This window comes from Propionivibrio sp. (assembly GCF_041441355.1).
Lineage (GTDB): Bacteria > Pseudomonadota > Gammaproteobacteria > Burkholderiales > Rhodocyclaceae > Propionivibrio.
This window is the reverse complement of the sequence record NZ_JASDTF010000028.1, coordinates 1-57,671: the sequence shown is the minus strand read 5'-3', so window position 1 is coordinate 57,671 and position 57,671 is coordinate 1. Positions and strand designations below refer to the sequence as shown.

The following is a 57,671-nucleotide window of genomic DNA, read 5'->3' as shown; positions in this document are numbered from 1 at the left end:
GCCGCCGGCTGCATGCTCGCCAACCTGCCGCTCTCGCCCCTCGTGGCCGAGGACGGCATGCTCAAGATCCTCTACAACATGGGCGTGGGCAACGAAATGTTCCCGCTGCTCATCTTCATCGGGATCGGCGCGCTCACCGACTTCGGCCCCTTGCTGGAGAATCCACGCCTCGTGCTGCTCGGCGCGGCCGGCCAATTCGGCATCTTCCTCACCCTGCTGCTGGCCCTGTTGCTCGGCTTCTCGCAACCGGAAGCGGCGTCCATCGGCATCATCGGCGCCATCGACGGCCCGACCTCGATCTACGTGAGCGGCATTCTCGCGCCGCACCTCGTCGGTCCGATCACCGTCGCGGCGTACAGCTACATGTCGCTGGTGCCGATCATCCTGCCGCCGGTCATCCGCCTGATGACCACCAAGGAAGAACGGATGATCCGCATGCCGTACAGCCAGCGTAAGATCAGCAAGCGCACGCGCATCCTCTTCCCGATCGTGGTCACGGTCATGGTCGGGACGCTGGTGCCGTTCGCCACGCCGCTGATCGGCATGCTGATGCTCGGCAACCTGATGAAGGAATCCGGCGCCGTCGAACGTCTGACCAAGGCCTCGTCGAACGAGATCGCCAACACCGTCACGCTGTTCCTCGGTCTGGCCATCGGCTCGACCATGGTCGGTACCGACTTCCTGCAACCGAGCACGCTGTTCATCCTCGTGCTTGGCCTGCTGGCATTCGCACTCGACGGTTGCGCCGGGGTCTTCTTCGCCAAGATCCTCAACTGGCTCTCTGGCGGCAAGATCAACCCGATCATCGGTGCGGCCGGCATCAGCGCCTTCCCGATGGCGGCCCGGGTGGCCCAACGCGTGGCGCAGGAAGAGGATTTCGAGAACTTCCTGCTCATGCACGCCATGGGCGCCAACGCAGCCGGTCAGGTGGCCAGCGTGGTCGCCGGCGGCGTGCTGCTGGCGCTGATGGGCGCTGGCGGTTAAGTTTCGCGGCCCACAAAAAAGCCCGCTTCGGCGGGCTTTTTTATTTTCGAGAACACGTCGCGGCGGACTATTCAAACTCGACGATCACCTGATCGACCGACAGGCTCTCCCCCGGCTGGGCGACAATTTTCTTTACCGTACAGTCCTTCTCGGCCTTGAGGATGTTTTCCATCTTCATCGCCTCGATCACCGCCAGTTTCTCGCCAGCCCGCACCGCCTGACCAGGCTGGACGGCCACCTCGCGCAGCAGGCCGGGCATCGGCGACAGCAGGTATTTCGACAGGTCGGGCGGCAGTTTGGCCGGCATCAGCGCCAGCAGGCGATCGGCCTTGGCGGTCATCACCACGGCCTTGACCCGCCGCCCGTAGTGCATGATCCGGTATTCGAGGCCAGCGCGTTCGATCTGCAGACAGATCGGCTCGCCGTTGCACGTGCCGCGGAAAATCACCTCGCGGAACTGCCAGTCCGAAACGAGCGCGTACCGCTGCCCCTTGCAACCGATGGCATAACCGCCGGGAATCGCATCGAGCGTCACCGGGAAATTCTCGCCTTCGATGAGCACGGCCCACTCACGCCCCACGCGCCGCGGCTGCCCATGCATCTGGTGGCTGATGCGAATCGCCCGGTCGATGTACCGGCGACGGGCGAACGCCGCCACCGCGGCCAGCAGGCCGGGATCGGGGTGCGGTACCTGCGCGGCATGAAAGCCCTGCGGATACTCCTCGGCGATGAACCCCGTGGTAAACACGCCCGAGACAAAGCGCGGATGCTGCATCAATGCCGCCTGGAAGGGGATGTTCGAACTCACGCCGGCGATGTGGAAAGCATTGAGTGCTTCGCGCATGCGTGCGATGGCTTCGTCGCGCGTCGCGCCGTGGCAGATCAGTTTGGCGATCATCGAGTCGTAATGCATCGAAATCTCGCCCCCTTCATAGACGCCGGTATCGACGCGCACCGCCCCCATCACTTCTGGCGGCGGCTGGAAGCGCACCAGGCGGCCGGTCGAGGGCAGGAAGCCGCGCAAAGGATCTTCGGCGTTGATCCGGCACTCGATCGCCCAGCCGTTGGGCTTGATGTCGCGCTGGGCAAACGGCAGCGTCTCGCCGGCCGCGACGCGAATCATCAGTTCGACGAGGTCAAGGCCGGTGATCATTTCGGTCACCGGATGTTCGACCTGCAGGCGGGTGTTCATTTCGAGGAAGTAGAAGCGTTTGTCAGCCCCAACGACGAACTCGACCGTTCCCGCGCTCTGGTAATTGACCGCGCGCGCCAGCGCCACGGCCTGTTCGCCCATGGCCTGCCGAATCTTGGCGTCGATGAAGGGCGAAGGCGCCTCCTCGATCACTTTCTGATGCCGGCGCTGGATCGAGCACTCGCGCTCGAGCAGATAGACCACGTTGCCGTGAGCATCGCCGATGACCTGGATCTCGATGTGGTGCGGCCCTTCGACGAATTTCTCGATGAACACCCGGTCGTCGCCGAAGCTGTTGCGCGCCTCGTTGCGACACGAGTCGAAACCTTCCGCGGCCTCGGCATCGTTGTAGGCCACGCGCAAGCCCTTGCCGCCGCCGCCGGCCGAGGCCTTGATCATCACTGGATAGCCGATGCCACGGGCGATTTCCACTGCCTGACGGGCCTCGGCGATCGGCTCGTTGTAGCCGGGAATCGTGCTGACGCCAGCCTGCATGGCCAGGCGCTTGGACTCGATCTTGTCGCCCATCGCCGCCACCGAGGCGTGCTTGGGGCCGATGAATGTGATGCCGTTTTCTTCCAGCCGGCGCGAAAACTCGGGATTCTCGGAGAGAAAACCGTAACCCGGATGGACCGCTTCGGCGCCGGTTTTCTGGCACGCGGCGATGATCCGGTCGATGACGAGATAGGATTCCTTCGACGCAGCCGGGCCGATGCAGACGGCCTCGTCGGCCAACTCGACGTGCAGCGCGTCGTTGTCGGCCTCGGAATAGACGGCCACCGTGGCAATGCCCATGCGGCGCGCGGTCTTGATGACCCGGCAGGCGATCTCGCCGCGGTTGGCAATCAGGATTTTCTTGAACATGGACGACCCTCTGAACGACGGCACCGCGTGCGCGCGATCGGTTCTCGCCCGACGCCGTGCCGACCGGTTTAGGCGTTAAAGGGGAATGTTCCCGTGCTTGCGCCACGGGTTCTCGAGCTGTTTGTCGCGCAACATCGCCAGACTGCGGCAGATTCGCTTGCGCGTCTCGTGCGGCATGATCACGTCGTCGATGAAGCCGCGCGCCCCGGCCACGAAGGGATTGGCGAACTTGGCCTTGTACTCGGCCTCGCGTTGCGCCAGCTTGGTCGGATCGCCCTTTTCCTCGCGGAAGATGATCTCGACCGCCCCCTTGGGCCCCATGACCGCAATCTCGGCCGACGGCCAGGCGAAGTTCACGTCGCCACGCAGGTGCTTGGACGCCATCACATCGTAAGCGCCGCCGTAGGCTTTGCGGGTGATCACCGTCACCTTGGGCACCGTGCATTCAGCATAGGCATAGAGTAGCTTGGCGCCGTGCTTGATGATGCCGCCGTACTCCTGTGCCGTGCCGGGCATGAAGCCGGGCACATCGACGAAGGTGACGACCGGAATATTGAAGGCGTCGCAGAAGCGAACGAAGCGTGCGGCCTTGGTCGCACTCTTGATGTCCAGGCAGCCGGCCATGACCAGCGGCTGATTGGCGACAAAGCCAACCGGCGATCCGTCCATGCGCCCGAAACCGACCACGATGTTGCGGGCGAAATCCGGCTGAAGCTCGAAGAAATCGCCGTCGTCGACCGTTTTGACGATCAATTCCTTGATGTCATACGGTTTGTTGGGGTTGTCCGGCACCAGCGTATCGAGCGAAGGGTCGATCCGGTCGGCCGGGTCCTGGGCCGGCAGCGTTGGCGGCTTTTCGCGGTTATTGGCCGGCAGGAAGCCGATGAAACGGCGCAGGATCATCAGCGCCTCAACGTCGTTTTCAAAAGCGAGGTCGGCCACGCCCGAAGTGCGCGTGTGGGTCAACGCGCCGCCCAACTCCTCCGACGTCACGTCCTCGTGCGTCACCGTCTTCACCACGTCCGGCCCGGTCACGAACATGTAGGACGAATCCTTGACCATGAAAATGAAGTCGGTCATCGCGGGGCTGTAAACGGCGCCCCCGGCGCACGGCCCCATGATCAGCGAGATCTGCGGCACCACGCCCGAAGCCAGCACGTTGCGCTGGAAGACTTCGGCGTAGCCACCGAGTGAGGCCACGCCTTCCTGAATGCGCGCGCCGCCCGAATCGTTGATGCCGATGATCGGTGCGCCGACCTTGATGGCGTGATCCATCAGCTTGCAGATTTTTTCCGCATGCGCTTCGGAGAGCGAGCCGCCGAACACGGTGAAATCCTGCGAGAAGACGAACATCAGGCGACCGTTGATGGTTCCGTAGCCGGTCACCACGCCGTCGCCAGGAACCGACTGCGCCTCCATCCCGAAATCGGTGCAGCGGTGCTCCTTGAACATGTCCCACTCCTCGAACGAGCCGGAATCGAGGAGCAGTTCGATGCGTTCGCGCGCGCTGAGCTTGCCCTTGGCATGTTGAGCGTCGATGCGTTTCTGGCCGCCGCCGAGGCAGGCCGCCTCGCGCTTTTCCGCCAGTTGCCGGACGATGTCGTGCATAAGGTCCCCCCCTGTTGACGAGGAAGCTATGACTGCCCGCGGATCGGGCAGTTCAACCTTGACTACACCTTCAGATAATTCAGCAGCGTGTGCGCCGCCGCGCCGGGCGTGGCACGCCCTTCCGCGACCGCACGGGTCAGCTCCGGCAAGGCCGCATGGACCTCCGGATGATGTTTGAAGAAGTGATGCAGGCCGGACTCGATCATGCTCCACATCCAGTCCAGCGCTTGCTTGCGGCGCTTGGCCTCGAGCTCGCCGCTCGCGCTCATGACCTGATGATGGCGTTCGATCTCGGCCCAGAATTCGGCCATGCCTTCTTTCTTCAGGGCACTCACGCCGATCACCGGCGGTCGCCAGTTGGGCGAAGTCGGGCGCAGCATGTGCAGCGCCTGTTTCCATTGCGAGCGCGCAACGGCCGCGGCGCGCGGATCGATGTCGCTCTTGTTAATTGCCACGAGGTCGGCGATCTCGACAATACCCTTCTTGATCGCCTGCAGATCGTCGCCGGCGTTCGGCAGCTGGATCAGGACGAACATGTCGACCATGCCAGCAACCGTCGTTTCGCTCTGCCCGACACCGACCGTCTCGACCAAAACAACGTCATAACCCGACGCTTCGCAGGCGAGCATTGCCTCGCGCGTCTTTTCGGCCACACCACCGAGTGAGCCGGCCGACGGGCTTGGCCGGATGAAGGCTTCCTCGCGCTGACAGAGCGACTCCATGCGCGTCTTGTCACCGAGGATGGAGCCGCCGGAAACCGACGACGAGGGGTCGACCGCCAGGACCGCCAGCTTGTGGCCCTGGTCGATCAGGTAATTGCCAAGCGCCTCGATGAAGGTCGATTTGCCGGCCCCGGGCACCCCGGAAATGCCCACCCGGATGGCCCGCCCGGTGTGCGGCAGCAGGGCCGCGAGCACCTGCTGGGCGCGCACCTGATGATCGGCGCGCGTCGACTCGATGAGGGTGATGGTTTTGGCGAGCGAACGCCGCTGGTGGGCGAGCACGCCGTCGACCAGTTGCTGGTCGGCGGCGGCAAGCAGCGCCGGAACGGCGTTCATCTCCATCCGCCCTGCCTCCTTAGGCCTGACGGACCTTGCGGATTTCCTCGAGCACCTTGCGCGCCGAATCCTCGATCCGTGTTCCCGGGCCGAAGACGGCCTTGGCACCGGCGGCGAACAAGGCTTCATAGTCTTGCGCCGGGATGACGCCGCCGGCAAAGACGATGATGTCTTCCGAACCCTGCGCCTTGAGCGCCTGGATCAGCTGCGGCACGAGCGTCTTGTGGCCGGCGGCGAGCGACGAGCAGCCGATGGCATGCACGTCGTTCTCGATGGCCTGGCGCGCGGCTTCTTCCGGTGTCTGGAAGAGCGGGCCGACGTCGATGTCGAAGCCGAGGTCGGCCATCGCCGTAGCGACGACCTTGGCGCCGCGGTCATGACCGTCCTGGCCGAGCTTGGCGATCATCACGCGCGGCCGACGACCTTCTTCCTCGGCAAACTTGGCCACGTCGGCCTTGATCGTTTCCCAGCTGTCGATGCCTTCCACGACCCCTCCATAAACGCCCGAAATGGTCTGGTTGTTGGCGCGGAAGCGGCCGAACACCGTCTCCAGCGCGTCCGAGACTTCGCCCACCGTGGCGCGCAGGCGCATGGCCTTGACCGTCAGGTCGAGCAGGTTGCCTTCCCCCGTCTCGGCGCACTTGGTCAGCGCGGCGAGCGCGGCTTGGACCGCGGCAGCATCGCGCGTGGCGCGGATCTTCTGGATGCGGGCGATCTGCGATTCGCGCACGGCATGGTTGTCGATGTCGAGAATCTCGATCGGGTCTTCCTTGGCCAGCTTGTACTTGTTGACGCCGACGATGACCTTCTTGCCCGAATCGATCTGCGCTTGCGTCTCAGCGGCGCAGGTCTCGACCTTCATCTTGGCCCAGCCCGACTCGACGGCCTTGACCATTCCGCCCATGGCCTCGATTTCCTCGATCAGGGCCCAGGCCTTGTCGGCCATGTCCTGGGTCAGCGCTTCCATCATGTACGAGCCGGCCCACGGGTCGACAACCTTACAGATCTGGCTTTCTTCCTGGATGATGATCTGCGTATTCCGCGCGATGCGGGCCGAGAATTCGGTCGGCAGGGCAATCGCTTCGTCGAGCGCGTTGGTGTGCAGCGACTGCGTGCCCCCGAACACGGCCGCCATCGCTTCCATCGTGGTGCGAATGACGTTGTTGTACGGATCCTGCTCGGTCAGCGACCAGCCCGAGGTCTGGCTGTGCGTGCGCAGCATCATCGACTTCGGCTTCTTGGCGCCGAAGCGAGTCATGATGCGGTGCCACAGGAGACGCGCGGCGCGCATCTTGGCGATCTCGAGGTAGAAGTTCATCCCCACCGCCCAGAAGAACGACAGGCGGCCGGCGAAGTCGTCGACGTCGAGGCCCGAAGCGATCCCGGTGCGCACGTATTCGGCACCGTCGGCCAGCGTAAAGGCCAGTTCGATCGCCTGGTTCGCACCGGCTTCCGAGATGTGGTAGCCGGAGATCGAGATCGAGTTGAACTTCGGCATGTGCTGCGCGGTGTACCCGAAGATGTCAGCGATGATCTTCATCGACGGCTTCGGCGGGTAGATGTAGGTGTTGCGGACCATGAACTCCTTGAGGATGTCGTTCTGGATGGTCCCGGACAGCAGATCCTGCGCCACGCCCTGCTCTTCCGCAGCGACGATGTAGCCGGCGAGCACCGGCAGCACGGCGCCGTTCATGGTCATCGACACCGAGACCTTATCGAGCGGGATGCCGTCAAAGAGGATCTTCATGTCCTCGACCGAGTCGATCGCCACGCCGGCCTTGCCGACGTCGCCGACAACGCGGGGATTGTCGGAGTCATAACCGCGGTGGGTGGCGAGGTCGAACGCCACCGACACGCCCTGACCGCCGGCGGCGAGCGCCTTGCGGTAGAAGGCGTTGGATTCTTCGGCGGTGGAGAAGCCGGCGTACTGGCGGATGGTCCACGGACGCACGGCGTACATGGTGGCTTGCGGGCCGCGGATGTAAGGCGGCAGGCCAGGCAGCGTATCGGTGTGCGGCAAACCGTTCACGTCCTGCTTGGTGTAGAGCGGTTTGACGACGATGCCTTCGGAGGTGATCCAGTTCAGGGCATCGACATTTCCTCCCGGGGCCGACTTGGATGCCGCTTTTTTCCAGTCGTCCAGATTGGAGGAATCGGGCAAAGCAGTGCTGTTCTCGTTGGACATGACAGACCTTTCGGTGGATAAGAATCTGATGGCCGGGGCCCCTGAAACCGGGGAGGAGAACACTGCACGTAAAAGCGCAATTCGGAGTGTGCGGACGTGTGCGCCGACCCGGCTCACGGAGCCGGCCAAGGCCGTTTCAGTGTACTTGAATTATGCCCCTGAAACAATCAGGGATTACCCGCGCGCCATGCCACAGGCCGCATGGAATGGCGCTTCCAGAGCAAGGCCTGGCGTGGTTTCTAGCCGAAGATGCTCCAAAGCATCTTGCCGGCAAGAAAAATCAGGACGCCGGAAAAAATGCGTTTTAACGTCGCAACAGGCAATCGATGCGCCAACCGGGCCCCGAGCGGCGCAGTCAGCATGCTGGCCGGAACCAGCAGAGCAAAGGCCGGCAGATAGACAAAGCCCAGGCTCCACTCAGGCAAGCCAGGATGCCCCCAGCCGTTGAAGACGTAACCGAGCGAACCGCCGACCGCGATCGGAAACCCCACCGCCGCCGAAGTGCCGATCGCCTGCTGCACGCGCACATTGCACCAGGTCAGAAAAGGCACGGTCAGCGAGCCGCCGCCGATCGCCACCAGGGCCGAAACAGCGCCGATGCCGACGCCCACCCCGGCCACCCCGAAGGCGCCGGGCAACTGTCGCGCCGCTTTCGGCTTCAGGTTGAGCGCCATCTGCACGGCGACGACGCAGACGAAGGCGGTAAAAAAAATGGCCAACGGTTTGGCCGGCACCTGAGCGGCGAACAGCGTGCCCACGCCGGTCCCGAGCAAAATGCCCGGCGTAATCTGCGCCACCACCGGCCACATCACCGCGCCGTGCCGGTGGTGTGCCCGCAGGCTGGCAAGCGAGGTGAAAAGAATCACCGCCATGCTCGTACCGAGGGCCATGTGCAAAATCTCGCCCACGGGAAAGCCCGCTTGTGCCGAGAACATCATCACCAGCATGGGAACCATCAGCAGCCCCCCGCCCACCCCGAGCAGACCGGCCAGCACGCCCGTGGCCAGTCCCAGAGCCAGATACAATACGACTGCCGTCACGAATCGCCTCCTTTGCCGCCATTGTACCTGCGATGCTGCCGGCTCCGGGGCGAAGAAACCGTCGCGCAGCGACGCCGTTTTACTGACACGCCCCCGATAAGCCTATAAAATTTCGAGTTTTAAAGCCCCTGAATTCAGAATTCAGAGGCCATCAACGTCGCCAGCCGCACCGCGCCTCTCGCTTCTTTCATTGCCCAACGGAGTCATGCACATGAGTTCTCAAGCTTCCCTGGCCAACGCCATCCGCGTTCTGGCCATCGACGCCATCCAGGCGGCCAACTCGGGCCACCCGGGGGCCCCGATGGGGATGGCCGAAATGGCCGTCGCCCTCTGGCAGCGCCACCTCAAGCACAACCCGGCCGACCCGCTGTGGGCCGACCGCGACCGTTTTGTGCTTTCCAACGGGCACGGCTCGATGCTGCTCTACGCGCTGCTCCACCTGACTGGCTACGACCTGCCGCTCGAAGAACTTAAGCGCTTCCGCCAACTGCACAGCAAGACCCCGGGCCACCCCGAATTCGGCCACACCGCCGGCGTCGAGACGACCACCGGCCCGCTCGGCCAGGGCATCACCAACGCCGTCGGCATGGCACTGGCCGAACAGCTTCTGGCCGCCGAATTCAACCGCGAAGGCTTCCCCATCGTCGACCACTACAGCTACGTCTTCCTCGGCGACGGCTGCATGATGGAAGGCATCTCGCACGAAGCCTGCTCGCTCGCCGGCACCTGGAAGCTCTCCAAGCTGATCGCTTTCTATGACGACAACGGCATTTCTATCGACGGCCACGTCGAAGGCTGGTTCTCTGACGACACGCCCAAGCGCTTCGAAGCCTACGGCTGGAACGTCATCCGCGCCGTCGACGGACACGACGTCGACGCCGTCGACGCCGCGATCCGCGCCGCCAAGGCACAGAATGACAAGCCGACGCTGATCTGCTGCAAGACCGTCATCGGCAAGGGCTCGCCGAACAAGGCCGGCACGCACGATGTGCACGGCGCGCCGCTCGGCAAGGACGAAGTCGCCGCCACGCGCGCCGCGCTGGGCATCACCAGCGGCCCGTTCGAAATCGCCGCCGACGTCTACGCCGGCTGGGACGCCCGCGCCAATGGCGCCGCGCGCCAGGCCGAATGGCAGAAGCTGTTCGACGCCTACCGCGCCGCTCACCCCGAGCTCGCCGCCGAATTCCTGCGTCGCATGGCCGGCGAAGCGCACCCCGAGTTCGCCGCCAAGGCCGACGCCGCGCTCGCCGAGATCCTCGCCAAAGGCGAAACGATCGCCACCCGCAAATCCTCGCAGAACGCTATTCAGGCCCTCGCCCCGGTGATGCCTGAATTCGTCGGCGGCTCGGCCGACCTCGCGCCGTCCAACCTGACCACCTGGAAGGGCTGCCGCAGCATCAGCCACGACGCCCCGCAGGCCGGCCGCAACTACATCCACTACGGCGTGCGTGAATTCGGCATGGCCGCGATCATGAACGGCCTGATCCTGCACGGCGGCTTCCGCCCCTTCGGCGGCACCTTCCTGATGTTCTCGGAATACGCCCGCAACGCCATCCGCATGGCCGCGCTGATGAAGATCAACCCGATCTACGTGTTCACGCACGACTCGGTCGGCGTGGGCGAAGACGGCCCGACGCACCAGCCGATCGAACAGACCGCCACCCTGCGCATGGTCCCCAACCTGGACGTGTGGCGCCCCTGCGACAGCGTCGAAGCCTTCGTCGCCTGGCGTACCGCCATCGAGCACAAGGCCACGCCGACCGCGCTGATCCTCACCCGCCAGAACCTGCCGCATCAAGCGCGCGACGCCGCACAAGTCGCCGCCATCGCCAAGGGCGGCTACGTGCTGAAGGACTGCGCCGGCACACCGCAGGCGGTGATCATCGCCACCGGCTCGGAAGTCGCCCTCGCCGTCGCCGCGCAGGCCAAGCTCGCAGAGCAAGGCGTCGCCGTGCGCGTCGTCTCGCTGCCGTCCTCCTTCGCCTTCGAGCAGCAGGACGCCGCCTACCGCGCCTCGGTGCTGCCGCGCGGCATTCCGCGCGTGGCCGTTGAAGCCGGCGTCACCGGCTACTGGCGCCAATACGTCGGCCTGGAAGGCGCGGTGGTCGGCATCGACCGCTTCGGCGAATGCGGCCCGGCCACGCAGGTCTTCGAGTACCTCGGCATCACCGCCGACAAGGTGGTCGCCGCGGTCAAGGACGTCATCGCCGGCTAAGCCCCACCCACGGCCGGACACCTCTCCGGCCGCAACACAACTCGACACAAGGCCCCCGGCGACGGGGGCCTTTGTCTTTTACACATTCGATTTCTTTTTCAACTTTTTCCGAAAGGACCCCATGAGCAAGAAAAAACTCGCCCTCGTCGGCTGCGGCTTCCTCGGCAACATCGTCGTCGACGCCTGGAACCAAGGCTTGCTGCCGGAGTACGAATTCTGCGCTGCCCTCGACCGCGACCCGCAAACCACGGCCGCGCTTGCCGCAAAAGCAAAGTGCCTGCCCTGCACCACGCTCGCCGAACTGCTCGCACAGACACCGGACTATGTCATCGAGGCCGCCTCGCCGCAGGTCGTGCGCGAGATCACCCTGCCCGCGCTTGAGGCCGGCGCCAACCTCGTCGTGCTCTCGATCGGCGCCTTCGCCGACACCGCATTTCTCGAACAGGCGAGCGCCACGGCGCGGCGCAACGAACGCCGCATCCACCTTGCCTCGGGCGCCATCGGTGGTTTCGACGTCCTGCGTACGACGGCGCTGATGAGCGCCATCGAAGCCAGCATCACCACGGAGAAAGGCCCGGCTTCGCTGCGCAACACCCCGGTGTTTGACGAGAACCTGATGCACGACACGAGCAAAACCGAAGTCTTTGCCGGCAGCGCCAAGGACGCCATCGCGCTGTTCCCGACCAAGGTCAATGTCGCCGTCGCCACGGCCCTGGCCACTGCCGGTGTTGAACAAACCCGGGTGAGCATCAACAGCGTTCCGGGCTTTGCGGGTGACGATCACCGCATCGAAGTGCGTGGCGAAGAGGTGCATGCCATCGTCGACATCTACTCGCGCACCAGCGCCATCGCCGGCTGGAGCATCGTCGCCCTGCTGCGCAACCTCGTCGCCCCGATCGTGTTCTGACGACAGCGTAACGACCACCTGCCCAGCAGCAGGTGGCGCGCTGAAGATCTGAAAACGAAAAAGGCCTGCGCATCGCACAGGCCTTTCTCTAATATTCGGTGGTAGGGCGTGTAGGGATCGAACCTACGACAAACGGATTAAGAGTCCGCTGCTCTACCAACTGAGCTAACGCCCCACGAAATTGTGGTCGGTAGTCTATCACACCGACCGGGTGTCCTGGTAGGTCGGGGGAGATTCGAACTCCCGACCAACGGATTAAAAGTCCGCTGCTCTACCGACTGAGCTACCGACCCAAAACAAGAGGGCCGGATTTTAAAGGGCGCAGAACAGTCTGTCAACACAGATACTCAATCTCGCGCTCTCTTCATCACAAGACACCGAACGGACAATGTCATTAAAATACAAATCACATTTAAAACCAGCGCTTACTCCTTGACTCAGCTTGATTTTTTCACTTATATTCCGCGCCATGATCAATGAACTCCAAGCGCTCGAGAACAAGGTTGCTCAGGTCGTCAGCCTGTGCCATTCGCTGCGCGCCGAAAACGACCGACTGAAAGTGGCGCTCGCCGAGTCGGAAAGCGACCGCCAGGACTATGCCGAGCGCATCGAGGCCGCGCGCCATCGCCTCGAGGAACTTGCCCGCCAGCTCCCCCAATCGCCCGACGGGGCCTGATCTAGCATGTCTTCGCCCAACTATCTCGACATTTCCCTGCTAGGCAAGGAATACCGCGTCGCCTGCCCGCCGGAAGAACACGACGCCCTGCTCACCGCCGTCGGCTACGTCGACGCCAAGATGCGCGACATTGCCGACCGAACCAAGAGCAGCATCCCTGAACGCATCGCCGTGATGGCGGCGCTCAACATCGCACACGAGTTGCTCAGCCGCGACAACGAGAGGCCCGAGCAACCGACCAGTGGGTCAGAAACAGCACTGGACATTGACGAGACCTTGCGTAGAATTTCAGACATGGAAGCGCAACTCGATACAGCTCTCGCCCCCGCGCAGAAACTGTACTAATTGCCGGCTTCCGCCGATGATCCCTGCGGTGTTCGTCAAGGCCTTAGATTCCTTGAACCAATGCAAATTGGCATCGGTCGCCTACCATCGACGCCGTTGTTGTGCCGGCCCCTCGTCGGGTTAGCCTGATACGGAAGGAAAGCGACCATTCTGGACCCCGGTTCAGGATGCCGGCCTAACGGCACTCGCGGGGTTCTTACTCGACGGCGCGGATTTTTCCGCGCCGTTTCCTTTTGGGCTCGCCCTCCGATTACGGAACTCCGGCGCGCTCCGCAGCACCAACGAAAGTCCATTCACGATGCCGACTTCGTTTTCATGCTGCCCTTCGACAACCGCCTGCTGCGCGAACTGCCCGGTGAAGCTTTCGCCCTGAACCAAGCCCGTGCCGTCCACGGGGCCTTGTGGTCGCCCGTCGCACCGACACCAGTCGCGGCTCCCCGGCTGCTCAGCCACTCGCCCGAGACGGCGCGGCTGTTGGGCCTTGAAGGCGATGAATGGCGCCAGGACTGGCTCGCCGCACTGGCCGGAAACGCCCTCCTGCCCGGCATGCAAACTTACGCCACCAACTACGGCGGCCACCAGTTCGGCAGCTGGGCCGGGCAACTGGGCGACGGCCGCGCGATTTTTCTCGGTGAAACGGTGAATGCGGCCGGGCAACGTTACGAAATCCAACTCAAGGGCGCTGGGGTTACGCCTTATTCCCGGCGCGGCGACGGCCGCGCTGTTCTTCGTTCTTCGCTGCGTGAATTTCTCTGCAGCGAGGCCATGCACCACCTCGGCATCCCGACCACGCGCGCACTGGCCTTGGTCGCCAGCGGCGAGACGGTGGTGCGCGACATGTTCTACGACGGCCATCCGCAGGCCGAACCGGGCGCCATCGTCTGCCGCGTCGCCCCGTCTTTCCTGCGCTTCGGGCACTTCGAGCTGCCGGCTGCGCGGGGCGACGACGCCTTGCTGCAAAGGCTGATCGACTTTGCCATCGCGCGCGACTTCCCGCATGTCGACGCCGCCCCCGAGGCCGCTGGCGACGAGCGCCTGCCGCACTGGTTCGCCGAGATCGCCCGGCGCACGGCCGAAATGGTCGTGCACTGGATGCGGGTCGGCTTTGTGCACGGGGTAATGAACACCGACAACATGTCGATCCTCGGCCTGAGCATTGATTACGGCCCTTACGGCTGGATCGAGGAATTCGACCCCGCCTGGACGCCCAACACCACCGACGCACAGGGACGCCGCTACTGCTTTGCCCGCCAGCCCGAGATCGCGCGCTGGAACCTCGAGCGTTTGGCCGATGCGTTGAGCCTGGTGGCACCGCAACCGGCCCGACTGCAGGATGGCCTCGACGCCTACGATGCAACGTACGCCACCGCATTCCGCCGCAGCTTTGCCGCCAAATTCGGATTCTCCGCCTGGCAGGAAGGTGACGAGACGCTGGTCGAGGACGCCTTCGCGCTACTCCAGCGCGGCGCCCTGGACATGAGCCTCTTCTTCCGGCAACTGGGCGAGCTCACTTCGGAAACAATATCGCACCAGACCGCGCACCAAACATTGGCCGAAGCCAGCTATCGCCCGGACGCCTGGCAGGCACAGACGGCAGCCTGGGACAACTGGCACCTGCGCTGGCACCAGCGCCTGCGCGCCGATGGTCGCCCGGACGCCTTGCGCCAGACGGCGATGCACGCCGTCAATCCGCGCTTTATCCCGCGCAACTACCTCGCCCAACAGGCGATCGACGCCGCCGAGGGCGGCGATCTCGCCCCACTCCACGACCTGCTCGACACCCTGCGCCGCCCCTACGACGAACAGCCGCAACGCGCCGCCCACGCTGCCAAGCGGCCCGACTGGGCCCGCCACAAGGCGGGCTGTTCGATGCTCTCGTGCAGCTCGTAGCCCCGGCAGGAGATGCGTAGAATAGGGGCATTCGCCCCACTCAGGAGACGCCATGCCCACCGCCCCCATCACCCCGGACCTGTGCGCCGAACTCAATGCCCTGTTGCGCTTCGATCCGGACGACGCCCAGCACGGGCTCAAGGTGCACACCACCGCCGCACCGGAACTGATCGCCGCCATGCGCCGCCTGCACGCGCGCGGCTTGATCGACCAGCCCGACGGTGGCTACCTGACGCCACTGGGCCGCGAAGCCGCGGCGCATGCGCGCGACCTGCTCGGCTTGCTGACCACCGGCGAGGCCGCCGCAGTCAGCGCTTGACGATGCGCCTCAGGGCTTGGGCGCTGCCGGGGCGCCCGACCCCATCATGCGGCGCAGATCGATCAAAGCCTTGGGGTTACCCGGATCGCCGACGAGCAGTGGACGCTCGACGAACTTCGGATTGACCAGGCTCTTGTCGGGCACGAAACCGTCGAAGCTCAAGCCGGCCAGATCGGCCCAGGTGTGGAGGAAGTGCGTGGTGCTGTAGGGCCGCTCAAGGTCGGCCGAAAAATCGCGCCGATCGCGCGCGCGCCAGGCCGGCGCCGTCCAGACCAAGAAGGGAATCGTGTACATCGGCGGCGTCGGCTTGCCTTCGTTGCGCCCAAGTACACTATGCCCCGGCGAGTCATAGACGTCCTCGCCATGGTCAGAAAAATAGACCAGGAAACCCGGTGCCTGCGTTGCGGAAAAGCGCTCGATCAGCGTCGAAACGACGTGGTCGTTGTAACGCACCGCATTGTCGTAGGTGTTGATTACCTCGGCCTGCGCGGCAGTCGCCCAATCCGGCAAGCCCTGGCGATCCTTGAACACCTCGTACTGCGGCGGATAGCGATACTCGTACTTCATGTGCGTACCGAGCAGATGCACCACGATGAACTTTCGCTCGGCTGGATCGGCCAACACCTTGGCGAACGGCTCGAAGACGTTCTCGTCGTACTCGCGCGAGTTCTGCGTCCGGGTATGGTTGAGGTAGAACTGCTCGTCCATCTGCTGCGAGAAGTTCGTCAGCATCGTGTTGCGCTTGGTCATCGTCTGCTGGTTGGTGATCCAGAAGGTCTTGTAACCCGCCTGTTTCATCAGATTCATCAGCGAGACCCGCTGGGTCAGCTGCTGATCTGGATTTTCCTGGTCGGCCAGGGTCAGCGCTTGTTGCAGCACCTCGATCGTATAGGGGCGCGGCGCCACAACCTGCTTGAAGACGGACAACTCCTGGCGCATCGCATCGAGCTTGGGCGTGGTTGACCGAGGATAGCCGTAAAGGCTCATGTGATCGCGGTTGGTCGACTCGCCGATCACCAACACCAGCGTCGCCGGCAAGCCGGCGTACGCGTCCTTGAGGTTGGGCAGCGGCGGCAGCTGCTTGTTCTCCTCGAGCAAGGCCTCCATGTTGGCCAGCTGGGTTCGGTACTGGGTGTAGCCAAACACCAGCTGCCAGGGGACCGCGGGCTCGAAACGCTTTTGCAGGATTTCCGACGCCTCTTCAGACGAAAAACGCCCCTGGCGCAACTGCTTGTACTGGGGATAAACAAAGAGGGCCGCAACGATCAGGAGCACCAGCGCCCAGGCCTGGCCACGCCCCGTCGCCAGCGGTCGAATCCGGCGCCAAAGCCACCAGGCCCCGACGCTGTAGATCAGGAAAGCAGGCACCATCCACCAGACGAAGTACTGGGCGAAATATTCTTCAGCCTCGGCCGGATTCGACTCGAAGAGGATGAAGATCACGCTCTGGGAAAACTCCTGCTGGTAGATGCAGAAATACCCGAGGCCGACCAGCGAGGTCGCCCACAACAGCACCCCGATCGCCGCGCTGAGCGCGCGCGCCCGGCGAGGAAAGATCAACAACGGGATGAGCCACAGCGCGCTGACGATGACGGCCTGACGCAGACCGTAGAAGATCGTCGCGTCGAACACCTGCAACAGCACGTGCAGAACGCCCGAAAAATAAAGGAAGAAAAGGTAGGCGCGGCCAAGCCCCGCCCAATCAAAACTGCCACCGGAAAAACGCTGCCCCACCGACGATCCCGCTCCCACCATATCCACCTCGTGCGTCAAACGGCCGATCCTCGCGGTTCAGCACCGATCCATGGTCAAGAAAAGCGGTCAGGGCGCAGCCAGCGCCAAGGTCCGCAGAAAGGCGTCGGCGCTCTGGAAGCCGACGACCCGCACATTGGGTACTTCGACCCCACGCGCATCGAAAAACACGATCCCTGGCGGACCGAACAGACCGAAACGGGCAAGCAAAGCCTTGTCGTCGTCGCTGTTGGCCGTCACGTCGACCTGCAGCAAGGTCCAGCCCGCCAGGCGCTGGCGCACCCGGTCATCGGCGAAGGTCGAACGCTCCATGTCCTTGCAGGCAACACACCAGTCGGCGTAGTAATCGACGAGCACCGGCCGCCCCGCGGCGCTGATCCGCGCCTCAAGCTCGGCCAGCGTGCGCACCCGCTCGAACGGCAGCTTGGGCGCAGCCTCCGTCGCCCGCAGGCCGGCCAGCGGACGCCAAGGATCGCTCGCCCCCGAAAAAGCACCGACCAACTGCACGCAACCCACCAGCAGCAGGACGACGGCCACGCCTTTGAGCACGCGCAGCCCCGCCGGTGCATGCACCGGCAACGGATCGATTGCGCGCAGCCAGATCGCCGTGACGATGCAGAGCACGGCCCAGCCGCCGAGGTAGAACGCCGGCGGCAACACCGGCGCGAGCAGCGACCAGGCGGTGGCCAGCAGGGCCACGCCGAAAGCTTTCTTGACCCCGTCCATCCAGGCCCCGGCCCGAGGCAAGAGCGCACCGGCCGAAGCCCCGACGGCCACCAGCGGAACGCCCATGCCCAGCGCCATGAAGAACAGGGCCACGCCCCCCAGGAGCGCATCCCCCGTCTGTCCGATGTAGAGCAACGCGCCGGCCAGCGGCGCCGCGACGCAGGGGCCGACGACCAGCGCCGAAACGGCGCCCATCGCCGCCACACCGGGCAGCGAACCGGCCCGAAAATGCCCGGCCTCCTCCGTCACCTGGCTTTGCCAGGCACTCGGCAGCTGCAGCTCATAGACCCCGAACATCGACAACGCCAGCGCCACGAAGAGGACAGCCATTCCGCCCAGCACCCAGGCGTTCTGCAGCGCCGCCGCAAGCAACGTCCCGGACAGCCCGGCGGCAACCCCGGCCGCAGCGTAAGCGACCGCCATGCCGAACACGTAGGCCAGCGAGAGCAAGAGGCCGCGGCGCGGTGTGACCTGCGTTCCGGCTCCGACGATGATGCCGGAAACGATGGGCAGCATCGGGAACACACAAGGGGTAAAGGCGAGCAGCAGGCCGAAGCCGAAGAAACTGACGACGACCAGCCAGGGCGCGGCTTCGCCCAGCCAGCGGCCAATGGTGCCGGATTCGTCGCCACCGAGGCCTGCCGAAGCCGTCACCGCACCGGCCGGCGGCAATTCGACCGGCAGGCTCTGGCGAAGCGGCGGGTAGCAGACGCCGGCCTCGGCACAGCCTTGGGACGTGATGTGCAGCGTAGCGGCAAGCGCCTCGCCGGGCGGACGCTCGACAGGCAAGGTCAGGCGCACCCGGTCGTAATAGACGTCGACCCGACCGAAGGTGGCATCCTCCACGGACTTGCCTTTGGGCAGCCGCGGCGCGCCCAGCGCGGCGCCTTCGGCGTCGAGCTGAAAGCGGAATTTGTCGCCGTAAAGGTAATAGCCGCGGGTGATCTCGAAGCGCACCTCCAACGTCCGTGCGTCGATCGCCCGCACCTGCGGCTTGAACGCCAGCTGCGGCGGCAAGGGCTGGAAAGCCGCCGCCGCCTGGCACCAGAAGATCAACACGAGCAACACGCGAAGCATCATGCCTTTGTCGCTCCCGCAGCACCGGGAGCGGGCGAAACCTGCGTTTCCGCTGCCACCCAGGCCAGGTAATCGGGCAAACCGCGGCTCACCGGCAAGGCCACGATTTCGGGCAATTCATACGGGTGCGCAGCGCGAATCGCCGCGGCCAGCCCGGCGTAAGCCACGTCGGTTGTCTTGCAGAGCAGCAGCGCCTCGTCGGCAGTCTCGACCACGCCTTGCCAGCGATAGATCGAGCGCGCGCCGGGAAGGACGGTCGCGCACGCCGCGTGACGCGCGTCCACGAGCGCTGTCCCCAGCGCTTCGGCCTGAGCCCGGTCGGGCAAGGTGGTCAGTACGAGCAGGATATCCATCGCCGTATTCTAGCGCGAGCGCGCAGCCTCCTGACGCACCGACCTTAAGCCCGGCTTCAGGCCGGCGTCAGTGACCAAACCTCGTGATCGTCGGCGCGCATCGCCTGTTCGCCCAGCGCGTAAGGCAAAGGGTCGCCCCCCAGGCCAAGCAGGGCCACGCTCGCCGCCCGCGGCACAAGACCGGTGGGCACGACAACCCACCTCGGCACCTGCCCCGACTCGGTGTCCAGCGCCAACGCCGGATGGCGCGAGGCCCGGCCGGTCTGACGGTCGCGGATGCCCAGCAACAAAGCCTCGGCCCGCCCGGAGAGCAAGGTCGCCTCGGCCCACAGGCTTCCGTCGGCGCGGGCGCAAAGGGCGCGCACCTGCATCAGGAACGGCGTCCCCCCCGTTTCGTTCTCGACCGACAACAGGGTCTGCAAGGACAGGCGACTGCCCCCCGCCGCCGCCGGACGCAGCACACGCACCGCTTCGCCGTGACGCGCCAACAGGCGCCAGCGCTCGCCGGGCTCTTCGCGCACGCTGTCCGCGGCTTCGGCATGCCCGAAAACGGCCATCCGCTCGTGCCGGACATGGCTGACAAACGAGGTGCTCGAAGCTTGCAGGTCGTCGAGCACGCCGCGCCCGCCAAGCCGACGAAAAACCGGTTCGATGCCGACCACCGCCGTAATCGGCACGCCATCCTTGCCGTCAGCGGAACACACCTCGATCGTTTGCTTCAAGCGCTGCATCAACAGCCCCAGCAACTCATCGCAAGCGCTCGCCGACAGGCCTTCGCCGAGCCGAAGACTGGCCGGGCTTGCGCCTTCGAGCAGCGCCTCGCGTCGCCGCTTGAGCTTGCGCAGGACGCAGTCGAGCTTGAGCCAGCGCAAGGCCTCGCCCGCCGCCCCGACGCCAGCGAAAGCCTGCTCGCCGCCCACATCGACGCACAACGCTCCGGGCTCCGGTTGATTCAACAATTCAGCCAACTCGCGCCAACGCGACAGCCAGCGCGCGGCCGCCACGTACTGGGCGCGCGTCAGGGCTGCCGGCCGCGCCAGCTCGAGCATCAGCAGCAGGACGTACTGTCCGCTCACGGTGGACTGGCCGTCCTCCTCGCCCAGGCGCTCTTCGACTTCACGCTGCTCGCCCTCGAGCATCCCCGCGCCATGCAGCGCGGTGTGCGCCAGGGCCCAGAACCCATCGTTCAGGGCATGCCGGGCAACGTCGCCGTGCCAGCGTTCGAAGCGCAGGCAGGCCAGCAACCGGTGCGCGGCACGGGCGCCGTGCGCGGTGAAGCCCTCTTCGCCGGCCAGGCTGGCGTAGAGGCAATGCAGGTAACCGAGGGCCAGGGCGCGCCAGACGCCGCGCACCATGGACAGGGTGGTTGCCGCCCCCGCAGGCAGAGGCAAAGGCTTGCCCTCGTAACGCGAACTGGCGACGGTGCTGGTGTCGTAGGCGGCGCGACGCAGCACCTCAAGGATCTTGTAGCGCTCGCGCGCCGGCAAGGCGTAGCGATTGAGCGCCGCCAGCGCACCATCGAGGGACTCGAGCATGGTGTCGACATTGGCGCGTGGAAGCCCGGCCAGCCACTGGGCCGCACCTTCGGCGTCGGAAAACGCGACGCGCGTATCGGCGCGCATCGCCGGGGGATTAACCCAGGTCATCCTTACCTCCGCAGGACAGGATCGTTAGCGTTCGGTACCGTGCCGCGGGCTCCTTGCAACCCGTGTGGTCCCGGCTTGGCTCGCGCCCGCCGGGACTCTTTGTGCTACCGGACCAACCTGAGCGAAGCACTCACTTGTTCGGGTCTTCGCACAGCTCAAGCAGCACACCGCGCGTCGACTTCGGATGCAGGAAGGCGATGTCGAGGCCCTCAGCGCCCTTGCGCGGCGCCTTGTCGATCAGCTGAACGCCCTTGCCTTCGAGCTCGGTCAAGGTGTCTTGCAGGCCGGTGCAGGCGATCGCCACGTGCTGGATGCCCTCGCCCTTTTTCTCGATGAACTTGCCGATCGGGCCTTCCGGATCGGTCGATTCGAGCAGCTCGATCTTCGACTGGCCGATCTTGAAGAAGGCGGTCCGCACCTTCTGCTCCTTCACTTCCTCGATGGCGTAGCACTTGAGGCCGAGCTGCTTCTCCCAGAACGGGATGGCTTCGTCCAGACTCTTCACGGCGATGCCGATGTGTTCGATGTGCGACAGGTTCATGGCGTTGTCCTTAAGTGAGAAATCATGACAGCAGAAACGGCGACGGGGAGATTATCCGATAAAACGTCGGCTCCGACGACCTCCGCTTCATCGCCCGGCCCGGCGCACCGTCCCGGACGCGGCAATGTTGCCGGCGCGGGCGAACGCCTCGACGTTGGCCTCGATGCCGTCGGGGTCGTACAGGTAATTGACCATCAGTCCGTAGGCTTGCTTGAAGCCGTTGGGCGAAGTGTCGGCGAGCGGGTTGATGCGTTCGACGCGCGCACCGTTGCCGAGGTGGAAGCGCGCGACAGGATCGAAAGGCTTGGCCACACTCGCGCCGGGCTCGCCCCCCTTCTCCCCGCGCTCGGCAGCCTTGGCGTGCAGGAAATAGCGCGCGGCCAGACGCGTCAGCGCCGGCTGCAAGGCACGCGCCAGACGTTCGTTGCCGGCCCAGGCGCCGTCGGCCAAGAGGGCGCGCAGCGCGTCCTCGCTCGGCACCGCGCCGTCCGGCAGATGGCGCGCGAGGCGCTCGCGCAGGTCGGCGTCGAAAACCGTCGCCCATTCCTGCGGGTGCTTCTCGACCCAGCGCCGCAGGCCGGGAATCGGCGACAGGGTGGCGAACTGTTCAAGGCGCGGGAAATCGCGCTGCAAATCCTCGATCACCCGTTTGAGCAGGAAGTTGCCGAACGACACCCCGCGCAGACCGACCTGGGTGTTGGAGATCGAATAGAAGATCGCCGTCGTCGCCCGCTGCGCATCGAACACCGGTGCCTGCTCGTCGAGCAGCGCCTGGACGCTGCCGGCAAGCTCATCGACCAGCGCCACCTCGACAAAAATCAGAGGCTCCATCGGCATGCGCGGATGGAAAAAGGCGTAGCAGCGGCGGTCTGAATCGAGGCGGTTCTTGAGGTCTTCCCAGGAGCGGATGGCATGCACCGCCTCGTAGGTGATCAGCTTCTCAAGCAGCGCTGCCGGCGAGTTCCAGGTGATGCGCTGCAGCTCGAGGAAACCGACGTCGAACCACGCCGCCAGGCGCGACTCGAGCTCCCGGTCGAGCGGACGCAGCACCGGATCGGCCTCGCTGTAGCGGATCAGGTCGGCACGCAGATCGACGAGGAATTTCACCCCCGGCGACCAGGCGTTGAACTGGGTCAGGATGCGCAGGCGTGGCGAGCGCAGCGCTGCCCGCAGGGCCGATTCCGCAGCCCACTGGGCGTCGGTCCCGAGCGCGGCCTGATACGCCTCGTGCGCCTTGGCAACGCGCGCAGGCTGCGGCCCGAACTCGGTGGCGATGAGGCGCAGAAAGGCGGCGCGGCCAGCATCCGACAGGCCGCTGTAGGTCTCGGCCAGGCGCGCGGCGCGCTGGCGCGCGGAAACCTCGCCGCCGAGCGCTTCGGCACATTCCTGCAGCTGGGCGCGCAACTGCGCCCGTTGGCGCTCGCTCAGATCATCCGACCACGCCTTCTCGGCCAGCAGTTTGCGTACCTTCTGAATCCCACGAGCGACAATTCCATCGGACATCACACGTTCTCCATTCGGTCCCGACTGCGGGCCGGGGCAGCGTCAGTTTCGCCGTCGTCCGGCCCGCAGCAACAGGATGACGCCGGCAAGAACCATGGGCAGCGACAACCACTGGCCCATGCTGATGACTTCCGAATGTCCGAAGATGCCGGCATCGGGCGTACGGAAGAACTCGGCGACGAAGCGCAAGGCGCCGTAGCCGATCAGGAAAACAGCGGACACGGCGCTCACCGGCCGCGGACGCGCCGAATAAGCCCACAGGATGACGAACAGCAGCACGCCCTCGAGCCCGGCCTGATAGAGCTGCGACGGATGGCGGGGCAGGAGGTCGACCTGCGGAAAGACCATCGCCCAGGGCAGGCTCGGGTCGGCGACGCGGCCCCACAGTTCGCCGTTGATGAAGTTGCCAATACGCCCGAAGGCAAGGCCCAAGGGCACCAGCGGAGCGATGAAATCGGTGACCTCGAACCAGGCCCGACCGTGCTTGCGGGCAAACAGCGCCATCGCGGCGAGAACGCCGAGAAAACCGCCGTGGAAGGACATTCCCCCCTGCCAGACGGCGAGAATGGCGAGCGGGTTCGAGAGGTAGTAGCCCGGCGCGTAAAACAGCACTTCGCCGAGCCGACCACCGAGGATCACACCGAGCACGCCATAGAAAATCAGGTCGTCGAGTTCGGGCAGCGTCCACGGCCGCGTTGCAGACGGCAACGCCGCCTGGATGCGGCGGCGGCCCAGCCACCAGAACTGGAGGAAGGCCAGGAGGTACATCAGGCCGTACCAACGCACGGCCAGCGGGCCGACGGCAATCGCGATCGGATCGAACTGGGGATGAATCAGCATGCAGCCATTGTACGCCGATCCATGCGCCGAGAGGCCGCCGTCCGCCGTCCCCCTGCATCGTGCAGCGATGGCCGGCGCGGCTTTCGGCTAGAATCCAGGTACTGACCGGCACGCGTCCCCGCGTCCAAGATCCGCTTTGTTTGGAGAACCGCCATGCCCCATTACCGTTCCCGCACTTCGACCCACGGCCGCAACATGGCCGGCGCACGCGCCCTGTGGCGCGCCACCGGCATGAAGGACGGCGACTTCGGCAAGCCCATCATCGCCGTCGTCAACTCCTTTACCCAGTTCGTGCCCGGCCACGTGCACCTCAAGGACCTGGGGCAACTGGTGGCGCGCGAGATCGAGGCCGCCGGCGGCGTGGCCAAGGAATTCAACACCGTTGCCATCGACGACGGCATCGCCATGGGCCACGACGGCATGCTCTACAGCCTGCCTTCGCGCGACCTGATCGCCGACTCGGTCGAATACATGGTCAACGCCCACTGCGCTGACGCCATGGTGTGCATCTCCAATTGCGACAAGATCACCCCCGGGATGCTGATGGCCGCGCTGCGCGTGAACATCCCGACGATCTTCGTCTCCGGCGGGCCGATGGAAGCCGGCAAGGTGCAACTGCAAGGCAAGGTGGTGCATCTCGACCTCGTCGACGCCATGGTCAAGGCCGCCGACGGTCGGGTTTCGGACGAAGAGGTCGCCGCCGTCGAACGTTCCGCCTGCCCGACCTGCGGCTCGTGCTCGGGCATGTTCACCGCCAACTCGATGAACTGCCTGACCGAGGCGCTTGGCCTCGCCTTCCCCGGCAACGGCACGCTGGTCGCCACGCACGCCGACCGCAAGAACCTCTTCCAGCGCGCCGGACGCGAGATAGTCGAGCTGTGCCGGCGCCACTATGAGCGCGACGACGCATCGGTCCTGCCGCGTGCGATCGCCAGCCTCGCGGCCTTCGAGAACGCGATGACCCTCGACGTCACGATGGGCGGCTCGACCAACACCGTCCTGCACCTCCTGGCCGCGGCGCAGGAAGCCGGCGTCAACTTCACCATGGCCGACATCGACCGCATCTCGCGCAAAGTGCCCTGCCTGTGCAAGGTCGCGCCGATGACCGACAAGTACCACATCGAAGACGTGCACCGCGCCGGCGGCATCTTCGGCATCCTCGGCGAACTCTCGCGCTGCGGTCTGCTCCACCTCGACGTGCCGACCATCCACAGCAGCACGCTGGGCGAAGCCATCGACCGCTGGGACGTGTTGCATCACGCCGTGGACATCCACGTGCATGAATTTTTCCGCGCCTCGCCGGGCGGCGTGCCGACGCAGGAAGCTTTCTCGCAGAACCGCCGTTACCCCGAACTCGACCTCGACCGCACGCACGGCTGCATCCGTGACCGTGCCAACGCCTACTCGCAGGACGGCGGTCTCGCCGTACTCTCCGGCAACCTCGCGCTGGACGGCTGCATCGTCAAGACCGCCGGCGTCGACGAAAGCATCTGGCAATTTACCGGCCGGGCACGCGTCTTCGAAAGCCAGGACGCCGCCGTCAAAGCCATCCTAGCCGACGAGATCGTCGCCGGCGACGTGGTCGTCATTCGCTACGAAGGGCCAAAGGGCGGTCCGGGCATGCAGGAAATGCTTTACCCGACCTCCTACCTCAAATCCAAAGGCCTCGGCAAAGCCTGCGCCCTGCTCACCGACGGCCGCTTCTCCGGCGGCACCTCGGGCCTGTCGATCGGCCACGCCTCGCCGGAAGCCGCCGAAGGCGGCGCGATCGGCCTCGTCGAGGACGGCGACCGGATCGAAATCGACATCCCCGCGCGGCGCATCCACCTCGCCGTCCCGGAGGCCGAACTGCAGGCCCGGCGGGCGGCCATGGACGCCCGTGGCGACGCCGGTTGGCAGCCCGCCGCACCGCGCACGCGCATCGTCTCGAAGGCCTTGCAGGCCTACGCCCTGATGGCCACCTCGGCGGCCACCGGCGCGGTGCGCGACCTCTCGCAACTGCGCCGACGCTAGGACACGCCGATGACCCTCAACCTCTGGTTGGCCTTCGTGCTCGCGGCGATCCTCATCGCCGTGAGTCCGGGGCCGGGTGCCGCCCTGAGCATGAGCGCCGGCCTGCGCCACGGCCAGTTCGGCGCGTTGCCGGCGATCTTCGGTTTGCAGGCGGCGCTCCTGATCCAGCTGGCGATCGTCGGCATGGGGCTCGGCGCTGTGCTCGCCGCCTCGGCCACCGCCTTCGCCGTGGTCAAGTTCGCTGGCGCGGCCTACCTCGTCTGGCTTGGCGTGCAGAAATGGCGCCGCGCCGGAAGCGACGACGTCGCGCAAGGCAAAGCCTTGCGCAGCGGCCTCTTTCGTCAGGGCTTGCTGGTCAACCTGACCAACCCCAAGGCCATCGTCTTCATGGCCGCGCTGACGCCGCAGTTCATCGATCCAAACCGGCCGCAACTGCCGCAGTTTTTGATCATCGCGCTGACCATGTGCGTCACCGACACGATCGTCATGTCCGGTTACGCGCTGCTCGCCAGCCGCCTCGGCACCTGGCTGCACGACGCGCGCGCGCGCCGGGCACAGGACCGCTTCTTCGGCGGCCTGTTCATCGGCGCCGGAGCCCTGCTCGCCACGTCCAGCCGCCACTGAAACCGAGTCTCTGCATGCCCCGCCCGCCCCTGCACCGCCCGCTCGCCGCGCCCCTGCACCGCCCGCTCGCCGCGCTCCTGCTCCTGGCCGGAGCGCCGTTCGCCGCGCACGCCGACGCTGCGCTGGCCAAGTCGCGCAACTGCATCGCCTGCCACAAGAGCGAGACGCAGGCCGTCGGCCCGGGCTACCATGACATTGCAAAACGCTATGCCGGACAGCCCGATGCCGCCGCGCGCCTGGCAAAGAGCATCCGTTCGGGGAGCAAAGGGCAATGGCCGCCAGCCAAGGGCCCGGCGTTGCCGATGCCGCCCAATCCGACCGTCAAACCCGAGGAAGCCGAGCGCCTGGCGCGCTGGATTCTGAGCGGCGCTCGCTAAGCCGCACGGAAGAACACGACTGACGACCTGAGCACGGCGGATTCGCCGTGTTCAGCCCGCCTCATCGGCCAGAAACTCGTCCGGCTGCGCCACCCGGTTACGGCCCTGGCTCTTGGCCAGGTAGAGGGCGGCATCGGCGCGCAACAGCAGCCGTTCGGGCGTTTCGCCGAATTTCGGCACGGTGACGGCGACGCCGATGCTCACCGTGGCCGTGCCGCCGGCCACCGGCGTTACGGCGTGCGGAATCGCCGCCGCAGCGACCGTCGCGCGCATCGCTTCGGCCAGACTGAGCGCCGCCGCGAGATCGGTGTCGGCCGCCACCACCGCGAACTCCTCGCCGCCGTAACGCGCCACCAGATCGCCCGCGCGCCGCGCGGCACCGCGCAGGAAGTGAGCCACCCGACGCAGGCAGTCGTCACCGGCCTGGTGACCGTAATGGTCGTTGTAAGGCTTGAAGAAATCGACGTCGACCATCAACAACGCCAAGGGCTGGCCCGAGCGTTGCGCGCGCGCCCATTCCTCAACGAGGGCGAGGTCGAAGTGACGGCGGTTGGCGAGGCCGGTCAGGGCGTCGGTCACGGTCAATTCGGTCAGTTGCCGATTGGCCGTCTCGAGCGCCTCCGTACGCTCACGCACCTTCACTTCGAGCGACGCACTGAGGGCCTCGGCGGCCGTCTTGGCCTCGCCCAGGGCGGCATTGGCGGTTTCGAGCTGAGCCGTGCGCGCGCGCAGTTCACGGTCGGTCGCGCGCAAGGTTTCGATCTGCCCCTGAACGGTGGCGGCCATGACGTTGAAGCCCTGAGCCAGATCCCCAAGCTCGTCCGGCGCCCGCACCTCGATGCGCCGGGCGTAATCGCCACGCGCCAGACTGCCGCTCATCTCGACCAGTTCGGTCAACGGCCTTGTGAGCCCCTGTACGAAGCGTCGCCCGAGCAGCGTCCAGAGGACCAGCACCACGCCGCCCGCCAGCACCATGCTCGTGGCGATCCACATAATCTGGCGGGCGATGCCCGTTCGCTGGCGATCCGACGCCTCGCCGACGCGTTCAACGATCCGCGCCGCGACCTGCAGCATCTCGTTTTCGTTATCGATCTTGCGGCGAGTCAACTCGGCGAAGCGCTCGAACGCAGCCCTCAGCACCTGGACGTCCTGAGCGATCGAATAGGCGACGATCTGCGTCTCGACCACCGGTGACTGCTGACGCAAGGCGCCGGCCTCACGGACAATGACATTCAGGTGGGTACGTAAACGTTGCACCCACTCGACGTCGCGGCTGAGAATGTACTCCTGCTGTGCCAGGCGTGCCTCGAGCGCCGCCTCGGATAGGCGCGCGACGGTCGCGTCCAGGCGCGCGGGCACCGGTTCGGCGCGCAGGCCACGGACACTCTCCTGCAACTCATCCGAGGCCTTGCGCATACCGCTTTCGAGCGCCCGCACCTGTTCGTGGAAATAAAGGTACTCGTTCAGGCGCTGGGCAAAGCCGCGCATGTGCTCGAGCACCTCGTTGTCCTCCTCTCCCGCCCGGCGCACGAAGACACGCCCGGGAATTCCGGCCAGCAATTCGCCGGCCGAGGCCATGAGGTCGCGCACCGCCAGCGCGTCGCCCCGCTCGTGGCTGATGCGAAAGCGCAGCAAGGTGCGCTCGATCGCCCCCACGCGCGATTCGAAGCGCTCCAGCTTCCAGAGCGCGGCGTTGCTCGTATACACCATGGACAGCGAGACAAACACGGCGAACACATTGAGGAGCAGCACCGTAAACAGGGACAGGAACAAAAGGTTGAGCTTGCCGGCCAGACGCTGCCGCCGGTAGTACTCGAGCCAATGGTCGAGAACGCTCATGTGCCCCCGCCCACCGTCGTCACGCCCGCCGCGCCCGCAGGCGCGCCTCGGCGCGTTCGAGCAGGCGCACATGCTGCTCGGGGAACTCGAGGAACTGGGCGAACAGGTCGAGCCCGACCCCGGCCACGACCGGCGGTGCCGCCAGATCGAAGTTGAAGGCCCACGCGTCGCAAGCGCTGATCTCGGCCCGGATGGCCCGCTGGAGCGGCGAATAGTCCGACTCCGGAACGGCCTGATTGGGCGGCAGCGCCCCGGTCAAACGACTCATGAACCGCTGGGCATCGACGCTGGCGAAATAGCGCAGCACCGCCTTGGCCCCGACCACGTTTTTCGCGCCACGCGGCAGCACCAAGCCGTCGATCGGCCCCAGCGCGACGCGCGGCACGCGCGCGTCGATTTCGGGAAACGGGAAGAAACCGAAATCCTCGCCTTCGCGCCAGTCGTACTCGGGCCCCGCGTAGTAGCCGATCAGCCAGCTCCCCATCAGGGTCATCGCCGCTTCGCCGCGAAACACCTGCGCCGCCGAACCGCGCGCGAAATCGATGTCGTTCGGACGCGGATTGAAGGCGCCCAGCCGCACCAACTCGCGCCACAGCGCGAAAGCCCGGCTCACCTCTGGGTCGGTGAACGCCGCCTGACCGGCCAGCAGGCGTTCGCGGAAACCGGCCGGCGCGCTGCGCAGCAGCAAGTAATCGAACCAGAACTGGGCCGGCCATTTGCTCTGGCTGCCCAGGGCAATGGGCACGACGCCACGCTGCTTGAGCCGGACGACGGCGCGCAGCAGCGCGTCCCAGGTGCGCGGCGGCTCGATTCCGTGCGTGGCAAAAACACGGCGGTTATAGAAAAAACCGACGAAGTGCTGGGTCAAGGGCAGCAGGTAGATCCGTCCGCCGTACATCGCCGACGACTGGATCACGCTGGGGGTGAAGGCGCGGCTCAACTCGCCGAGCGGCAAGGTATCGTCGAGCGGTGCCAGTTGCTCGACGATGGCCTGCACGCGCGCACCGGCCCAGTACGAGTACAGGTCGGCCGGGTTGCCCAGACGCAGGTCGTCGAGGATGCTGGTCTTGAAGGACTCGTGGTCAACCGCCACAGCGGCGAGGCGGTGCGCCTGCGAGACGTCGTTGAAGGTCTCGGCCAGCTGTTCCATGCCGCGCGCCAGCGCGGTATTGAAAGAAAAATAGTGCAGCAGGGAAACGCTGCGTCGGAGGTTTTTCTCGCCCTCGATCTCGCGGCCGCAAGCGGCGAGCAGGCCGCCGGCCAAAAGGGAGAGCATCCGCCGCCGCCCGGGGGAGAAAACCTGAGCGGACGACGAAGCCTGCACCTTAGAACTCCATCGCGTCGGCGAAGCTCAGCGCGTGCAACTGGGCGCGGTTGAACTGTTCAGACGAGAGCCCGAGCATTCCGGCCCGTTCGGCCAGGAGGGCACCGTCCTCGCCTTCGCTGACCTGCGCCAGTTCGAGGAAGGGGCCATAGACACCGCCGCGCCCGAGCAGTGCGTCGCTGATCGGCTCGGGCAGGTGCATGCTCTCGAGCACCTTGTCCATCGACACGCCGAGCAGCAGGTCGAGCAGCGAGAAGGCGCCGGTGATGAACAGGTTGTCGTACTCCTGCCGCTCGACCAGGCCGTGCGAAAGCTCTTCCATCAGCCGCGCCCGGGTCAGCGCGGTGTGCAGCAAGGCCGGCGCCATCGGGTCCTTGCTCGCGGTGGCAAGGAGCAGCGACAGCCACTTGTTGAGCTTGTCGTACCCCAGGATGGTGACCGCATGGCGGAAGGACTGGATCTCGCACGACAAACCGAAACCGGCCGAGTTGATGTAGCGCAGCAGCTTGTAGGAAAGCGCCACGTCCTGCTTGAGCGCAGCCTCGATGTCTTTCACATCGGCGTTCTTGCGCACCAGGTTGAGCACGCGCACGATCTGCGCCTGACCGGGATTGAGCGCCTTGCCGACCGGGGTTCCCGGGTGTTTGAAGAACCAGCTCGCCGCGGCGGCGAGGCCGGCGTCGAGGCAGGCTTTGAAGGCCGCGCCGTCGAAGACGTTGTAGGCCACGCCGATGCCGTGCGCCTGCGCCTGCAGGGCCGCACCCTTGAGTTCGGCGGGCGAAAGCCGGCGCGCATCGAACGCCAGGAAGCGGACCGGCAAGTCGGCGGGAACCACGACATTGCCGCCCTCGACGCGCAGGCAGAGCGACACGCCGCCGGCCTGCAATTCTGCCGCCAGGGCCCGTCCGTCCTCGCCTTCGAGCAGAGTCGAGGGCACTTCGAGCGTCACGTTGGCCGGCGCCACCCAGTCGAGCAAGCGGGCGTCGAGTGTCGCGCCGCGGCAGTCGATGAACACCGGTTTCTCGCCCTGCGGCCAGCAATCCCCGAGGGCGTTGAGCTGCGCTGCCGCGTCGGCACAGGTCGCGCCGTCGACGAAGTGCAAGGTCAGACGGTTGGCGATGATCTTGCTCTGGCGATTGACGAGCGGCTGGCGGGAGATGAAAACGGAGGGCATGACATTCAACCTGTGACAGAAGACGCCGGCACCGAAGCGACGGCGTTGGAAAACTCGAAGGCGTCGGCATGGAAGTCCTCCGCCGCGAGATGACATTGTCCAATAAAATCGTGCCGCGCGGCAGTCACCAAGCCGGGCGGACCGCTGACGCAGACGTCGAATCCGGTCAGGTCGGGATGATCGGCCATCACCGCGGCATGGACGAGGCCGCGTCGACCGCCCCAGACCCCGTCGTTGGCCTCGTCGGGATCGGCCAGCACTGGAACGAAACGGATCTGCGGATGCGCGGCGGCCCAGCCGGAGGCCAGTTCGGCCAGATAAAGGTCGGCCGCCCGCCGCCCGCCCCAATAAAGGTACAGCGGACGCGGCAGACCGTTCGCGATTTCCTGCTCGATGATGGCCTTGAGCGGTGCGAAACCGGTCCCCCCGGCGACCAGCACCGCCGGGCGCCCCTCGCCTTCGGGCAACCCGAAACGGCCGTAGGGCCCGCGCAGACGCAGGATTTCGCGCGGCCGCATGGCGCCGAACACGTAATCGGTGAACACCCCGCCCGGCACATGCCGCACGTGCAGTTCCAACCCCGCCCCGGGCTGCGGCCGCGAGGCCAGGGAAAAGGCGCGCCGCTCACCGTTCTTGAGCAGGATGTCGAGGTATTGGCCCGGGCGGTATTCGAAATGCTCCTGCCCCGGCAGACGCAGTTCGATCCGCATCACGTCCGGGGCCAGGCGATCGAGGCGTTCGACGCGCGCCGGCAGGGTTTTGACCGGCGGTTCGCCGGCAGGACGCGTGGGGGGAGCGGCCAAGCTCAGGTCGCCGAGCGCCCGCGATTGACAGAGCAAGGTTTCGCCCGCGGCCTGCTCGGCGGGCGTGAGCGTGTAGCCGGGCGGCCCGGGATCGAAGGGGCCGGACAACACCTTGCCGCGACAGGCGCCGCAGGCGCCGTCGCGGCAGCCATGGGGCCAGGCGACACCCTGGCGCAAGGCCGCGTCGAGCAAAATTTCGCCCGGTTCGGCGGCAAAGGCCTGGCCGCCGGGCTGTAGCGTGATCCGGAACCCCATCGAACCCCCTGCCGACTCGATTCCGGTAGAATCGCGCCGTGCAAAATCTACTCATCGTCGGCTGCGGAGATCTCGCGCGCCGTGCGCTTCCCTTGTTGCTTGGCCACTATCGGGTCTACGCCCTGCTCCGCGATCCGGCGCAAGGCGCGTTCTGGCGCGCCCAGGGCGCCCGCCCGCTGATTGCCGACCTCGACGTCGCCGACGGTCTGCCACGCTTGGCGGGGCTGGCCGACATCGTCCTGCATTTCGCGCCACCGCCCGGCGAGGGCGAAACGGATCGTCGCACCCGCGCCTTGCTGGCGGCCTTGAGCCGTGGAAAAAGTCTACCACAGCGCTTCATCTACATTAGTACGAGCGGCGTGTATGGCAACTGCGCCGGTGCCCGCGTCGACGAAACCCGCCCCCTGGCGCCGACGACCGCGCGCGCGCGCCGGCGGGTCGACGCCGAACGCCGCCTGCGCCACTTCGCCGGCCGCCATTCGACGCGCCTGTGCATCCTGCGCGCGCCGGGCATCTACGCCGCCGACCGCCTGCCCGTCGAGCGCCTGCGCGCCGGCACCGAAGCGCTGCGCCCGGAAGACGACGTTTACACCAACCACATCCACGCCGACGACCTCGCCCGCCTGGTCTGCGCCGCCTTGCGCCGCGGCCGCGCCAACCGCTGTTACAACGCCAGCGACGACACCCGCCTTAAAATGGGCGACTATTTCGACCTGGTCGCCGACCGCTGCGGCTTGCCGCGCCCGCGCCGCATCGCGCGCGCCGAAGCCGAACGCACGCTGTCGCCGACCCGCCTCTCTTTCATGAGCGAATCGCGCCAGCTCGAAAATCGGCGCATCAAAACCGAACTCGGCTTCCGCCTGCGCTACCCGACCGTCGTCGACGGCCTGGCGGCAGCCACTTCCGAAAGCCCCTCCGCATGAGCTACCTGATTGCCAAAACCCTGCACCTGCTTTGCGTTTTCGCCTGGTTCGCCGGGCTCACCTACCTGCCGCGCCTGCTCGTCGCCGCGGCGGCCGTCGAGCCCCAGGCCCACGCCGAACGCCAGCGCCTGCTGCAACTCGCCAGCAGCCTCTGCCGCTTCACCCTGATCGTCACCGCGCCGGTGCTGCTCACCGGCCTCTGGCTGTGGATGGGCTTCGAACTCAAGGGCGGCTGGCTACACTACAAGGCGACGCTGGCCGCCGGCCTCTTCGCCTACGCCCTGCACTGCCGACGCATCCTGCTCGACATGAAATCCGGGCACAACCTCCGCACTGTCGGCTGGCTGAAGGTCTTCGCACACGGCCAGATCCTCGTCCTCGTGGCGATGGTCGTGCTCGCCGTGTTCAAACCCTTCTAAGCCCTTCTAAACCTTTCTAGGACTTCTCCGTGGAACGCTTTTTCGCCACTTGCCCGCGCGGGCTCGAGCCCCTGCTCGCCGAAGACCTCACCGCCGCTGGCGGCATCGAGCCCACGCCCGTCCCGGGCGGCGTGCACTTCACCGGCGATTGGCCCGCCTGCTACGCCGCCAACCTGCATTCACGCATCGCCACCCGCATCCTGTGGCGCGTCGCGCACGGCGCCTACGCCCGCGAGGACGACATCTACCGGCTGGCGACGGAAACGTCCTGGCCGCGCTGGTTCACCCCGGCGCGCACGCTGCGCGTCGACGTCACGGCGGTGAAAAGCCCGCTCAAGAGCCTCGAATTCATCACCCTGCGCATCAAGGACGCGATCTGCGACCGCTTCCGCGACGACACCGGCGAGCGCCCGAGCATCGACACCCGCGAGCCGGACGTGCGCGTGCATGCCTTCCTCACCGCCGACCGGTGCACGCTCTACATCGACACCTCGGGCGCCCCGCTCTACCAGCGCGGCCTGCGCCAGAAGACCGTCGAAGCACCGCTCAAGGAGAACGTCGCCGCCGGCATCCTGCGCCTCTCGGGCTGGCAGCCGGGCACGCCGCTGCTCGACCCGATGTGCGGCAGCGGCACCTTCCTCTGCGAAGCGGCGCAGATGGCACTCAACGTCGCGCCCGGCGCCGGCGGCCGCCCCTTCGGCTTCCAGCGCCTGAAGAACTTCAACCTCGACCTGTGGCGCGATCTGCTCGACGCGGCGCAGGAACACGAACTGCCCGCCGCCGAAGCGCAGATCTGGGGCAGCGACATTTCCCCGGTCGCGGTGCGCGCCGCGCTCGCCAACCTCGACCGCGCCGACCTCCTGCCAGCGGTAACGTTGGCGACCGGCGACCTGCTCGAACTCGAGGCCCCGGCCCCGAGCGGGGTGATGATCGCCAACCTGCCCTACGGCGAACGCCTCTCGGAAGCCGACGAACTCGCCGCCTTCTACCCGCAGCTCGGCGCAGCCCTGAAGCGCAATTTCGCCGGCTGGACCTGCTACCTGCTCACCGCCGACCTGCGCCTGCCCAAGCTGATGCGCCTCACCCCGAGCCGCAAGATTCCGCTCTACAACGGCGCGCTCGAGTGCCGCCTGTTCGAGTTCCGCATGGTCGCCGGCAGCAACCGGACCTAAGCCCTGACCGTCGATTGGATTGATTTCGTGGACCTCATCCTGCTGCTCAAGGCCGCCGTTCTCGGCATCGTCGAAGGCCTCACCGAATTCCTGCCGATCTCCTCGACCGGCCACCTGATCCTCGCCAGCACCCTGCTCGGTTTTCACGACGAGCGCGGCAAGCTGTTCGAGATCGTCATCCAGTCGGGCGCCATCCTGGCGGTGTGCTGGGAATACCGGCAGCGCATCGCCCGCGTCGTCTGCGGCCTGCCGCGCGAGCGCGAGGCACAGCGCTTCGTGATCAACCTCATCCTCGCCTTCCTGCCGCTGGCCGTCCTCGGCCTCTTGTTCGGCAAGGCGATCAAGGCCTACCTCTTCAACGCCCCGACCGTCGCCGCCACCTTCATCCTCGGCGGCGTCTTCATCCTCTGGGCCGAGAAACGTCAACACCGGGTGCGCGTCGAAGAGGTCGAGGAATTGACCGCGCTCGACGCGATCAAGCTCGGCTTCGCGCAAGCACTGGCGCTGATCCCCGGCACCTCGCGCTCGGGCGCGACCATCGTCGGCGGCCTGTTCTTCGGCCTCTCGCGCCGGGCGGCGACCGAGTTTTCCTTCTTCCTGGCCATCCCGACGATCCTCCTGGCCAGCGCCTACCAGCTCTACAAGGAACGCCACCTGCTGGTGATCGACGACCTCGGGCTGTGGGCCGTCGGCTTCCTCACCGCCTTCGTCTCCGCGTTCTGGGCCGTGCGCGCCTTGCTGCGCTACATCAGCACGCACGATTTCACCCTCTTCGCCTGGTACCGCATCGCCTTCGGCGGCTTGATCCTGATCACCTGGCACTACCAGCTGATCGCCTGGAGCTGATGCCGATGTCCGCCCCCGGCATCCTCTATCTGCACGGCTTCTGCTCCGCACCGGCCTCGTGGAAGGCGCGCCTGCTGGCCGAACGGATGGCCGAACGCGGCCACGCCGACCGTTACTACTGCCCGGCGCTGTCGGTCGAACCGGAAGAAGCGATCGCCCAGTGCGAAGCGCTGATCGCCGCGCACGCCGCGGCCTTCCCCGGCGCGCCGCTGACCCTGGTCGGCAGTTCGCTGGGCGGCTACCTGGCGACGCACCTCGCGGAAAAACACGACCTCAAGGCGGTGCTGCTCAATCCGGCGGTCGTCGCACCGCTCTCGCTGGCGCGCTACCTCGGGCCGCAGACCAACTTCTACACCGGCGAGAGCTTCGTTCTCACCCAGCGCCACCTCGACGGCATCCGTGCCCTCGACGTCGAGCGCATCACGCCCGAGCGTTACCTGCTGCTGGTCGAAACCGGCGACGAGGTGCTCGACTACCGGCAGGCCGTCGAGCGTTACGCCGGTTGCCGTCAGGTGGTCGTCGAGGGCGGCGAGCACGGCCTGCGCAGCTTCCCCGAGCACCTGCCGCAACTCCTTGAATTCTGCGGGTTATAATCCTCCCGATGTACGTTCTGTTCGAAGAAGACGGTGGCTTCAAGGCCGCCACGGTATTGACCGACAACGACGCCACGCTGCAGGTCGAAACGACGACCGGCAAGCGCGCCAAGATCAAGTCGGCGAATGTCCTGATCCGGTTCAAGGAGCCTGCGCCCGGCGCGTTGTTGCCCGCGGCCGAGGCCCTTGCCGCCGACATTGAAAGCGAATTTCTCTGGGAGTGCGCGGGCGATGGCGAATTTGCTTTTGCTGATCTGGCCGACGAATATTTCGGCGGCACGGGCGCCAAGGCCGGGACGGTCGAGGCCACGGCGCTGCTGCTCGCCCTGCACGCTGCCCCGGTCTATTTCCATCGCAAAGGCAAAGGCCGCTTCCGCAAGGCGCCTCCCGAGATTCTCGCCGCCGCACTCGCTGGTCTTGAAAAGAAACGTCAGCAAGCGCAGGCCATCGAACGCATGACCGAAGCGCTGACGCGCTTCACTCTGCCGGAAGAATTTTCGCCCCTGATCGGCGAACTGCTCTACAAGCCCGACCGCAACCGCGGCGAGACCAAGGCCCTCGAAGCCGCCTGCGCGGCCACCGGGCTTTCGGCGCCGCACCTCCTGATGCGTTGCGGCGCGATCCGTTCGGCCTACGATTACCACCGCCAGCGTTTCCTGCGCGACTACTTCCCGCGCGGCACCGGCTTCCCCGAACTCGAGGCGCCGGCCACGCTGGCGGAACTGCCACGCGCCGCAGCCAATATCGCCGCCTTCTCGATCGACGACGCGGCAACCACCGAGATCGACGACGCCTTCTCGCTCGAGGCCCGCCCCGAAGGCGGCTGGCGGGTCGGCATCCACATCGCCGCGCCGGGCCTCGCCATCCTGCCCGGATCGCCGCTCGACGCCGTGGCGCGCGAACGCCTGTCCACGGTCTACATGCCCGGCGACAAGATCACCATGCTCCCCGACGCGCTGGTGGCCGCCTACACGCTCTCCGCCGGGCGCGACTGCCCGGCGCTCTCGCTCTACCTCGAGGTGACGCCCGACTACGAAATCGTCGGGCACGCTTCGCGCATCGAGCGGGTGCCCATCGTCGCCAACCTGCGCCACCACGACATCGAGCCGCTGTTCAACGAGGAAACGCTGGCCGCCGGGCTGGCCGACTTCCCCTTCGCCGCCGAACTCGCCACCCTCTGGCGCCTCGCCTGCGCCTGCGAGGTCCGGCGCGGCAAGCCTTCGGCCCGGCAGGGAGTGAACGACTACAACTTCCGCATCGACGGCGATCTGGCCACCGCCGACCCGGAAGCCTGCCGCATCGAAATCAGCGAACGGCGGCGCGGCAGCCCGCTCGACAAGCTGGTCTCCGAGCTGATGATCGTCGCCAACTGCACCTGGGGCGGCCTGCTCGCCGAGCGCGGCATCGCCGCGATCTACCGCGCCCAGACCGCCGGCAAGGTGCGCATGACCACCGCCGCGCAGCCGCACGAAGGGCTGGGCGTACCGCAATACGCCTGGTCGACCTCGCCGCTGCGCCGCTACGTCGACCTCATCAACCAATGGCAGCTGATCGCCTGCCTGCGCGACGACGCGCCGCACTTCTCGCCCAAGTCCGACGCCCTCTTCGCCGCGCTGCGCGACTTCGACCTGACTTACAACGCCTACGCCGAATACCAGCGCGGCATGGAACGCTACTGGTGCCTGCGCTGGCTGCGCCAGGAAGGCATCGACACCCTCGACGCCAGCGTGCGGCGCGAAAACCTCGTCAAGCTCGACCGCCTGCCCATCGTCCAGCGCGTGCCCTCCCTGCCCGAGCTGCCGCCCGGCCAGCGCGTCCGCCTGCGCATCGAAGCGCGCGACGAACTCGACCTCGCGCTCGCCTGCCGGTATGTCGAAACGCTTGATCTTGTCGCCGACGCCGCAGACAATCTCGACGACGTGACCGATCCCTCCGAGGAACTCGCCTGCCCGTGACTGCCGCCGTCGCCCTCGATTTTCCGCACCGTCCGCTCCGGGCCGAACGCGCCCTGTGGTGGGCGCTCGGCGTCTCGATCGCCCTGCACGCGCTGCTGCTCTCGCTGCACTTCAAGTTTCCCGAGGCGTCGCGCATCGTCCAGGACAAGGCGCTGGAGATCATCCTGGTCAACAGCCGCTCGGCGCACCGGCCCAAGGACGCGCAGGCCCTGGCCCAGGCCAACCTCGACGGCGGCGGCGACACCGACCAGAACCGCCGCGCCAAGACCCCCTTGCCGCCCTCATCGCGGCAGCAGGCCGGCAACGACCTCGAGCACGCGCAAAAGCGCGTCCAGGCGCTCGAGGCGCAGCAGCAGAAGCTCCTGGGCGAACGCAGCCGGCTCAAACAGGCCGAGCGCAAGGACACCCAGGCCCAGCCCGAGCCCACGCCGACGCTGAGTGGCCGCGACCTGGCGCACAGCGCGCTGGCGATGGCCCGCCTCGAAGCCGAGATCTCACGCAGCACCGAGGAATACAACAAACGCCCGCGCAAGAAATTCATCGGCACGCGCACTGCCGAATACCGCTATGCCCGCTACATGGAAGACTGGCGCCTCAAGGTCGAGCGCGTGGGCACGCTCAACTACCCGCAAGCCGCGCGCGGCCGGCTTTACGGCACCCTGCAGCTCTCGGTCTGGATTCGCACCGACGGCTCAGTCGACAAGATCGAGATCGAGCGCTCCTCGGGCCAGCGCGTGCTCGACGACGCGGCCCGGCGCATCGTCCATATGGCCTCACCCTACGCCCCCTTCCCGCCCGACATCCAGCGCGACACCGACGTCCTGGTGATCACCCGCAACTGGACCTTCACCCGCGGCGACCAGCTCGAAACCCATTGATCCACCGGCGCCACGGCGCGGCCCCGGTTTTTCCACCTTCTGCAGACCATGACTGACCTCTACTGCGTCTTCGGCAACCCCATCGCGCACAGCAAATCGCCCGCCATCCACGCCGCCTTCGCCGCGCAAACCGGACAGGACCTGCGCTACGAAGCCCGTCTGGCGCCGATCGACGACTTTGCCGGCGCCGTCGCCGCCTTCGTGCGCGAAGGCGGGCGTGGTGCCAACGTCACCGTGCCTTTCAAGGAAGACGCCTACCGCCTCGCCACCCGGCGCACGCCGCGCGCCGAGGCCGCTGGAGCGGTCAACCTGCTCGTCTTCGAGGGGGCCGAAATCGTCGGCGACAACAGCGACGGTGCCGGCCTCTTGCGCGACCTCGAACTGAACCTCGGCCATCCGCTCCAGGGCCGCCGCGTCCTGCTGCTCGGCGCCGGCGGCGCCGCGCGCGGCGCGCTCGGCCCGCTGCTCGCCGCCCGCCCGGCGGCGCTGGCGCTCGCCAACCGCACGCCGGAGAAGGCGCGCGCGCTGGCCGCCGCCTTCTCCGACCAGGGCGCCGTCGAAGGGCTGGCCTTCGCCGACCTGACCGGTCGCAACTACGACGTCATCATCAACGCCACTGCCGCCAGCCTGGCCGGCGAGCTGCCGCCGCTGCCCGACGGCCTGCTCGCGCCCGCGGGCCTCGCCTACGACATGATGTACGGGCGCGGCAGCACACCCTTCCTCGCCTGGGCACAGGCGCAAGGCGCCGGCCAGTGCGCCGACGGCCTGGGCATGCTCGTCGAACAAGCCGCCGAAGCCTTCCACGTCTGGCGCGGGGTGCGCCCGGAGAGCGCGCCGGTGCTCGCCGCATTGCGCGCGCAGCTTTTTGCCGCATGAAGAAAACCTTCGTCGGCGCGGCGCGCTGGGCCAAGCGCCTGCTGCTCCTCGCCTTCGCCCTGCTGCTCCTGTGGCAGCTGTGGCTGTTCGGCTGGGTGCTGTGGTGGAAATGGAATCCGCCGCAGATGACGCGCTTCATGGAAATCCGCCTCGAATCGATGCGCAAGACCCAGCCGAAGGCGGTGCTCTACCAGCAGTGGGTCGATTACGGCCGCCTCTCGCCCTACCTCAAGCGCGCCGTGGTCAGCGCCGAGGACGACCGCTTCATGCAACACTCGGGCTTCGACTGGGCCGGCATCCAGAAGGCGTTGGAGAAGAACCAGCAGCGCGGACGCATCGTCGCCGGCGGCTCGACGATCACCCAGCAGCTGGCCAAGAACCTCTTCCTCTCGCCGAACAAAACGCTGCTGCGCAAGGCGCAGGAGGCGGTGCTCACGGTGATGATCGAGCTGACCTGGGACAAGCAGCGCATCCTCGAGGTCTATCTCAACGTCATCGAATGGGGCAACGGCATCTTCGGCGCCGAAGCCGCCGCGCGCCACTACTACGGCGTCGGCGCGGCCCGCCTCAATCCGGCGCAGGCCGCGCGCCTGGCGGCGATGATCCCCAGCCCGCGCCGCTTCGACCGGCTGCGCGATTCGGCCTACCTTGCCGAGCGCAGCGACACCATCCTCGGGCGCATGCACACCGCCCGGATTCCCTGATCCCTGACGCGCGGCTTTTTTCGCGCAATCCCCGCCCGGCCCGGCCCGGCCGCGTGCTAGAATCGCCGCCGAAATAGGCGGGCTACACGCGGCAGGACTGCACCATTGACGGAGGGGCGATGAGCGAAGACATCAAAAAGCTGGACGACCTGGACAACGTCCGCGTCCTGCTCGCCCGCCACAAGCAAGCCTGCGAAGCCGTCGCGCCGGAGAACGAAACAGCCGGCGAAGACGCCGCCGTCGAACAGCCGACCGAGCACCTCGGCGAACTGCGCACCCTGCTTGAACGCACCCCGCTCGGCGAAATCGCCCGCATCATCGAAGCCATCGACCCCGACGATCGCCTGCTCGTCTGGCGCGAAGTGCGCGAGGAGCGCGGCGAATCGCTGCTCGAAATCCTCTCCGACGAAGTGCGCCAGGACCTCATCGGCGACAGCCACCACCGCAACGAGAAGACCGCGGTCAGCGCCTTCGAACTGCGTAACGGGCGTCTGAGCCAGATCGTGGTCAACACGCCGACCGACCTCAAGAGCCTCAAACCGATCTGGGTCGACCTCGTCGCCCCGACGCCCGAGATTCGCGCCTGGGTCGGCCGCTTCTTCGACGTCCAGCTGCCCAACCCGAGCAGCCTGACCGACCTTGAGGCCAGCGCCCGCTTCTACATCGAGGACAACGGCGAAGTCCACCTGCACTCGGACTTCCTGCTCGACACCAAGGAAGAATCGCGCAACGTCGCGGTCGCCCTGATTCTGCACCGCGACATCCTGTTCACCGTGCGGACCGAAGAGCTGCCGGTCTTCCGTCTGCAGCGGCTGCGCGCGCGCACCCAGCCCGGCTACGTCACCGACGGCAAGGACGTGCTGCTCGACCTTTACGCCGCCGACGCCGAATACTCGGCCGACGCGCTCGAAGACGTCTATGCCGCGCTCGAAGAAGTCAGCCGGCACGTGCTCGGCACCGAAGTCACCGACGCCGAAGCGGCGCGCATCCTCGCCGACATCGCGCGCGAGGAAGATCTCAACGGTCGCATCCGGCGCAACGTCCATGACACCCGCCGCGCCGTCTCCTTCCTCACCCGCGGCAAGTTCCTCAACCCGGTGCAGATGGAAGACGCGCGCCAGATTTTGCGCGACATCGAATCGCTCGACGGGCACACGTCCTTCCTGTTCAACAAGATCAACTTCCTGATGGACGCCACCGTCGGCTTCGTCAACATCAACCAGAACAAGATCATCAAGATCTTCTCGGTGGCCTCGGTCGCGATGCTGCCGCCGACGCTGATCGCCAGCGTCTACGGGATGAACTTCCAGGGCTGGTTCCCCGAAATCCACTGGGACTACGGCTACCCCTTCGCCCTCGGCCTGATGCTCATCTCCGTCGTCCTGCCCTTCTGGTTCTTCAACAAGAAGGGCTGGCTGCGCTAAAGCGCACGGCCTGCGCGCCAATTCCGGCGCGCCCTCCAGCCGGCCTGCAGGCCGCATCCAGCGGTCGTTCCAGCCTTGCACGCCCAAAGGGCGCATCCGGATGCGCCCTGCGGCTCAACGTCAAAGGCCCTCCCCTCGCCCGCCGCGCCATCCCCAAGCCACGTGGGCAAGCGTGTGGATAAGCGCTGGAAAACGCCTGCGGCATCCTGAAGGAAAAGGGAATTTTGTCGGCGCCTCTTTTTTGAGCACGACACAAGCCCCTCAGTGCGCCTCCCAGCTCGGCTGAAAGGCGCATCCAGAGGCGCTTTCAGGCCGATGGCACGCCGCGGAGCCGGCGCAGGCGGACGATGAGGTCGTCGACGTAGGTGAACAGCACCGGGATCACCAAGAGGCTGAGGAAGGTCGAGGTGATCAGGCCGCCGATGACGACGATGGCCATCGGCGCGCGAAAGCTCGGGTCGGTGCCGATGCCGAGCGCGATCGGCAGCATCCCGGCGCCCATCGCCACGGTGGTCATGACGATCGGGCGTGCGCGCTTGCGGCAGGCGTCGAGCAAGGCGCCCAAGCGGTCGAGGCCGTGGTCCCGGCGCGCGAGGATGACGTAGTCGACGAGCAGGATCGAGTTCTTGGTGGCGATGCCCATGAGCATGATCAGACCGATCATCGACGGCATCGACAGCGCAGTCTGGGTCACGAACAGCGCGAACAGCGCGCCCGGCACCGAGAGGACGAGCGCGGCAAGGATGGTCGCCGGCTGGACGAAATCCTTGAACAGCAGCACCAGCACGATGTAGATGCAGAGCACGCCGGTGAGCATCGCCAGGCCGAAGCTGGAGAAGAGCTCGGCCATCGCCTCGGCGTCACCGACCGTGGTCTGGAGCACGCCCGGCGGCAGGTTTTTCAGACTGGGCAACGCCAACGCCTGCTTCTCGACTTCGCCGAGCGGCTGGCCGTTGAGCTCGATCTCGAAGTTGATGTTGCGCAGCCGGTCGTAGCGGTCGATCTCGGCCGGGCCGCCGGAGAGCGTGAGGCTGGCCACTTGCCCGAGCATCACCGGTCCGTGCGCGCCGGGCACGGTGAGCCGTTCGAGCAGCGCGAAGTCCTGGCGCGCGACGTCGGGCAGGCGGACGACGATGGGAATCTGGCGCTGCGCGAGGTTGAGCTTGGCGAGGCCCTGATCGTAGTCGCCGGCGGTGGCCACGCGCAGCGTTTCAGCGATCGCCGCCGAGGTCACGCCGAGGTCGGCCGCGCGCGCGAAGTCGGGCCGCACCACAAGTTCAGGGCGCACCAGGCTGGCGGTGCTGACGATGTTGCCGATCCCCGGCAGGGTGCGCAGTTCGCGCTCGACGACGCGCGCGTGCTCGGCGAGGCGCGGCCCGTCTTCGCTGGCGAGGACGAGGATGTATTTTTCGCTCGAACCACCGAGGCCGACCTTGACCTGCACGCCGGGCAGGATTTCGAGGCGGCGACGCAAGTCGGTCTCGAGCGCCTGCTTGCTGAGCCCACCGCGTTCGCCGCGCGGGGTGAGGTTGATGGTCAGCGTCGCCTTGCGCACTTCGGACGCGCCGCGCGGCGCAAACGGGTCGCTGCCCGCGCTGCCGCCGCCGACCGTGGTGTAGACGAGGCGCACGTGCGGGTTCTGCTCGACCAGCCGGCGCGCGTGTTCGGCCGCAGCAAGCGACTCCTTGAAGGTGCTGCCCGGCGGCAAGGAGAGATAGACCTGGGTCTGCGACAGGTCGTCGGGCGGGATGAAGCCGGTGGGCAGGAAGGGCACCAGCAGGAAGGAGCCGAAGAAGAAGGCCGCGGCGGCGAGCGTCGTGCGCACGCGATGGCGCAGGCAGGCCTGCGCCCAGCCGAGGTAGAGCGCCAGCCAGCGCGGCGGCTTTTCGTCGACCACCGGTTTCATGATGTAGGCCGCCATCATCGGCGTCAGCATGCGCGCGACGACGAGCGAGAAGAAGACGGCGATCGCCGCCGTCCACCCGAACTGGACGAAGAACTTGCCCGGAACGCCGCTCATGAAGGCGGTGGGCAGGAAGACGGCGATCAGGGTGAAGGTGGTGGCGATCACCGCGAGGCCGATCTCGTCGGCGGCCTCGATTGCCGCCTCGAAGGGCGACTTGCCCATGCGCAGGTGGCGCATGATGTTCTCGACCTCGACGATGGCGTCGTCGACAAGGATGCCGACCACCAGCGAAAGCGAGAGCAGGGTCACCACGTTGAGCGTGAAGCCCATGAAGTACATCGCCGCGAAGGTCGGGATCACCGACAACGGCAACGCGGTGGCCGAGACGAAGGTCGCCCGCCAGTCGCGCAGGAAGAGCCAGACGACCAGCACCGCCAGCACCGCGCCTTCGATCAGCAGCGCCATCGAGCCGTTGAAGTTCTCGATCACCGGATCGACAAAGTTGAAGGCTTCGGTCACCGTGATGTCCGGGTTCGCGGCTTTGAGTTTCTCCAGCGCCGCGCGCACGCCGCCGGCCACTTCGACCTCGCCCGCGCCGCGCGAGCGCACGATCTCGAAGCCGACCACCGGCTGACCATTGAGCAAGGCCGCCGAGCGCTGCTCGGCAACGGTGTCGCTGACCGTCGCCAGCTGCCCGAGGCGCACGCGCCGGCCGTCGGCGAGCGGGATTTCCATCGCCGCCAGTTCGGCCGCACTCTGCACCGTGCCGATGGTGCGCACCGACTGCTCGATGCCGCCGATGTCCGAGCGCCCGCCCGCCGCCTCCTGCTGAATCTGGCGCACCTGGCGCGAGACTTCGGCGGCGCTCACGCGCAGCGCCAGCAGGCGCGCCGGGTCGAGCTCGACGCGCACTTCGCGGCTGACGCCGCCGACGCGGCTCACCGCGCCGACGCCGCGCACCGCCAGCAGCGCCTTGCTCACCGTGTTGTCGACGAACCACGACAAGGCCTCGTCGTCCATGCGCGAGGAGGCGACGGTGTAGGTCAGGATCGGCGAGCCGGAGAGGTTCACCTTGGAAACCACCGGGTCTTTCAGGTCGGCCGGCAGGTCGGAGCGGATGCGCGAGACGGCGTCGCGCACGTCGTCGACCGCCTCCTGCGTCGGCTTCTCGAGACGGAACTCGACGGTGACGATGGCGCTGCCGTCCTGCACCTTGGTGTAGATGTGCTTGATGCCCTGCAAGGTGGCGACCGAATTCTCGATCTTGCGTGCCACCTCGGTCTCCATCTGGGCCGGGGCGGCGCCGGGCAGGCTGGCCGAAACCGTCACCGTCGGCAGGTCGAGGTCCATGAACTGCTGGACCTTCATGTTGGAGAACGCGTAGAGGCCGAGCAGGGTAAGCAGGATGAACAGCAGGACCGCCGGAATCGGGTTCCGGATCGACCAGGCGGAAACGTTCATGGCGCAGCTTTCGTGGCCGATGCGGCCGGTGTCACGGCAGCCGTCTCCGGCGCGACCAGGCGCACGGTGTCGCCGTCGGCAAGGAAGCCCGCGCCGCTCGCCACCACCCGCGCGTCGGGCGCCAGCCCGGCGACTTCGATGCGTTCGCCGAGGCGCCGCCCGGTGCCGACCTTGGTCAGCGCCACTTTGGCCGTGGCCGCGACCGTATTCGTTGCCGTCTCGCTGCCCTCGCCTTCGAGGCGGAAGACGTAGGTGAAGCCCTCGCGCAGCACCACCGCCGCCTGCGGCAGGGTCAGCGCCTCGCGCCGCCCGAGCTCGAACTCGCCGCGCACGAACATGCCCGGCCCCAGCGTCTTGCCGGCCGTGGTCTCGACATCGGCATAGACCAGGGCGTTGCGCGTCTGCCCGTCGACGGTCGGCGCCAGGGTCCGCACCCGCCCGGCGACGGTCTCGCCGCCCGGCGCAACCAGGCGCACCGGCTGCCCCGCCTGCAGGCGGGCGAGCTCGCTCGCCGTCACCTCGGCGCGCCACTCCAGGCGGCCGCCGCGGATCAAACGGAACAGTTCCTGCCCCGGCTGGCTCAACGAGCCCACGGTCGCCGCCCGCGCCGAGATGACGCCGTCGTCAGGCGCAACGATCTGGGTGCGCGCCAGGCGCAGCTCAGCCGCCTGCAGGCGCGCCCGGGCGGCGTTGAGGCGCGCCGCAGCGGTCTGCTCGGCGGTCAGCGACTGGGTGCTCTGCTGGGCGCTGTAGAAACCTTTTTCGCGCAACTGCCGGGCGCGCTCGCTGTTGGCCTTGGCTTCGGCCAGCGTGGCCTCGAGTTCGGCCACCGTGGCACGGGCCTCGGCCACCTCGCTCGCTGTCGTGCTCGGGTCGATGCGCGCCAGCACCTGCCCCTTGCGCACCGTATCACCAACCTCGGCGCGAACTTCAACAATGCGGTAGTTGCTGATCTCGGCGCCGATCGTCGCCTCCTGCCAGGCGGCGATGTTGCCCGCTGCGGACAAGGTCTCCGGCCACGCTTCCGGGCTCGGGCGCACGCTCAGCACGCTCAGCGTCGGCCGGCTCGCCTGGGTGCTCGCCGGCACGCTCTTGGCCGCCTCGGGCGCAGCGCCCGAACGGGTCAGCATGAAGACAAGCACCGGCACGGCCAGCAGCGCGCCGAGGAGGATTGTGCGCCGCAAGGGGCGCAACGAGGACAGGCAGGACAGATCGATCTTCATGGCATGGCGCTGCAGTTGGTGCCGCGCGAAGGCGCCGGCATACACGCTCGAAAAGTCACGCCCCGTTGACCTCGCGACGGAGGCCATGGTTCTCGGCCCGCAACCGAGGGGTCAGCACGGCGCACATAGCCCTGGCGCCACCGGGTTCCGGCGCATGGGCATGACAGGAGGCTGCGATTCTAGCACCGCGCATCCAAAGCGTTTTTGATCTTCCTTGCGCTTTCCTTAAGCGCGGACCGCCCGCCGACGGGGCGCCACGGCCACCACCACCCGCCGCGGGTCAGCCCCAGGCGCGGAAGATCGACTCGCCGGCCGCCACCGTTGCCGCGATGTCGGCCTCGGCGTGCGCAACCGAGACGAAGCCGGCTTCGAAGGCCGAGGGCGCGAGGTAATGCCCGGCATCGAGCATGGCATGGAAGAAACGGTTGAACGCGGCGGCGTCAGCCTGCATGACTTCGGCGAAGGACTGCGGGCACGCGGCGCTGAAATAAAGCCCGAACATGCCGCCGACGGCCTGCGCCGAGAAGGGCACGCCGTGCCGCTGCGCCGCCGCCACGAGGCCGTCGCACAAGGCCTGCGTCTTCGCCGCCAGGGCGTCGTAGAGGCCCGGCGCGCGCAGGAGGCGCAAGGTGGCGAGGCCGGCGGCCACGGCCACCGGGTTGCCGGAGAGCGTACCGGCCTGATACACCGGCCCGAGCGGGGCGATGCATTGCATGATCTCGCGCTTGCCGCCGAAGGCCGCGACCGGCAGCCCGCCGCCGATCACCTTGCCGAGCGTGGTCAGGTCGGGGACGATGCTGTAGAGCGCCTGCGCGCCGCCCAGGGCGACGCGGAAGCCGGTCATCACTTCGTCGAAGATCAGCACGCTGCCGTGCTGGGTACACAACTTGCGCAGGGCGCCGAGGAAGGCCGGCGTCGGCGCGATCAGGTTCATGTTGCCGGCGACCGGCTCGACGATCGCCGCGGCGATCTTCGGCCCGTGCTCGGCAAAGGCTTGTTCGAGGCCGGCAACGTCGTTGTAGGCCAGCACCAGCGTGTGTTGCGCGAGGTCCGCCGGAACGCCGCCCGAGCTCGGATTGCCGAAGGTCAGCAAGCCCGAGCCGGCCTTCACCAGCAGGCTGTCGCTGTGTCCGTGATAGCAGCCTTCGAACTTGATCAGCACGTCACGGCCGGTGAAGCCGCGCGCCAGGCGGATGGCGCTCATCGTCGCCTCGGTGCCCGAGCTGACGAGGCGCACCATGTCCATCGACGGCACGAGTTCGCACAGGAGGTCGGCCATCTCGACTTCACGCTCGGTCGGGGCGCCGAAGGAGAGCCCCTCGGCGGCGGCGTCCTGCACCGCGCGCACCACCTCGGGATGGGCGTGGCCGAGGATCAGCGGCCCCCAGGAGCCGACGTAGTCGAGGTAGTCGCGTCCGTCGGCGTCGGTCACCCGCGGCCCGGCGCCACGCACGAAGAAACGTGGCGTGCCGCCGACCGAACGAAAGGCGCGCACCGGCGAATTGACGCCGCCCGGAATGTGGCGCTGGGCGCGGGCGAAGAGTTCATCGTTGCGCATCATCACGTTTGTCATGTTCATTCTCCGGCAAAACAGGTCTGATAGGCGGCGGCGCGGGCGGCGAGGTCCGGCGCGTTGAAGAGGTCGGTGATCACCGCCAGCAGGTCGGCGCCCGCAGCGACGAGGCCCGGCGCGTCGGCAAGGGTGATGCCACCGATGGCGCAGACCGGGACGGCCAATTCGTCCCGCGCGCGGGTCAGCAGGTCCCAGGGCGCGCGCACCGCCTGCGGCTTGGTCGGCGAAGCGCACACCGCGCCGAAGGCGACGTAGTCGGCCCCGGCAGCCTTCGCCGCGCGGGCGAGCGCGAAGTCGGCGTAGCACGAGGCGCCGAGCACACGCCCGGGCCCGAGTGCGGCACGCGCGGCGGCCAGATCGCCATCGGTGCCGCCCAGATGCACGCCGTCGGCATCGACCGCCAGCGCCAGCGCGAGGTCGTCATTAATAATGCAGCCGGCGTCGTGGCGCCGGCACAGCGCGACCAGGGCGCGCGCCAGTGCGGCGCGCCGGGTGGCATCGGCGGTCTTGTCGCGGTACTGCACTAGGCGCGCGCCGCCGTGCAGCGCGGCCTCGACCTGCGCCAGCAGGGTCTCGGCCGGCGCGCCGTCGGGGGTGATCGCGTAGAGCCCGCGCAGAATGGCGGGGCTGGCCTGGGCTTCGGTCATGCTTCGGTCTCCGGTGCGGAAGTGTCGTTTTCCTCGCGGGCGCCGCGGCGCGCCCAGAAAAAGCGGTCAGGAATGAGCCGCCCCATGCCGGGACGAAACCCGGCGGCCAGTGCGCGCCAGGTAAATTCCTGCGCTTCACGCACCGCATCGGGCACCGCGAGGCCATGCGCGAGGCACGCGCCGACGGCCGCCGCCAGGGTGCTGCCCGCGCCGTAATACGGCCCCGGCAGGCGCGCCCAGGCTTGGCGCTGAATGCGTCCGGCAGCACCGTAGAGGTCGTTGAGCACCTGCACCGCAGGCGTGTGCGTCCCGGCCAGGAGGACGTATTCGCAGCCGAGTTCGATCAGGCGGCCGACGCTGTCCTCGGGCGTCATCGCCGGTTCGTCGCCGACATCGGCCAGCCGGCCGGCTTCGTAGGCGTCCACGCTCAGCACCGTGGTCTGCGGCAAGAGCAGTTCGCGCAACGCGGCGAGCATTTCATCGTCATCGAAGCCGTCGTGGCGACCATAGGTCAGTTCCGGGTCGAGGACCACCGGCACGTCGGGATAGTCGGCCAGCACCGCGGCGATCGCCGCGACGTTCTCGGCACTGCCCGGCAGGCCGACCACGAAGGCGTCCACGGGCATGTCCTCCAGCAGCGTCCGCGCCTGCTCCTCGACCCAGCCGGCATCGATGGGCAGAACCTCGGCCATGCCGAGAGTATCGCGCACGGCCACTGCGGTGATCACCGACAGGGCATGGCAACCGATCGCCGAAGCGCTGAGCAGGCCGGCCTGGAGCCCCGCGCCGCCGGTCGGATCGGTGGCGGCGAAAATCAGGACGACGGGAGGCGGCAGGGCGACGGGAGGCGTCATAAGGCTCGGACGGGAAATACAGAGGAATGGAGACGCAGAGAAAACGGAACGTTCGGGAATCGCCCGGCCTGCGCGGGAAGACCGATTTTAACCGAAATCCGGCCCTCGACCGGGAATCCCAAAGGAATCAAGACCCCGTCATCATTTCAACGGAATGGCTCTGGTTGCAGGCAAGTCATTGATGTATAGTGCGCTCTCGAGAGGTCCAACCGACTTGGTCCGGTTCAGGGCCAGGGGACGAAGCCCGGGACAGGGCGCTGGAGGCGTGAATTGGCTGACGCAGCACAACTCAACGGCATCAAGGTGATGATCATCGACGACAGCAACACCATTCGTCGAAGCGCCGAGATATTCCTCGTACAGGCCGGATGCCAGGTGATCCTTGCCGAAGACGGCTTCGACGCGCTGGCGAAAATCGCCGACCACCAGCCGGATGTCATTTTCTGCGACATCATGATGCCCCGCCTTGACGGCTACCAAACCTGCGCCCTGATCAAGAAGAACCAGCGTTTCCGCACCACTCCGGTGATCATGCTCTCGTCCAAGGACGGGCTGTTCGACCGGGCCCGCGGACGGATGGTCGGATCGGACCAGTACCTGACCAAACCCTTTACCAAGGACAGCCTGTTGCAGGCCGTCGCGGATTTCGCGACGCCTCGGCACTGACCGGCAACGATTCACAGAGGCACACAAGGAGTTATCACCATGCCGATCAACAAAATTCTCGTCGTCGACGACTCTCCCACCGAGCGCCACGTGCTCGTCGAACTGCTGACCCGCAAGGGCTACCAGGTCCTCACCGCGGAAAGCGGCGAGGAAGGGATCGAGAAAGCCAAGAGCGAGCAGCCGGACCTCGTCCTGATGGACGTCGTCATGCCCGGGCTCAACGGCTACCAGGCCACCCGCACCCTGACCCGCGACGACGCGACCAAGCACATCCCGGTCATCGTCTGCACGTCCAAGGGCCAGGATACCGACAAGATCTGGGGGCTGCGCCAGGGCGCCCAGGACTACATGGTCAAGCCGATCAACCCCGAAGAGCTGCTGGCCAAGATCGCCGCACTCTGACACGACACGCTCGATCATGCCAAGAAAGGGCAGCCTCCACGAGTTCCAGGCCCGACTCGCCTCACGGCTGGCCGAAGCCGACGAGCGCAGCACGGCCGGCCTGCTCGGGTTTCAGGCCGGCAACCGGCACTGGCTCGTCCGCCTGGCCGATTCGGGCGAAATCATCCCGCTGCCGACGCTCACCACCGTGCCGCTCACCCGGCCGTGGTTCGTCGGCATCGCCAACATCCGCGGCAACCTGTTCTCGGTCAGCGATTTCTCGGCCTTCCAGGGCCGCGAACCGACGCCGCAGAACAGCACCGCCCGGCTGCTCCTGATCGGCACCCGTCACGGCAACAACGCCGCGCTGCTGGTCACCCGCACGCTGGGGCTGCGCAACCTCGACAATTTCACCCGCCGCCCCGGCGACGCCGACGCGCCGCCGTGGGCGGGCGAGTCGTTCGCCGACCACGACGGACAACAATGGACACTGCTCGACGTCCAGGCCCTGCTGGCCGACGAGCGCTTCATGGACATCGGCGTCTGACGCGCCGGCCAGGGCACACCGCGTCGAAATACGCATCATTGCGACCGAGCAACCGGAGAACACGATGGCGTTCAACCTGAAACTGCCGAGCTTCCTGTCGGGGAGCAAGCCCGCTTCCGACCAGACCGTTTCCGCCCCCACCGTCATGGATGCCGGACAACCGGCACCCGCGCCGGCGTCCGGCGGCGGCACGATGGGCTTCCTCAGCCAATACAGCATCGCCAAGCAGCTGCAGATCCTCGGCGGCATCTTGGTCGTCCTGGCCCTGCTCATCGCCGGCATCGTGTACAACGACCAGCGCGAGTCCACGTACAACACCAGCTACGTCGCTTCCGCCGGCGAACTGCGCATGCTCTCGCAGCGTCTGGCCAAGGCCTCGAGCCTGGCGATCCAGGGCGAAGCGGCGGCGTTCAAGCAGCTGCGCGCCTCGCACGCCGAATTCGCGGGCGACCTCACCAAGCTGAGCAAGGGCGGCGTCCTCCACGACGCCATGGTGCCGCCTTCGCCGGACAGCGTGCAGCCGCAACTGCAGGCACTGATCCAGACCTGGGAAAAGACCGACAAGAACACCCAGCAGCTGCTCGAAATGGAAAAGACGCTGGTCGACCTCGGCGACAGCGCGCGCAAGATCAACGAACAGAACGCCCTGCTGCTCGACCTCACCGAACAAGTCATCGCCCTCAAGCTGCAGACCAACGCCTCGGCACGCGAGATCGCCTCGGCCAGCCAGCTGGTGATGCTCACCCAGCGTCTGGCCAAGAACGTCAGCGCCCTGCAGGTCGGCGACGAAATCAGCCCGGAAAGCGTCTTCCTGCTCAGCAAGGACACGCACACCTTCGGCGAACTGCTCAACGCCCACATCAAGGGCAACGAGACGATGCGCATCGCAGCGACGAGCGACGTCGAAACGCGGCGCAAACTGGCCGAACTCGATGAAGTGTTCAAGGCCTTCCGCGGCGAAATCGGACAGATCCTCGGCGGCATCCAGAAGCTGACCGTCGCCAAACAGGCCGGCTCGCGCATCTTCCGCGACAGCGAAGCGCTGCTCGACGCCACCAACACGCTGGCCAATGCCTACGAAGGCAAGACCACCGAGCACGCGGTGCACGTCGTCGCCATCGCGGTGCTGATTGCCCTGGCCGTGGTCATCGCCGGCCTGATGGTCAAGATCTACCTCGACGACTCCCGCCAGCAAGCCGAATCTGCCGAGCAGAGCCGGCGCACCAGCGAACAGGCCAACCGCCAGAACCAGGACGCCATTCTGCGGCTGATGAACGAACTCGGCGACCTCGCCGACGGCGACCTGACGGTCACCGCGACCGTGTCGGAAGACATCACCGGCGCCATCGCCGACTCGATCAACTACACCATCGAAGAACTGCGCGTGCTGGTCGGCCGCATCAACGACGCCGCCGGTCGCGTGACGCAGGCCACCGAAATCGCCCAGCGCACCTCGAGCGAACTGCTTGATGCGGCCCGTCGCCAGTCGGTCGAAATTCAGGACGCCGGCCACTCGGTCCTCTCGATGGCCGGTTCGATGACCCGCGTTTCCGACGAAGCCGTCCAGTCGGCCCAGGTCGCACGCCAGTCGCTCAACGCCGCGGGCAAGGGCACCCAGGCGGTGCAGGACTCGATCAAGGGCATGAACGAAATTCGTGACCAGATCCAGGAGACCTCGAAGCGAATCAAGCGCCTCGGCGAATCGTCGCAGGAGATCGGCGAAATCGTCGAACTGATTTCCGACATTACCGAACAGACCAACGTGCTGGCCCTCAACGCCGCCATTCAGGCCGCCTCGGCAGGCGAGGCAGGACGCGGCTTCTCGGTCGTTGCCGAGGAAGTGCAGCGCCTCGCCGAACGCTCCGGCGAAGCCACCAAGCAGATCGCGGCGATCGTGAAGACCATTCAGACCGACACCCAGGGCGCGATCTCGGCCATGGAAGAATCGACGCGTGGGGTGGTCGCCGGAACCAAGCTCTCCGACGCCGCTGGTCAAGCACTGGCCGAGATCGGTGACGTTTCGCGCAACCTGGCCGAACTGATCGAAGACATCTCCAACGCCACCCGCGAACAGGCCGAGTCGGCCACCGGGGTTGCCGGAAAGATGCAAGACATCCTGCGCATTACCGAACAAACCACCGCCGGTACGCAAAAGACCGCTCAAGCGGTCGGCGAACTGGCCGGTCTGGCCACCGAACTCAAGGGTTCGGTCGCCGGCTTCAAGGTCGGCTAAGCCTCGCGCCGCCCGGGACCGGAGAAACCGTATCAGATGAAAGCGACCGAATTCGACGTCGGCCCGCTCAGTTGGGTCAAGAGCGAGATCGACCTCGCCCTCAAGCGGGCCGACCAAGCGCTGCAGGAATTTTCCGGCGGCCTTCCGGGCGGAGGCGATCCGACACAGCTCAAGTTTTGTCGCACCCACCTGCACCAGGTCCAGGGCGCCCTGACCATCGTCGGCCTCGACGGCGTCACCCAGCTGGCTGAAGCCGCAGAAGCCCTGCTCGAGCGCATCGAACAGGGCGAGCAAGCCCCTGACGAAGCAACGCTGACCCTGGCCCGTCGGGCGCTGTCGGCGATCGGCCACTACCTCGACGAACTGCTCAACGGTGAACCGAACCAGCCGTTGCGCCTGCTCTCGGTCTACCGCGACGTGCAGACCGCGCGCGGCCTCAACCGCGTGGCGGCCAGCGACCTGTTTTTCCCCGACCTCTCGGCACGTCCGCCGCGCCGCACCGCCGGGGCGGCCGACCTGCCGCACAGCGAATTCCTGCGCCTCGTCCGCCAAGCCCGGGCCCGCTTCCAGCGCGGCTTTCTGGCCTGGCTGCGCCAGCCCGAAGAGCGCGGCGGCATCCGCGAAATGCTCGCCGCCGTGCGCCAGATCGAAACCACCCAGGAAGCCTCTTCGACGCGCGCCTTCTGGTGGGTCGCGCGCGGCCTGCTGACCGCGCTCATTGACGGCAGCCTGCCGGCCGACACCAACGTCAAGCAACTGTGCGCGCGCATCGACCTGCAGATTCGACGTCTGATCGAAGGCTCGAAGAACGTCGCCGAGCGCCTGATGCGCGACGCGCTCTATTTCGTCGCCACGGCGCCGAGCAACAGCGACGACGTGCGCCAGGTGCAGCACAGCTATCGCCTCGAAAGCCTGATCCCGAGCAGCGAGACCGCGCCGCCGCCACCCGCCGAAACGGTACGCCGGCGCCTGCGCGAACTGATCGCGGTGACCGAGGAAGCCTGGAACAAGTACTGCGCCGGCACCCAACAGGCGCTGCCGCAATTCCGCGACAACGCCGCCACCCTCGCCGCGGCGGTTGACGAACTCGGGCACACCGACTTCCGCCGCCTGACCCAGGCCATTTCCGCCGCCGCCCAGTGGCTGGCCGAGGATGCCACCCGACACAGCGACACCCTGGCGATGGAAATCGCCACCGCCATCCTGCTCGCCCAGAACGCACAGGCGAATTTCCAGCGCCTGGGCAGCGATTTCGCCCATCAGGTCGACGTCACCGTGGCCCGCATCCACGGCTGCCTGGCCGGGCAACCGCCGCAACCGGGCTCGGAAATTCCGCTGCTCGATGAGATGTCGCGCCAAGCGCAGGAAAAACTGCTGATCAGCCAGGTGGCCAAGGAAATCCAGTCCAACCTGGCCCAGATCGAGCAGGTGCTCGACGCCTTCTTCCGCGACCCCGATAAACGCGCCGACCTCGCCGCACTCGACACGCCGTTACGCCAGATCAGTGGCGCGCTGACCATCATGCGCCAGGACGGCGCGGTGGCTGCCCTGCGCCACTGCAGCGAAGCCGTACAGCGCTTCGCCGACCCGGCCTACGCGCCGCAGGAAGCGGATTTCGAAGCCGTCGCCAGCCAGCTCTCGCTTCTCGGTTTCTTCGTCGACGCCCTGCAGCACGGCGGCGAAAGCACCGACGACTACGACGCCTTCGTGCGCCGCGTCAGCGCCCCTGCAGCCGACGAAACGACCAGTGCCGAAGCCGAAGAACCCAAGGCCACGGTCGAAGCCGAGGTCGAAAAGCAAAAACAAACCACCGCCGCCCTGCTCGAAGCGCTGATCGAACAACCGCACGATCAGGGCCTGCGCGAAGAAGTGCGCCAGAACCTGTCGACGCTCAAGAAAGACGCCGACCTTGTCGCCGACACCAAGCTCGGCGAACAGACCGGCGCGATGCTCGACGCGCTCGACGCCGGCGAATCCTCGCCGCAGATCGATCAGGTCATGGCCACGCTCAAGCCTCAGGCCGCCATCGCGCCGCCGCCCTCGGCCGCGACGCTGCAACTGGCCCAGGCCAGCACCGAGGAGATTGACGCCGAACTGCTCGCCATCTTCCTCGAAGAAGCCAGGGAAGTCCTGGCCACCATCGACGACAGCCTCGGCGGCCTCAAGGCGCAACCGCACAACGTCGAGCTGCTGACCAGCGTCCGCCGCTCCTTCCACACCCTCAAGGGCAGCGGCCGCATGGTCGGGCTCAAGGAAGTCGGCGAAACCGCGTGGGCCATCGAGCAGACCCTCAACCTCTGGCTGCGCCAGGAACTGCCCGTCGAAACCCCGCTCTTCGCCCTGCTCGACCAAGCCTACGCCCTCTTCTCCGAGTGGGTTGCCGCGCTCGAATCGCCCGGCCATCCGGCCCCGGACCCCAGCGCCGTAATCGCCTGCGCCGAAGCACTACGCAACGGCAGCGAAGCCGGCGACGCCCCGCTGCCCGGCGAACGGGCGCAAGCCACGCCGCCGGAGCCGATCCCGAGCGAGGCGCTGTCCGTCGAAGCCGAAGCCAAAGTCGAAACCGAAGCCGCAGCGGAATCCACGCCGGAAACCGCATCCGAGCCAGAGCCCCCGACGCAGCCGCCGGCCGATGCCGACGAGCGCCCGAGCGCCGAGATCATCACCCTCGACTTCCACACCGCGCGCCCGGCAATACCGCCCGACGCCGATCCGACCGCAACGCCGGGGTTCACGGCCACGGCGGACGAGGGGATCGAAAGCATCGAACTCATCGAGCTGCCCGAAGCCGCAGCGGACGCCGAACTCGATTTCGCGCTGGAACTGGAGCGCGAAAACGCCCCGCCGCAGGACTCGCCGGCAGACGAACCGGAACCGGCTGCGGCCGCGCCCGAATGGCCCGCCGACGACACCCGCGACGCCTCGCAACAACGCATCAGCCTCTCCCCGGTGCTCTTCGACATCTTCTCCGAAGAAGCCGGCGTGCATCTGTCCACGCTGCAGCGCGAACTGGCCGTTCTCGAACGCGACGAAAACGCGCCGACCCCGCACGAAATGTACCGCGCGGCACACACCCTGGCCGGCATCTCGGCCACGGTCGGCATCACCCCGGTGAACCACCTCGGCCATGCCCTCGAGCACGCCCTTCTGCGCCGCGACCATTCGGCGCACCCCGGCAGCCTCGAAGCGCTCGGCGTCATCCGCCAGGCGGTCGGCGAGGTCGAGCTGATGCTTTCGGCCATTGCCCAGCACTACACGCCGAGCGAGCCGCAGTTGCTGATCGCAACGCTGGACGACCTCTACCCGGTAACCACGGTGCCGGTGCCGGCCCCAAGCGCCCTGCCCCCCGCCGCCCTCAGCCCGGAACATCCCGCCGATGAGGCCCTCGAACCCGCCCCCGTCCTTGCGCCGACGCCGGACGCCGAGGCCGTGACGCCGGCCACGGCAGCGCTGCAAGCCGGCCTGCCGCTGCTGGCCGACGACATCGACGAACAACTGCTGCCGATCTTCCTCGAGGAAGCGGTCGACCTCAACCAATCCATCTCCGCTCAGCTGCGGGCCTGGCACGCCGCTCCGGACAACGCGGAACCGGTCCGCACCCTGGCCCGCCTGCTGCACACCCTCAAGGGCAGTGCCCGCATGGCCGGGGCCATGCGTCTGGGTGAGATGACGCACGCCATCGAAAGCCGGGTCGACGAACTGAGCCGGCAGGAGAACGTCGCGCCGGCCGCGATCGACGAAATCGACGCCGCCTTCGACACCGTGCTGCAAGCCGTTGAACGCCTGCAACGCGGGGAAACCGCCCCCGTCGAACCGCCGCCGCAGGCAGTCGCACCGGCGCCTGTCGAAAACGTCCCGGCAGCGCCCGTGGCCGCCGCCGAACCGAGCCCTGCCGCAACCGTCGCCGCGCCGGCCGAACGCCGCCACGACCGCTCGCGCCTCGCCGAAGTCGAGGGCGAAAGCGACGCCGCGGTCCAGCGCGCCAGCCTGCGCGTGCGCGCCGACCTGATCGATCGCCTGGTCAACGATGCCGGCGAACTGTCGATCGCCCGCGCGCGGATCGAAGGCGAAATGCGCGGACTCAAGGAATCGCTGCTCGACCTGACGGAAAACGTCATCCGTCTGCGCCGCCAGCTGCGCGAGATCGAAATCCAAGCCGAGACGCAAATGCAGTCGCGCACGGCCCAGAGCGAAGACAAGCACACTGAATCGCCCCGCCCCAAGTAGACACTCCGAAGCCTTAAACTAAGGCTCCTTGAG

At 66.9% G+C, this 57,671-nt stretch carries 46 protein-coding genes, 2 tRNA genes and 1 other RNA gene (1 of these 49 running past the window's edge); 26 read left to right on the top strand and 23 right to left on the bottom strand.

The features are described from left to right. Positions 1-984: the 3' portion of a sodium ion-translocating decarboxylase subunit beta gene (locus QMB55_RS10800; protein ID WP_497588711.1), read on the top strand. Its footprint begins 144 nt before the window's first position; only the last 984 of its 1,128 coding nucleotides appear in the window; its start codon lies off the left edge, out of view; the stop codon is at positions 982-984. Positions 985-1,051: 67 nt separating this feature from the next. Here QMB55_RS10800 and accC read toward each other — a convergent pair whose 3' ends face one another. The 5 genes from accC to QMB55_RS10775 all read right to left on the bottom strand — a co-directional run bounded on the left by accC (position 1,052) and on the right by QMB55_RS10775 (position 8,931). Further along, complete coding sequence (accC, locus tag QMB55_RS10795; RefSeq protein WP_497588710.1) at positions 1,052-3,040, bottom strand: acetyl-CoA carboxylase biotin carboxylase subunit; 1,989 nt, start codon at positions 3,038-3,040, stop codon at positions 1,052-1,054. A gap of 75 nt (positions 3,041-3,115) precedes the next feature. Continuing rightward, positions 3,116-4,648: an acyl-CoA carboxylase subunit beta gene (locus tag QMB55_RS10790; RefSeq protein WP_497588709.1), complete on the bottom strand. Its 1,533-nt coding sequence runs from the start codon at positions 4,646-4,648 to the stop codon at positions 3,116-3,118. Positions 4,649-4,710: 62 nt separating this feature from the next. Continuing rightward, the gene (gene meaB, locus QMB55_RS10785; protein ID WP_497588708.1) at positions 4,711-5,712 is read right to left on the bottom strand and encodes a methylmalonyl Co-A mutase-associated GTPase MeaB; all 1,002 of its coding nucleotides are present in this window, start codon (positions 5,710-5,712) and stop codon (positions 4,711-4,713) included. 13 nt (positions 5,713-5,725) lie between these two features. Beyond that, on the bottom strand, positions 5,726-7,891 hold the full coding sequence (gene scpA, locus QMB55_RS10780) for a methylmalonyl-CoA mutase (RefSeq protein ID WP_497588707.1): 2,166 nt from the start codon (positions 7,889-7,891) through the stop codon (positions 5,726-5,728). Positions 7,892-8,130: 239 nt separating this feature from the next. Then, positions 8,131-8,931: a sulfite exporter TauE/SafE family protein gene (locus tag QMB55_RS10775; protein WP_497588706.1), complete on the bottom strand. Its 801-nt coding sequence runs from the start codon at positions 8,929-8,931 to the stop codon at positions 8,131-8,133. A 211-nt stretch (positions 8,932-9,142) separates the two neighbouring features. On the opposite strand from QMB55_RS10775, the gene tkt reads away from it, so the two are divergent. Continuing rightward, positions 9,143-11,146 (top strand): transketolase, encoded by a 2,004-nt coding sequence (tkt, locus tag QMB55_RS10770; protein WP_497588705.1) that lies wholly within the window; start codon positions 9,143-9,145, stop codon positions 11,144-11,146. A gap of 121 nt (positions 11,147-11,267) precedes the next feature. Next, the gene (locus QMB55_RS10765; protein WP_497588704.1) at positions 11,268-12,053 is read left to right on the top strand and encodes an aspartate dehydrogenase domain-containing protein; all 786 of its coding nucleotides are present in this window, start codon (positions 11,268-11,270) and stop codon (positions 12,051-12,053) included. A 99-nt stretch (positions 12,054-12,152) separates the two neighbouring features. Here QMB55_RS10765 and QMB55_RS10760 read toward each other — a convergent pair. Both QMB55_RS10760 and QMB55_RS10755 read right to left on the bottom strand, forming a co-directional pair. Next, positions 12,153-12,228: transfer RNA gene (locus QMB55_RS10760), tRNA-Lys, on the bottom strand. 42 nt (positions 12,229-12,270) lie between these two features. After that, a tRNA-Lys gene (locus QMB55_RS10755) sits at positions 12,271-12,346 on the bottom strand. A gap of 176 nt (positions 12,347-12,522) precedes the next feature. Here QMB55_RS10755 and QMB55_RS10750 point away from each other — a divergent pair. From QMB55_RS10750 to QMB55_RS10730, 5 genes are all read left to right on the top strand, one after another. Further along, positions 12,523-12,729: a hypothetical protein gene (locus QMB55_RS10750; RefSeq protein ID WP_497588703.1), complete on the top strand. Its 207-nt coding sequence runs from the start codon at positions 12,523-12,525 to the stop codon at positions 12,727-12,729. Between the two features lie 6 nt (positions 12,730-12,735). Further along, positions 12,736-13,074 carry a cell division protein ZapA gene (locus tag QMB55_RS10745; RefSeq protein ID WP_497588702.1) on the top strand — a complete coding sequence of 113 codons (339 nt, stop codon included), beginning with the start codon at positions 12,736-12,738 and terminating at the stop codon, positions 13,072-13,074. 17 nt (positions 13,075-13,091) lie between these two features. Then, a non-coding RNA gene (ssrS, locus tag QMB55_RS10740) (6S RNA) lies at positions 13,092-13,272 on the top strand. Positions 13,273-13,389: 117 nt separating this feature from the next. After that, entirely contained in the window at positions 13,390-14,964 is a 1,575-nt protein-coding gene (locus tag QMB55_RS10735; protein ID WP_497588701.1) for a protein adenylyltransferase SelO, read from the top strand. Positions 14,965-15,016: 52 nt separating this feature from the next. Continuing rightward, entirely contained in the window at positions 15,017-15,283 is a 267-nt protein-coding gene (locus tag QMB55_RS10730; RefSeq protein WP_497588700.1) for a TIGR02647 family protein, read from the top strand. 9 nt (positions 15,284-15,292) lie between these two features. Here QMB55_RS10730 and cptA read toward each other — a convergent pair whose 3' ends face one another. From cptA to lgt, 7 genes are all read right to left on the bottom strand, one after another. Next, the gene (gene cptA / locus QMB55_RS10725; RefSeq protein WP_497588699.1) at positions 15,293-17,038 is read right to left on the bottom strand and encodes a phosphoethanolamine transferase CptA; all 1,746 of its coding nucleotides are present in this window, start codon (positions 17,036-17,038) and stop codon (positions 15,293-15,295) included. 66 nt (positions 17,039-17,104) lie between these two features. Then, positions 17,105-18,841, bottom strand: coding sequence for a protein-disulfide reductase DsbD (gene dsbD / locus QMB55_RS10720; protein ID WP_497588698.1), 1,737 nt, complete (start codon positions 18,839-18,841; stop codon positions 17,105-17,107). Continuing rightward, positions 18,838-19,191: a divalent-cation tolerance protein CutA gene (gene cutA, locus QMB55_RS10715; protein ID WP_497588697.1), complete on the bottom strand. Its 354-nt coding sequence runs from the start codon at positions 19,189-19,191 to the stop codon at positions 18,838-18,840. Before cutA ends, dsbD begins: the two co-directional genes overlap by 4 nt. Before the next feature lie 56 nt (positions 19,192-19,247). Further along, entirely contained in the window at positions 19,248-20,837 is a 1,590-nt protein-coding gene (locus tag QMB55_RS10710) for a cyclic-di-GMP receptor FimW-related protein (RefSeq protein ID WP_497588696.1), read from the bottom strand. Between the two features lie 130 nt (positions 20,838-20,967). Beyond that, positions 20,968-21,378 carry a methylmalonyl-CoA epimerase gene (mce, locus tag QMB55_RS10705; protein ID WP_497588695.1) on the bottom strand — a complete coding sequence of 137 codons (411 nt, stop codon included), beginning with the start codon at positions 21,376-21,378 and terminating at the stop codon, positions 20,968-20,970. Between the two features lie 87 nt (positions 21,379-21,465). Then, positions 21,466-22,881 (bottom strand): malonyl-CoA decarboxylase, encoded by a 1,416-nt coding sequence (locus tag QMB55_RS10700; RefSeq protein ID WP_497588694.1) that lies wholly within the window; start codon positions 22,879-22,881, stop codon positions 21,466-21,468. 42 nt (positions 22,882-22,923) lie between these two features. Further along, positions 22,924-23,721, bottom strand: coding sequence for a prolipoprotein diacylglyceryl transferase (gene lgt, locus QMB55_RS10695; protein WP_497588693.1), 798 nt, complete (start codon positions 23,719-23,721; stop codon positions 22,924-22,926). Between the two features lie 153 nt (positions 23,722-23,874). On the opposite strand from lgt, the gene ilvD reads away from it, so the two are divergent. The 3 genes from ilvD to QMB55_RS10680 are packed head-to-tail and all read left to right on the top strand — an operon-like array spanning position 23,875 to position 26,735. After that, entirely contained in the window at positions 23,875-25,734 is a 1,860-nt protein-coding gene (ilvD, locus tag QMB55_RS10690) for a dihydroxy-acid dehydratase (RefSeq protein WP_497588692.1), read from the top strand. Between the two features lie 9 nt (positions 25,735-25,743). Further along, positions 25,744-26,358, top strand: coding sequence for a homoserine/homoserine lactone efflux protein (gene rhtB / locus QMB55_RS10685; protein ID WP_497588691.1), 615 nt, complete (start codon positions 25,744-25,746; stop codon positions 26,356-26,358). Positions 26,359-26,372: 14 nt separating this feature from the next. Continuing rightward, the gene (locus QMB55_RS10680; RefSeq protein WP_497588690.1) at positions 26,373-26,735 is read left to right on the top strand and encodes a c-type cytochrome; all 363 of its coding nucleotides are present in this window, start codon (positions 26,373-26,375) and stop codon (positions 26,733-26,735) included. Between the two features lie 51 nt (positions 26,736-26,786). On the opposite strand, the gene QMB55_RS10675 is transcribed toward QMB55_RS10680, so the two are convergent. Genes QMB55_RS10675 through QMB55_RS10660 form a run of 4 tightly spaced genes read right to left on the bottom strand, consistent with a single transcriptional unit; the run spans position 26,787 to position 32,130 of the window. Next, entirely contained in the window at positions 26,787-28,574 is a 1,788-nt protein-coding gene (locus QMB55_RS10675) for a GGDEF domain-containing protein (protein ID WP_497588689.1), read from the bottom strand. Positions 28,575-28,593: 19 nt separating this feature from the next. After that, positions 28,594-29,850, bottom strand: coding sequence for an ABC transporter substrate-binding protein (locus tag QMB55_RS10670; protein ID WP_497588688.1), 1,257 nt, complete (start codon positions 29,848-29,850; stop codon positions 28,594-28,596). 49 nt (positions 29,851-29,899) lie between these two features. Continuing rightward, complete coding sequence (locus tag QMB55_RS10665; protein ID WP_497588687.1) at positions 29,900-31,072, bottom strand: EAL and HDOD domain-containing protein; 1,173 nt, start codon at positions 31,070-31,072, stop codon at positions 29,900-29,902. A 5-nt stretch (positions 31,073-31,077) separates the two neighbouring features. Continuing rightward, positions 31,078-32,130, bottom strand: coding sequence for a CDP-6-deoxy-delta-3,4-glucoseen reductase (locus QMB55_RS10660; RefSeq protein ID WP_497588686.1), 1,053 nt, complete (start codon positions 32,128-32,130; stop codon positions 31,078-31,080). A 38-nt stretch (positions 32,131-32,168) separates the two neighbouring features. Here QMB55_RS10660 and QMB55_RS10655 point away from each other — a divergent pair, with 38 nt between their 5' ends. From QMB55_RS10655 to corA, 10 genes are all read left to right on the top strand, one after another. After that, entirely contained in the window at positions 32,169-33,053 is an 885-nt protein-coding gene (locus tag QMB55_RS10655; protein ID WP_497588685.1) for an SDR family oxidoreductase, read from the top strand. Then, the gene (locus tag QMB55_RS10650; RefSeq protein ID WP_497588684.1) at positions 33,050-33,472 is read left to right on the top strand and encodes a CopD family protein; all 423 of its coding nucleotides are present in this window, start codon (positions 33,050-33,052) and stop codon (positions 33,470-33,472) included. The genes QMB55_RS10655 and QMB55_RS10650 overlap by 4 nt, the downstream gene beginning before the upstream one ends. Before the next feature lie 29 nt (positions 33,473-33,501). Continuing rightward, entirely contained in the window at positions 33,502-34,644 is a 1,143-nt protein-coding gene (locus QMB55_RS10645) for a THUMP domain-containing class I SAM-dependent RNA methyltransferase (RefSeq protein WP_497588683.1), read from the top strand. Positions 34,645-34,671: 27 nt separating this feature from the next. After that, positions 34,672-35,490, top strand: a complete 819-nt coding sequence (locus QMB55_RS10640) for an undecaprenyl-diphosphate phosphatase (RefSeq protein ID WP_497588682.1) — start codon at positions 34,672-34,674, stop codon at positions 35,488-35,490. Positions 35,491-35,495: 5 nt separating this feature from the next. Continuing rightward, entirely contained in the window at positions 35,496-36,083 is a 588-nt protein-coding gene (locus QMB55_RS10635) for a YqiA/YcfP family alpha/beta fold hydrolase (protein ID WP_497588681.1), read from the top strand. An 8-nt stretch (positions 36,084-36,091) separates the two neighbouring features. Further along, the gene (locus QMB55_RS10630; RefSeq protein WP_497588680.1) at positions 36,092-38,038 is read left to right on the top strand and encodes a ribonuclease catalytic domain-containing protein; all 1,947 of its coding nucleotides are present in this window, start codon (positions 36,092-36,094) and stop codon (positions 38,036-38,038) included. Further along, on the top strand, positions 38,035-38,916 hold the full coding sequence (locus QMB55_RS10625) for an energy transducer TonB (protein ID WP_497588679.1): 882 nt from the start codon (positions 38,035-38,037) through the stop codon (positions 38,914-38,916). Before QMB55_RS10630 ends, QMB55_RS10625 begins: the two co-directional genes overlap by 4 nt. A gap of 48 nt (positions 38,917-38,964) precedes the next feature. Further along, a complete protein-coding gene (gene aroE, locus QMB55_RS10620) occupies positions 38,965-39,792 on the top strand; it encodes a shikimate dehydrogenase (protein ID WP_497588678.1) in 828 nt (275 codons plus the stop codon). After that, positions 39,789-40,496 carry a monofunctional biosynthetic peptidoglycan transglycosylase gene (gene mtgA / locus QMB55_RS10615; RefSeq protein WP_497588677.1) on the top strand — a complete coding sequence of 236 codons (708 nt, stop codon included), beginning with the start codon at positions 39,789-39,791 and terminating at the stop codon, positions 40,494-40,496. Before aroE ends, mtgA begins: the two co-directional genes overlap by 4 nt. Before the next feature lie 119 nt (positions 40,497-40,615). Continuing rightward, positions 40,616-41,920 (top strand): magnesium/cobalt transporter CorA, encoded by a 1,305-nt coding sequence (gene corA / locus QMB55_RS10610; protein WP_497588676.1) that lies wholly within the window; start codon positions 40,616-40,618, stop codon positions 41,918-41,920. Between the two features lie 307 nt (positions 41,921-42,227). Here corA and QMB55_RS10605 read toward each other — a convergent pair whose 3' ends face one another. The 5 genes from QMB55_RS10605 to thiD form a co-directional block, all read right to left on the bottom strand. After that, entirely contained in the window at positions 42,228-45,287 is a 3,060-nt protein-coding gene (locus tag QMB55_RS10605) for an efflux RND transporter permease subunit (RefSeq protein ID WP_497588675.1), read from the bottom strand. Continuing rightward, the gene (locus QMB55_RS10600; protein WP_497588674.1) at positions 45,284-46,510 is read right to left on the bottom strand and encodes an efflux RND transporter periplasmic adaptor subunit; all 1,227 of its coding nucleotides are present in this window, start codon (positions 46,508-46,510) and stop codon (positions 45,284-45,286) included. Before QMB55_RS10600 ends, QMB55_RS10605 begins: the two co-directional genes overlap by 4 nt. Before the next feature lie 280 nt (positions 46,511-46,790). Further along, positions 46,791-48,089: a glutamate-1-semialdehyde 2,1-aminomutase gene (gene hemL, locus QMB55_RS10595; protein ID WP_497588673.1), complete on the bottom strand. Its 1,299-nt coding sequence runs from the start codon at positions 48,087-48,089 to the stop codon at positions 46,791-46,793. After that, the gene (gene thiE, locus QMB55_RS10590) at positions 48,086-48,730 is read right to left on the bottom strand and encodes a thiamine phosphate synthase (protein ID WP_497588672.1); all 645 of its coding nucleotides are present in this window, start codon (positions 48,728-48,730) and stop codon (positions 48,086-48,088) included. The genes hemL and thiE overlap by 4 nt, the downstream gene beginning before the upstream one ends. Then, positions 48,727-49,584 carry a bifunctional hydroxymethylpyrimidine kinase/phosphomethylpyrimidine kinase gene (thiD, locus tag QMB55_RS10585; RefSeq protein WP_497588671.1) on the bottom strand — a complete coding sequence of 286 codons (858 nt, stop codon included), beginning with the start codon at positions 49,582-49,584 and terminating at the stop codon, positions 48,727-48,729. The genes thiE and thiD overlap by 4 nt, the downstream gene beginning before the upstream one ends. Positions 49,585-49,890: 306 nt before the next feature. On the opposite strand from thiD, the gene QMB55_RS10580 reads away from it, so the two are divergent. The 5 genes from QMB55_RS10580 to QMB55_RS10560 all read left to right on the top strand — a co-directional run bounded on the left by QMB55_RS10580 (position 49,891) and on the right by QMB55_RS10560 (position 57,638). Beyond that, entirely contained in the window at positions 49,891-50,250 is a 360-nt protein-coding gene (locus QMB55_RS10580; protein WP_497588794.1) for a response regulator, read from the top strand. A 39-nt stretch (positions 50,251-50,289) separates the two neighbouring features. Next, entirely contained in the window at positions 50,290-50,652 is a 363-nt protein-coding gene (locus QMB55_RS10575) for a response regulator transcription factor (RefSeq protein WP_497588670.1), read from the top strand. 16 nt (positions 50,653-50,668) lie between these two features. Further along, positions 50,669-51,178: a chemotaxis protein CheW gene (locus QMB55_RS10570; protein WP_497588669.1), complete on the top strand. Its 510-nt coding sequence runs from the start codon at positions 50,669-50,671 to the stop codon at positions 51,176-51,178. Between the two features lie 64 nt (positions 51,179-51,242). Next, positions 51,243-53,411, top strand: coding sequence for a methyl-accepting chemotaxis protein (locus QMB55_RS10565; protein WP_497588668.1), 2,169 nt, complete (start codon positions 51,243-51,245; stop codon positions 53,409-53,411). Positions 53,412-53,447: 36 nt separating this feature from the next. Next, entirely contained in the window at positions 53,448-57,638 is a 4,191-nt protein-coding gene (locus tag QMB55_RS10560; RefSeq protein ID WP_497588667.1) for an Hpt domain-containing protein, read from the top strand. Positions 57,639-57,671: the final 33 nt, after the last annotated feature.

Bases quoted from the DNA above. Each gene is read 5' to 3' on its own strand.
- accC (WP_497588710.1), bottom strand. From the start codon at position 3,040: ATGTTCAAGAAAATCCTGATTGCCAACCGCGGCGAGATCGCCTGCCGG.
- QMB55_RS10790 (WP_497588709.1), bottom strand. From the start codon at position 4,648: ATGCACGACATCGTCCGGCAACTGGCGGAAAAGCGCGAGGCGGCCTGC.
- meaB (WP_497588708.1), bottom strand. From the start codon at position 5,712: ATGGAGATGAACGCCGTTCCGGCGCTGCTTGCCGCCGCCGACCAGCAA.
- scpA (WP_497588707.1), bottom strand. From the start codon at position 7,891: ATGTCCAACGAGAACAGCACTGCTTTGCCCGATTCCTCCAATCTGGAC.
- tkt (WP_497588705.1), top strand. From the start codon at position 9,143: ATGAGTTCTCAAGCTTCCCTGGCCAACGCCATCCGCGTTCTGGCCATC.
- QMB55_RS10765 (WP_497588704.1), top strand. From the start codon at position 11,268: ATGAGCAAGAAAAAACTCGCCCTCGTCGGCTGCGGCTTCCTCGGCAAC.
- QMB55_RS10750 (WP_497588703.1), top strand. From the start codon at position 12,523: ATGATCAATGAACTCCAAGCGCTCGAGAACAAGGTTGCTCAGGTCGTC.
- QMB55_RS10745 (WP_497588702.1), top strand. From the start codon at position 12,736: ATGTCTTCGCCCAACTATCTCGACATTTCCCTGCTAGGCAAGGAATAC.
- QMB55_RS10735 (WP_497588701.1), top strand. From the start codon at position 13,390: ATGCTGCCCTTCGACAACCGCCTGCTGCGCGAACTGCCCGGTGAAGCT.
- QMB55_RS10730 (WP_497588700.1), top strand. From the start codon at position 15,017: ATGCCCACCGCCCCCATCACCCCGGACCTGTGCGCCGAACTCAATGCC.
- cptA (WP_497588699.1), bottom strand. From the start codon at position 17,038: ATGGTGGGAGCGGGATCGTCGGTGGGGCAGCGTTTTTCCGGTGGCAGT.
- dsbD (WP_497588698.1), bottom strand. From the start codon at position 18,841: ATGATGCTTCGCGTGTTGCTCGTGTTGATCTTCTGGTGCCAGGCGGCG.
- cutA (WP_497588697.1), bottom strand. From the start codon at position 19,191: ATGGATATCCTGCTCGTACTGACCACCTTGCCCGACCGGGCTCAGGCC.
- QMB55_RS10710 (WP_497588696.1), bottom strand. From the start codon at position 20,837: ATGACCTGGGTTAATCCCCCGGCGATGCGCGCCGATACGCGCGTCGCG.
- mce (WP_497588695.1), bottom strand. From the start codon at position 21,378: ATGAACCTGTCGCACATCGAACACATCGGCATCGCCGTGAAGAGTCTG.
- QMB55_RS10700 (WP_497588694.1), bottom strand. From the start codon at position 22,881: ATGTCCGATGGAATTGTCGCTCGTGGGATTCAGAAGGTACGCAAACTG.
- lgt (WP_497588693.1), bottom strand. From the start codon at position 23,721: ATGCTGATTCATCCCCAGTTCGATCCGATCGCGATTGCCGTCGGCCCG.
- ilvD (WP_497588692.1), top strand. From the start codon at position 23,875: ATGCCCCATTACCGTTCCCGCACTTCGACCCACGGCCGCAACATGGCC.
- rhtB (WP_497588691.1), top strand. From the start codon at position 25,744: ATGACCCTCAACCTCTGGTTGGCCTTCGTGCTCGCGGCGATCCTCATC.
- QMB55_RS10680 (WP_497588690.1), top strand. From the start codon at position 26,373: ATGCCCCGCCCGCCCCTGCACCGCCCGCTCGCCGCGCCCCTGCACCGC.
- QMB55_RS10675 (WP_497588689.1), bottom strand. From the start codon at position 28,574: ATGAGCGTTCTCGACCATTGGCTCGAGTACTACCGGCGGCAGCGTCTG.
- QMB55_RS10670 (WP_497588688.1), bottom strand. From the start codon at position 29,850: ATGCTCTCCCTTTTGGCCGGCGGCCTGCTCGCCGCTTGCGGCCGCGAG.
- QMB55_RS10665 (WP_497588687.1), bottom strand. From the start codon at position 31,072: ATGCCCTCCGTTTTCATCTCCCGCCAGCCGCTCGTCAATCGCCAGAGC.
- QMB55_RS10660 (WP_497588686.1), bottom strand. From the start codon at position 32,130: ATGGGGTTCCGGATCACGCTACAGCCCGGCGGCCAGGCCTTTGCCGCC.
- QMB55_RS10650 (WP_497588684.1), top strand. From the start codon at position 33,050: ATGAGCTACCTGATTGCCAAAACCCTGCACCTGCTTTGCGTTTTCGCC.
- QMB55_RS10635 (WP_497588681.1), top strand. From the start codon at position 35,496: ATGTCCGCCCCCGGCATCCTCTATCTGCACGGCTTCTGCTCCGCACCG.
- QMB55_RS10630 (WP_497588680.1), top strand. From the start codon at position 36,092: ATGTACGTTCTGTTCGAAGAAGACGGTGGCTTCAAGGCCGCCACGGTA.
- aroE (WP_497588678.1), top strand. From the start codon at position 38,965: ATGACTGACCTCTACTGCGTCTTCGGCAACCCCATCGCGCACAGCAAA.
- mtgA (WP_497588677.1), top strand. From the start codon at position 39,789: ATGAAGAAAACCTTCGTCGGCGCGGCGCGCTGGGCCAAGCGCCTGCTG.
- corA (WP_497588676.1), top strand. From the start codon at position 40,616: ATGAGCGAAGACATCAAAAAGCTGGACGACCTGGACAACGTCCGCGTC.
- QMB55_RS10605 (WP_497588675.1), bottom strand. From the start codon at position 45,287: ATGAACGTTTCCGCCTGGTCGATCCGGAACCCGATTCCGGCGGTCCTG.
- QMB55_RS10600 (WP_497588674.1), bottom strand. From the start codon at position 46,510: ATGAAGATCGATCTGTCCTGCCTGTCCTCGTTGCGCCCCTTGCGGCGC.
- hemL (WP_497588673.1), bottom strand. From the start codon at position 48,089: ATGAACATGACAAACGTGATGATGCGCAACGATGAACTCTTCGCCCGC.
- thiE (WP_497588672.1), bottom strand. From the start codon at position 48,730: ATGACCGAAGCCCAGGCCAGCCCCGCCATTCTGCGCGGGCTCTACGCG.
- thiD (WP_497588671.1), bottom strand. From the start codon at position 49,584: ATGACGCCTCCCGTCGCCCTGCCGCCTCCCGTCGTCCTGATTTTCGCC.
- QMB55_RS10580 (WP_497588794.1), top strand. From the start codon at position 49,891: ATGATCATCGACGACAGCAACACCATTCGTCGAAGCGCCGAGATATTC.
- QMB55_RS10575 (WP_497588670.1), top strand. From the start codon at position 50,290: ATGCCGATCAACAAAATTCTCGTCGTCGACGACTCTCCCACCGAGCGC.
- QMB55_RS10570 (WP_497588669.1), top strand. From the start codon at position 50,669: ATGCCAAGAAAGGGCAGCCTCCACGAGTTCCAGGCCCGACTCGCCTCA.
- QMB55_RS10565 (WP_497588668.1), top strand. From the start codon at position 51,243: ATGGCGTTCAACCTGAAACTGCCGAGCTTCCTGTCGGGGAGCAAGCCC.
- QMB55_RS10560 (WP_497588667.1), top strand. From the start codon at position 53,448: ATGAAAGCGACCGAATTCGACGTCGGCCCGCTCAGTTGGGTCAAGAGC.